Here is a 56,273-nt window from a genome sequence, read left to right as displayed (position 1 = left end):
CGCGGCTCTCGTGCTCTGGTTCCGGGTCCTGGCGCCGGTGCGGCTCAACCTGCGGCACCGGCTGCGGGTCGAGTCGGTGCACCCGGAGGCGCCCGGGGTGTACTCGGTGGTCGTGCGCGGCCACCGGCTGGACGAACTCGGCGCCCGGCCGGGGCAGTTCTTCCGCTGGCGGTTCCTCGCCGAGGGCATGGGGTGGACCTCCACGCCGTACTCCCTGTCGGCGCCGCCCCGCCCGGACCGCTTGCGCATCACCGTGAAGGCGCTCGGCGACCACAGCGCGGCCGTGCCACTGCTGCGGCCCGGCACCCGGGTGTGGGCGGAGGGCCCGTACGGCTCGCTGACCGCCGACCGGCGCACCGCGCACAAGTCGCTGCTGATCGCCGGCGGTGTCGGCATCACCCCGCTGCGGGCGCTGTTCGAGACGCTTCCCGGCGAGGTCACCCTGCTGTACCGGGCGCGCACGGCCCAGGACCTCGCCCTGGGCGGCGAACTGGAGGCGATCGCGCGGTGGCGCGGAGCCCGGGTGCTGTACGCGCTCAACGGCCCGGACGGGGAGCGCCCCGCCATCACCGTCGCGTCCCTGCGGGCGTCCGTCGCCGACCTGTCCGGGCACGACGTGTACCTCTGCGGTCCGCACGCCTTCGCGCAGGGCCTGTACGAGGTGCTGCGCGCCGCCGGAGTGCCGGACCGGCGCATCCACCACGAGTCCTTCGAGCTGTGAGGCCCCGTTGCACCCGTTGAAGAAGAACCGTCCGCTGCGCCGTGTCGTCCTGGCGAGCGCCGCCACCGTCTCCGGGCTGGTGATGCTGCTGTCGCTGAAGCCGCACACCCCGCCGGAGATCGCCGCGGCGCCCGCCCCGGCCGCGTCCGCCGGGGCCGGTGCCTCCGCGGGCTCCGGGAGCGGGTCCGGGAGCGGGTCCGGGAGCGGGTCCAGCGGCGGGTCCAGCGGCGGGTCCGGCAGCTCCAGCGGCACGAAGACCGTCACCGGCGAGACGGCACAGACCCGCTGGGGCCCGGTCCAGGTGCGGATCACGCTGAAGAACGGCCGGATCAGCGACGTGACCGCCGTCTCCTACCCCACGGACAACCCGCGGGACCAGGAGATCAACAGCTACGCCCTCCCCGAGCTGAGGCGGGAGGCCCTGGCCGCGCAGAGCGCGGACATCGACTCGGTCTCGGGAGCGACGTACACGAGCGACGGTTACCGCCGGTCGCTCCAGTCGGCTCTGGACTCCGCCGGGCTGTGAACACTCGGCACACGTGACACGTATGTGTGGGCGGCCAAGGGTCGAATCCCACGGAGGAACCGTGACCACCACGCTCGCAGGAGGCCGCGCCGCCCGGCGCCAGACGATGCGCCGCATCCGGCCGCGCCGCTCCCCCGCCGTCGTGCTGCTGCTGGCCGTCGGGGCGGGCGCGGCGGGCGTCGTCTGGCTGTGGTGGATGAACACCCCCTCCATCGCCGACACGAACGGGAAGATCCTGAACGCGGGGCGCATCACCGGCCTGCTCGCCGGCTACCTCATGGCGCTGGTCGTGCTCCAGATGGCGCGGGTGCCCGCCCTGGAGCGGCGGGTGGGCTCCGACCGGGTCGCCCGCTGGCACGCGATGAGCGGCCGGTACATGCTCTGCCTCGTCCTCGCGCACGTGTTCCTGACCATGTGGGGCTACGCGCTCCAGGCGGGCAGGTCGCTCGGCGACATCGTCCGGCAGACGACCGACTCGGTCGAGCAGCTGCCCGACATGGGCAAGGCGGCCATCGGCACCGGGCTGCTGCTGGTCATCGGGCTGGTCTCCGTCGGCCCGGTGCGCCGCCGGATGCCGTACGACACCTGGTACCACGTGCACCTTTTCACGTACGCGGCGGTGTTCCTGACGTTCTGGCACCAGATCACCACCGGTAACGACTTCGCCGTCGAACCGGTCGCCAAGACCTTCTGGTACGGGCTGTACGGTGCGGTGAGCGCGCTGGTCGTCTGGTACCGGGTCCTCACCCCGATCCGGCTGAACACCAAGCACCGGATGCGGGTCGAGGCGGTCGTCGAGGAGACCCCGGGAATCGTGTCGGTGCTGATCGGGGGCCGGAAGCTGCACCGGATGGGCGCGGAGGCCGGGCAGTTCTTCCGGTGGCGGTTCCTGGCGCCCGGCATGCGGTTCAGCTCCCACCCGTACTCGCTGTCGGCGGCGCCCCGCCCGGACCTGCTGCGCATCACCGTCAAGGCGATCGGCGACCACAGTGCCCGGCTGCGCGAACTCGAGCCCGGCACCCGGGTGTGGGCGGAGGGCCCGTACGGCGCGCTGACCGCGGCCCGGCGCAGCCGCGGCAAGGTGCTGCTGGTGGCGGGCGGTGTCGGCATCACTCCGATGCGGGCGCTGTTCGAGACGCTGCCCGGCGCGGCCGGTGACATCACCCTCCTCTACCGGGCCAACAGCACCCAGGACCTGGCCCTGTGGGGCGAGCTGGCGAAGATCGCCGACGAACGCGGCGCCCGGCTGATGTACGCGGTCAACAGCCCCGACGGCGAACGCCCCGACATCTCCGCCGAGTCCCTGCGGCGGAAGATCGCCGACATCGACCGCCACGACGTCTTCATGTGCGGCCCGCCCGGTTTCGCGCAGTCGGTGTACGAGGCACTGCGCGGCGCGGGGGTCCCCGCGCGCCGCATCCATCACGAGTCGTTCGAGATGTAGCGACGGGACGTCAGGAGCTCATAAGCGATGAGGAAGAGCCACCCCGTTCGGCGCGCGGTGCTCGCCGGCGCCGCCACCGTGTCCGGGATCGTGCTGCTGCTGTCGCTGAAGCCGGCCTCCGACCCGGCCTCCGCCTCGGCCGCCGGCGCGGCACCGCAGCAGACGGCGGCGGCACAGCCGTCGGCGGCCGCGCAGGAGTCGCCGCAAGGCGGCAGCGGCGCGCAGCGCACGGGCACCCGGACCGTCACCGGGGACGCGGCCCAGACGCAGTACGGCGCCGTCCAGGTCCGGCTGACGGTCAGCGACGGCAAGATCGTCAAGGCGGAGGCGGTGCAGGCGCCCAAGGGGGGTCTCAGCGACCAGAAGACCGCCATGGCGGTCCCGAAGCTCAACCAGGAGGCGGTCGCCGCGCAGAGCGCGGACATCGACGCGGTGTCCGGGGCGACCTACACCAGCGGCGGCTATCTGAAGTCGCTGCAGTCGGCTCTGGACCAGGTCCATGGGTGAGGCCGTGGCGGAGCCGGTGAACGCTCCCGCCGCGGTGCGTCACACGGAGGAGGTCATGGGGACGGTCTTCTCCTTCGACGTCCGCGGCGGGGAACCCGAGTCGGTCGGCGCGGCGCTGCGCGAGGCGGTCGCCGGGCTGCACCGGGCCGACAGGCGGTTCAGCACGTATCGCGAGGACAGCCAGGTCTCGCGGCTGGCCCGCGGTGAACTCACCGTGGAGGACTGCGATCCGGAGGTCGCCGAGGTGCTGGAGCTGGGCGCCGAGGCCGAGCGGGTCAGCGAGGGCTGGTTCAGCCTGCGCTACCGGGGGCGGCTGGATCCGACCGGCATCGTCAAGGGCTGGGCGGCCGAACGGGCGGCCCGGCGGATCGCGGCGGCGGGGGCGAGCGGGGTCAGCGTGAACGGCGGCGGGGACGTGCAGCTGCTGGGCTCCCCGGAGGCGCACCGGGCGTGGCGGGTGGGGGTGTCGGATCCGCTGCGCACGGGGGGTCTGGCGGCGGTGATCTCGGCGGCCGGCGCGCAGGAGCTGGCGGTGGCCACGTCCGGGACGGCCGAGCGGGGCGCCCATATCGTCGATCCGCGCACCGGCCGCTCGGCGGTGACCGACCTGGTGTCGGTCACCGTGGTCGCGCCACGGCTGACCTGGGCGGACTGCTGGGCGACGGCCGCGTTCGCGATGGGCTCGCGGGAGGGGCTGGCCTGGTTGCAGGCGCTGCCGGAGGTGGAGGCGCTGCTGATCACGGCGGGGGACGAGGTGCGGTGCACGGACGGGTTGGGCGGCTGGCTGGGGTGACGCACGCCCGCGGGCCCCGTGCGTGCGTCGGCCTGTCGCGCCGTCGTGCTGCGGGGTGGGTGGGGCGCTCACCGCGCGTGCGGGGTGCCTCCCCCAGAGGGGGTACCCCCAGCGCCCACCCGTGCCGCCTGGGGGCACCTCCCAGGCGTCAAGCACTGGGGGAGGCACGACTGCCCGCAGTTGGGTCGGCGCGACTGGCCACAGCTGGGTCGGCGCGATTGCCCGCAGCTCGGCTAGTGGCCGTTCTGGGCCAGGCGGAGCAAGTGGTCGGCCAGGGCCTGGCCGCCGGTCGGGTTGCGGCTGATGAGGAGCAGGGTGTCGTCGCCGGCGATGGTGCCCAGGATGTCGTGGAGCTCGGCCTGGTCGATCGCCGAGGCGAGGAACTGCGCCGCACCGGGAGGGGTGCGCAGGACGACGAGGTTGGCGGAGGCCTCCGCGGAGATCAGCAGCTCCTGGGAGAGCCGCCGCATCCGCTCCTCCTTCGCCGACTCCCCCAGCGGCGCGCGCGGCGTGCGGAAACCGCCCTCGCTGGGCACCGCGTAGATGAGGTCGCCGTCCGTGTTGCGGATCTTCACCGCGTTCAGCTCGTCCAGGTCCCTGGACAGGGTCGCCTGGGTGACGCTCAGCCCGTCGTCGGCGAGGAGCTTCGCCAACTGGCTCTGCGAGCGCACCGGTTGCCGGTTGAGGATGTCCACGATCCGGCGGTGGCGTGCGGTGCGGGTCTGCGGGACGGCGGGACCGGTGGCCCCGGCGTCGGCGTACCCGTTGTCCTGTGCCTGACTCATCGTCGTCTCATTCTCCGGATCGTCCGTCCCCGTCGGCCACGTCCAGGACGCCGGGCAGCGCCCGGAGGAAGGCGTCCGCCTCGTCGTCGCGGAGGTTCAGCGGCGGCATCAGCCGTACGACGTCCGGGGCGGGCGCGTTCACCAGGAACCCGGCCTCCTGGGCCGCCTGCTGCACCTGTGGCGCGTGCGGCCCGGTGAGCACGATACCCAGCAGCAGGCCGGCGCCCCGGACGCGGGAGACCAGCGGGTGGCCCAGGGACTCGATGCCGCCCCGCAGCTTCTCGCTCTGCCGCTTGACGTTCTCCAGCAGCCCCTCGTCCGCGATGGTGTCCAGGACGGCGAGCCCGGCGGCGCAGGCGACCGGGTTGCCGCCGAAGGTGGTGCCGTGGTGCCCGGGGTGGAGCAGTTCGGCGGCCCGGCCGAAGGCCACGGTGGCGCCGAGCGGCAGGCCGCCGCCCAGTTGCTTGGCGAGGGTGACGACATCGGGGAGCACGCCCTCGTGGGCCTGGTACTCGAACCAGGTCCCGGTGCGGCCGATGCCGGTCTGCACCTCGTCAAGGACCAGCAGGGCGCCGGTGGCGGCGGTGATCGCCCGGGCGGCCTTCAGATAGCCGGCCGGGGGCACCACCACCCCGTTCTCGCCCTGGACGGGCTCGATGATCACCAGGGCCGTCTCCTCGGTGACCGCGGCGGCGAGCGCTTGGGCGTCGCCGTACGGCACGTGGGTGACGTCGCCGGGCAGCGGCCGGAAGGGGTCCTGCTTGGCGGACTGGCCGGTGAGCGCGAGGGCGCCCATGGTGCGGCCGTGGAAGCCTCCGGTGGTGGCGACCATGTGCGTGCGCCCGGTGAGCCGGCCGATCTTGAAGGCGGCCTCGTTGGCCTCGGCGCCGGAGTTGCAGAAGAAGACCCGGCCCTCCCGGCCGAAGAGCGTCAGCAGCCGTTCGGCGAGGGCGACGGTGGGCTCGGCCATGAAGAAGTTGGAGATGTGGCCGAGCCTGCCGATCTGCCGGCTCACCGCCTCGACGATCGCCGGGTGGGCGTGACCGAGGGCGTTGGTGGCGATGCCGCCGACGAAGTCGTGGTACTCCCGGCCCTCGGCGTCCCACACCTTGACGCCCTCGCCGCGCACCAGCGGCATGCGCGGCGTGCCGTAGTTGTTCATGAGCGCGCCCTGCCACCGCGCGGTCAGCTCCTGGTTGCTCATGACTCCCCCTGTTCGTCCGGCACGACCATGGTGCCGATGCCCTCGTCGGTGAAGATCTCCAGCAGGATCGAGTGCTGGACCCGGCCGTCGATGACGCGGGCGGTGTGCACACCGTTGCGCACGGCGTGCAGACAGCCCTCCATCTTCGGCACCATGCCGGAGGACAGCTCCGGCAGCAGTTTCTCCAGTTGGGACGCGGTGAGGCGGCTGATCACCTCGTCGGAGTGCGGCCAGTCCTCGTAGAGGCCCTCGACGTCGGTGAGGACCATGAGGGTCTCGGCGCCCAGTGCCGCAGCGAGTGCCGCAGCCGCCGTATCAGCATTGACGTTGTAGACATGTCCGTCGTCCTGACTGCGGGCGATGGAGGAGACGACCGGGATGCGGCCGTCGGCGAGCAGCGCCTCGATGGCGCCCGTGTCGATGTCGGTGATCTCGCCCACCCGCCCGATGTCGACCGGCTCGCCGTCGATCTCCGGGGTGTGCTTGGTGGCGGTGATGGTGTGCGCGTCCTCGCCGGTGAGGCCGACGGCGAGCGGGCCGTGCTGGTTGAGCAGCCCGACCAGCTCGCGCTGCACCTGCCCGGCCAGCACCATCCGTACGACGTCCATGGCGTCCTCGGTGGTGACCCTGAGGCCCGCCTTGAACTCGCTGACGATGCCGTGCTTGTCGAGGGCGGCGCTGATCTGCGGGCCGCCGCCGTGGACCACGACCGGCTTGAGGCCGGCGTGCCGCAGGAAGACGACGTCCTGGGCGAAGGCGGACTTCAGTTCCTCGTTCACCATGGCGTTGCCGCCGAACTTGATGACGACGATCTTGCCGTGGTGCCGGGTCAGCCAGGGCAGCGCCTCGATGAGGATCTGGGCCTTCGGCAGGGCCGTGTGCTTGCGAGTGCTCATGAGGAGTAGGCGCTGTTCTCGTGGACGTAGTCGGCGGTCAGGTCGTTGGTCCAGATCGTCGCGGTCTCGGAGCCCGCGGCCAGGTCGGCGACGATGTGGACCTCGCGGTAGCGCATGTCGACCTTCTCGCGGTCCTCGCCGACGGAGCCGTTCTTGCAGACCCAGACGCCGTTGATGGCGACGTTCAGCCGGTCCGGCTCGAAGACGGCCCCGGTGGTGCCGATGGCCGAGAGGACGCGGCCCCAGTTGGGGTCCTCGCCGTGGATGGCGCACTTGAGGAGGTTGTTGCGGGCGATGGAGCGGCCCACCTCCACGGCGTCCTCCTCGCTCGCCGCGTTGATCACCTCGACCTTGATGTCCTTGGAGGCGCCCTCGGCGTCGCCGATGAGCTGCCGGCCGAGGTCGGCGCACACCTGGCGGACCGCCTCGGCGAACTCCTTGTACTCCGGGGTGATGCCGGAGGAGCCGGAGGAGAGCAGCAGCACGGTGTCGTTGGTGGACATGCAGCCGTCGGAGTCGACACGGTCGAAGGTGACCTTGGTGGCCGCGCGCAGGGCCCGGTCCAGGGTCTGGCCGTCGAGGTCGGCGTCGGTGGTGAGGACGACCAGCATGGTGGCCAGGCCCGGAGCGAGCATGCCCGCGCCCTTGGCCATGCCGCCGACGGTCCAGCCGTCCTTGGTGACCACGGACGTCTTGTGGACGGTGTCGGTGGTCTTGATGGCGATGGCGGCCTTCTCACCGCCGTGCTCGGAGAGCTGGGCGGCGGCCGTCCCGACGCCCGGCAGCAGCTTGTCCATCGGCAGCAGCACGCCGATCAGGCCGGTGGAGCAGACGGCGACCTCGATGGCACCCCGGCCGAGGACCTCCGCGGCCTTCTCGGCGGTGGCGTGGGTGTCCTGGAAGCCCTTGGGGCCGGTGCAGGCGTTGGCGCCGCCGGAGTTGAGCACCACGGCCGACACCTGGCCGCCCTTCATGACCTGCTCGGACCACAGCACCGGCGCGGCCTTGACGCGGTTGGAGGTGAAGACGCCCGCGGCGGCGCGACGGGGCCCGTTGTTGACCACGAGGGCCAGGTCCGGGTTGCCGTTCTCCTTGATCCCGGCGGCGATGCCCGCCGCCGTGAATCCCTTGGCTGCCGTGACGCTCACGGTGCGACTCCGATCGTGGAAAGTCCGGTGCTCTCGTCGAGCCCGAGGGCGATGTTCATGCTCTGCACGGCGCCGCCCGCGGTGCCCTTGGTCAGGTTGTCGAGGGCGCTGATCGCGATGACGCGGTGCGCGGCGGGGTCGTACGCCACCTGGATCTGGACGGCGTTGGAGCCGTACACGGAGGCGGTGGCGGGCCACTGGCCCTCCGGGAGGAGGTGGACGAAGGGCTCGTCGGCGTAGGCCTTCTCGTAGGCGGCGCGCACGGACTCGGCGGTGACGCCGTCGCGGGCCTTGGCGCTGCAGGTGGCGAGGATGCCGCGGGGCATCGGCGCGAGGGTGGGCGTGAAGGAGACGGTGACCGGCTCGCCCGCCGCCGCTCTGAGGTTCTGGATCATCTCGGGGGTGTGCCGGTGGCCGCCGCCGACGCCGTACGGCGACATGGAGCCCATGACCTCGGAGCCGAGCAGGTGGGGCTTGAGCGCCTTGCCCGCGCCGGAGGTGCCGGAGGCGGCGACGATCACGGCCTCGTTCTCGACGAGGGAGGCGGCGTAGGCCGGGACGAGGGCCAGGGAGGCGGCGGTGGGGTAGCAACCGGGCACCGCGATGCGCTTGGACCCCTCCAGCGCAGCGCGGCCACCCGGAAGTTCGGGGAGGCCGTAGGGCCAGGTGCCGGCGTGCGGGGAGCCGTAGAACCGCTCCCAGTCGGCCGCATCCTTCAGCCGGAAGTCGGCGGCCATGTCGATGACCAGGACGTCGGGGCCGAGCTGCTCGGCGACGGCCGCGGACTGGCCGTGCGGCAGCGCGAGGAAGACGACGTCGTGCCCGGCGAGTGCCTCGGGGGTGGTCTCGGCGAGCACCCGGTCGGCCAGCGGCAGCAGGTGCGGCTGGAGCGCGCCGAGCCGCCGGCCGGCGTTGGAGTTGCCGGTCAGGGCGCCGATCTCGACCTCGGGGTGCGCCAGCAGCAGACGCAGCGCTTCTCCGCCCGCGTATCCGCTCGCTCCGGCGACCGCCACACGTACAGCCATGGACCCTCCTCATCGATGGCATGACTATACGTATCGCTGCACGTTTATGCAATCTGCTATGCGATCTCCTCTGCGATCTCCGCCGCGGGGTCGGCCTTGGGCAGCATGATCCAGCGGGAGACCACGAAGGTCACCGGGATCGCGGCCGCGGAGGCGAGCAGGGGGGCGAACCGGCTGCCGGCGTGCAGCACGTCGACGATCACGTACACACCGGCCGTGGTGATCACGAAATTGGCGGCGTTCGTCAGCGGGAACAACAGGAATTTCCGCCAGGTCGGCCGGGTCCGGTAGGTGAATCGCGCGTTCAGGAAGAAGGAACCGGTCATGCTGAGCAGGAATGCGAGAACGTGCGCCAGGAGGTAGGGCAAACGCATGAGGAACAACAGGTAAAGACCGTAGTACGTGCCGGTGTTCACGACGCCGACCATGGCGAAGGTGGCGATCTGTCTCGGCATCGTGCGGGTCATGACAGTGGTCATCAGCGAATGAGGTCTTTCGTCCGTTCCACGTTGGTCGCCTTCACCAGGAAGTGCGGGCGTCCCTTGACCTCGTAGTAGATCCGGCCGGTGTACTCCCCGATGACGCCCAGCATCACCATCTGCACCCCCGCGAGCGCGGTGACTGCCGTGATGATGGTGACATAACCGGGGGTCTCCACGCCGTTGACGAGCGCGGCGCCCACGATCCACGCCGTGTAGAGCCCGGCACACGTCAGCAGGGCCATGCCGAGGTGGAGGGCGGCGCGCAGCGGCCTGTTGTTGAACGACAGCAGCCCGTCGAGCCCGTAGTTGAGCAGGGACTTCAGGGTCCAGGAGCTGCGGCCGTGCTCGCGCACCGCGTTCTCGTACTCGAAGGTCGTACTGGGGAACCCGACCCACGCGAACAGGCCCTTGGAGAAGCGGTTGTACTCGGTCAGGGCCAGCACCGCGTCCACCACGCGCCGCGACAGCAGCCGGAAGTCGCCCACGCCGTCGACGAGTTCGACGTCGACGAGCCGGTTGACCAGCCGGTAGTACAGACGGGCGGTGAGGGTGCGGGTGAACCGGTCGCCGCGCCTGCTGCGCCGAGCGAGGACCTGGTCGTAGCCCTGGCCGCGCAGCTCGACCATGCGTCCGATCAGCTCCGGCGGGTGCTGGAGGTCGGCGTCCATGACCACCACCGAGTCGCCGGAGGCGTGCCGCAGGCCGGCGAGCAGGGCGGCCTCCTTGCCGAAGTTGCGGCTGAAGGAGACATAGCGGACGCGCGGGTCGCGGTCGGCGAGCTGTTCCAGGAGGGTGAGCGTCCGGTCGCGGCTGCCGTCGTCGACGTAGACGAACTCCATGTCGTGGCCGAGCGGCAGCAGGTCGTCGGCGACCTTCTGCACGGCGGCGTGGAAGCGTTCGATGACGTCTTCCTCGTTGTAGCAGGGGGCGACGATCGAGATGAGCATGGTTCTTCTCTCCGGGGGGCGCGGTCAGAGGGCGCTGGTGGTGCGCTCGCGCGGTCGTGTGGTGGTGCGGAGCGCGGGGCGGTGTGGGGCCCGCCGTCCGCGGACGGCGGTGACGGTGCCGAGCAGGACGAGGGTCAGAAGCGAGACGCCCCCGACGGCCGCGCCCAGCCGCAGGCCGGGCGGGTGGAAGGTGCAGGTCACGCTGGTCGCGGAGCCGTCCAGGGGGACGGCGATCAGGCCGTAGTACGTCTCGGCGGGTGCGGCCGGGGCGCCGCCCGCGGCGCACCGCCAGCCGGCGATCCGGGGGGCGGCGAGGACGGCGGTGCCCTTGCTGCCGGCCGGGAGCCGGGCCCGTACGGTGCCGCCGTCGACGGTCACCTCGGTGGCGCCGGTGGTCTTGAGCCGCTGGACGGCGGTGTGCAGCCGCTCGGTGTCCAGGCAGCCGACCGCGCCGTCCGGGACACTGCCGGCCCGGGTGGGCGACAGCTCGATCCGTACCCGGCCGGACGGCGGGGCCGTGCCGAGCCGCTGCATGGCGGCGATCTTGGCGGCGTCGGCGGTGAACCGTCCGGTCGGCGGGTGGGCCGGGGTTTCGGTGAGACGGGCGGTGCCCGAGAAGTGCGGCGCCCAGAGGTAGACCTCGCTCCCGGCCGGGCACTGGGCCCCGATCGTCGGCCGGTGTGCGGCGGCTGCCTTGGTGCGGGGTGCCTCGATCACCGCGCCCGGCCGGTCCCCGGCCGAACGGGCGGGCTGCCCGCCGTCGCCGGTGCGCACGGTCAGCGGGGGGACGGTGTAGACGCGGGTGCCCAGCAGCAGTTCCTGGTTGCGGTAGGGCGACGGTCCGAAGGCCGAGACGCCGGTGCGGGCGGAGGGCGTGGTGGACGGCCGGACGGTGACCAGGGGCGGTACGTCCTGCCGGGACACGGTCACCGGGCCGCGGTCGCGGGGGTTCCACCTCTGGTGCTGGTCCGGCGGGGAGTGCACCCGGGCGCCCACGGCGAAGATCGCGTCGGTGACGGCGTTGTCCAGGCTCTGTACGTTCCGGCCGCGCGAGGTCCAGCCGTCGCCGAGGGCGGTGAGGGTGCGGCTGAGGACGTCGGCGGTGAGGCTGCTGTAGTACTGGGCGCCTTCGCCGCCCACCACCATCGGATCGTTGCCGACGGTCTGCTCCCGGCCGGGGTCGGTGCGGTAGGCGGGCCAGCCGTCGGCCTTGGCTATCGCCTCCGACTGACGCTGCTGCCGGCTCCCCCAGGGCGCGTAGTCGTCCAGGCGGTCCAGCCGCAGCCGGGTGGCCACGGCGGAGGTGGCGGTGGCCTCGCCGAGCTGGGCGCCGACCAGGAGCGCGACGGCGAGCCCGGCGAGCGCGGTGCGGCGGCGCGCGGGCGCACCGCCCGCTGCGGCGCCCGCCTGGGCGGCGCAGCCATCCCCTGTGGCGAGGCCATCCCCTGTGCCGGGGCCTCTCCCTGTGGCGAGGCCATCCCCTGCGCCGGGACCTCTCCCCGTGGCGAGGCCATCCCCTGCGCCGGGACCTCTCCCTGTGGCGAGGCCTTCCCCTGCGGCGGGACCGCCCTCGGCGGCCTGTGCTGTGGGCGCGGCGGGGCCTGCGGGCGCGGCGGGCCGGACGGCTTCCGCGCGGCGCAGCAGGAGCAGTCCGCCGAGCACTCCGGCGGCGGCGACGAGCAGCACCGGCCAGGCGTAGGAGTGCACCAGGCCGCTCCGGCTCGCGGCGGCCGCGATCAGCGCCAGCAGCGCGGCGGAGGCGCCCAGCGCGCGCCGGTCGGGCACGCCGTAGGACAGCGTGTGCCAGGCCGCGATCACCAGCAGCGCGCACAGCACGAACGCCTGCCGGTACGGGCTGCCGTTGGGGGTGGCGAAGGCGTGCCAGGCCAGATGGGTCGGCGTCCACTGCATCGACAGCGTGACGGCGGCCACCAGCAGGCTCCACCCGGCGCGCACCCGTACGGGGGCCGCCCGGTGGAAGGGCAGGGCGAGGGCCAGCAGCAGCGCGGTGGTGCCGACGAAGAGCGCCGGGCTGCCGAATCCGTACGTCGTCGGCAGCAGGCGGGCCAGCAGATCCTGTGGGGCGACCGGCGCGAAGTGTGTGACCCGGCCCGGGTAGGCGTGCTGGGTGCCGAAGTAGACGACCGTGACCAGCGGTGCGGCCAGGCCGACGCCCAGGGCTACGGTGACCGCGGCCCGGCCCGCCGCGGCGAGCGCCGGCCGGCGCGGAAGACCGGAGAGCCACAGCCGGAGCAGCAGGACCAGGCCGGCGCCGAGGGTGGCCATGTACGCGGTGTAGAAGTTGGCGATCCAGGCGAGCGCCACGATCAGCACGCCGAGCAGCCGGTGCCGTCCGGTGAGCGTCCATTCGCCGACCAGGCACAGCAGGGGCAGGGCGATGAGGCCGTCGAGCCACATCGGGTTGTAGGAGGCGTCGGCGAGCGACCAGCCGCACAGGGCGTAGGCGGCGCCCAGCAGCCCCGCCGCCCACCAGCGGCCGGGGCGCAGCCTGAGCAGCAGCCAGGCCATGGCGGCGCCGGCGCACGCCGTCTTCAAGGCGGTGACCACATAGACGGCGAGGTCGATCTCGTCCCTCGGGAACAGGGCGACGAGCAGGGCGAACGGGCTGCTCAGATACGTCCCGAGGTCGGGCAGGAAGCTGGAGCCGAACCCGGACTGCCAGTTGACGAGCAGACCGCCCTCGGCCCGGCCGTGCAGCAGGTCCCACAGGTGGGCGTGGAACGGCACGTACTGGTTGCCGAGGTCGTTGACCGCGCGGGTGCGCGGGCCGAAGGGATAGCTGCGGGCGACGGCGTCGGCCGCGCAGAACGCGGTGACGGTGATGGCCGCGGCGAGCAGCGCGGCGGCCCGTCGCGGTCTGCCGCGCAGGGTTGAGCGATCCATTCTCGGCGGGCCCCCGGGGATTCGTTGCGTGCAGCGCCTCTTGTGGGGACGTCACTCCCTGGGCACTTCCGTCCGACCGATTAGACCCGGGGTATTTCCCCGTGGTTGTGCCCCAGCCGGTGAACGGTGGACGAATGGTGAATGACGAATTCGCGTGGGGAACGTCGAAAGAATGCGGGACGCATTCCGTTCACCGAAGGGAGAACGGAATGCGTCCCGGAAATGATGCGAGGGTTAAGGATTCGGGGCTACTTCTGCTTGATCCGCAGGAAGGTGACGGAGTTCGCCGGGAAGGTGTACGTGAAGCGGGCGGCGACGCCGGTGACGGTGGAGGTGACCGGTGCGACCGGCGTGGCGGTCTCGGTGTTGACGGCGTCGGGCGCGGCGGCCAGCGTGGTCGCCTCGGCCTTGGAGGCGACCCTCGCCCCGCCCAGGTCGATCGCCGTACGGGCGGCCGAGGACTGGGCGTTGACGACCTTGACGATCAGCTCACCGGTCCTCGCGTCCCGGGTGACGACCTGGCGGAACGGCTCGGCGGGCTTGTCGTCGGTGAAGCCGCCCCACTGCTGCCCGTCGAGGTAGAGGGTGACCTGGCGGCCGCGCACCTTGATGTCGATGTCGTAGGCGCGGCCGGTCTCGATGGAGCCCGGCTTGGCGATCAGCGTGGACTTGCCGCCGTCGACGGCCTGCTCGACCGCGGTCTGGGTGTTGTTCCAGCCGCCGAGGTTCCACCAGTAGTAGTTCCCGGTGTCCTTGACGCCGAAGGCGACGAGGAAGCCCTCCTTGCCGGCCTTCTTGGTGGCCTTCACGTGCAGGTCGTAGTCGTGCCAGGCGGGGTCGCCGGCCGAGACCATGGTGTTCTCGGCGGCGGTGTCGCTCTGGACGTAGGCGCCGTCCTGGACGCTCCAGCTGCCGGTGCCGGTGTGGGTCCACTGGGCGGCGCCGCCGGAGAAGTCGTCGCCGAGCAGGGTCGTCCCGTCGGCCGCGGTGACCTTCACGTCGTCGTAGGCGGCGCTGGTCGCCCAGGTGGACAGGCCCACGGCGCCCGTGATGGGCCCGCTGACGGCGGGTGTCGTGGTCGCCGTGCTGGGCACCACGCGGTCGCCGACGTTGTTCATGAACAGCTTCTGGACCTGGTAGTTCGCCGAGCCCCAGGAGGCGTGGTTGTTGAACCAGACCATGTCCGGGCGCCACTGGACGTAGTCCTCGTTGGCGAACAGCGGGGCGTAGGAGGCGAGCTGGACGACGTCCGCGTTGCGCTCCAGGCCGGTCATGTACGCGGCTTCCGCGAGACCGTTCTTGAAGGCGTTGCCCTGGGAGGCGTACTCGCCGAGGAAGACCTTCGGGCCGCCGCGGTCGTAGGAGTCGTAGCGGTCGTTGTTCTGGAGGAACCACTGCGGGCTGTTGTAGTAGTGCTCGTCGACCATGTCGACGCCGGCGTCGCGGTTGAGCTGCCAGGCGGTGTCGAAGGTGGTGCCGCTGTCGTCGGGACCGGAATTGGAGATCACGGTCATGTAGGGGTACTTGGCCTGGATGGCGGCGCGGAACCGGGTGAAGCGGGCGAAGAACTCCTTGGGCAGGTTCTCCTCGTTGCCGACCTCGATGTGGGTGAGGTGGAAGGGCTTGGGGTGGCCCATCCGGGCCCGCAGCCCGCCCCACTCGGAGGTGACCGGGCCGTTGGCGAACTCGACCAGGTCGAGGGTGTCCTGGATGTGCCGCTCGAGCAGGGCGTCGTCGTCGACGGCCTGGTTCTGGCCGCAGCCGGTCACCAGGGCGGGGACGACGGGCAGCGGCATGGCGCCGATGTCCTCGGCGAAGCGGAAGTACTCGTAGTAGCCGAGGCCGTAGGACTGGTTGTAGCCCCAGAAGTCGGCGTTGGTGGCGCGCTGCTCGACCGGGCCGACGGTGTCCTTCCACTGGTAGGAGCGCTTGCGCTGCCAGCCGGAGGCCTCGCTGTAGTCCTGCATGGAGCCGGTGTTGACCAGGCAGCCGCCGGGGAAGCGGACGAAGCCCGGGTGCAGCGCGGCGACCTTCTCGGCGAGGTCCTTGCGCAGGCCGTTCGGCTCGTGCCTGTAGGTGTCGCGGGGGAACAGCGACACCATGTCGAGGGCCGTGGCGGCGTCGGCGGCGACGGTGAGGCGGCCGGTGGTGCTGGTTCGGGTGGCGGTGAAGGTGGCCTTGTACTGGGCCCAGCCGTCCTTCCGCACGGCCACCCGGCGGGCGGTCGCGAGCGTGCCGCCGGAGTCCTGGAGGGTGACGGTGAGCGTGGTGCCGGCGTCGGCGCGGGCCCACACCGAGAAGTCGTACTTCTCGCCCTCCTGGACGGCGATGCCGGTGTTGTAGCCGGAGTTGGTGACCGACGAACCGGCGGCGAGCGAGAGGTAGTCGCGGTTGCGGTCGCCCAGGCGGCCGGAGTCGTTCACCACCTGGGCGGTGCCGTCGACCGTCCACGCGGTCAGCGGGGTGTACGACCGGTTGTCGTCGGTGGAGTACTCGAAGGACCGGTTCTGCACGAGTTCGGCGTACAGGCCGCCGTCGGCGGCGCGGTTGATGTCCTCGAAGAAGACGCCGTACATGGTCCTGCCGATCTCCGGGCCCTTGGCGGCCGGGTCGACGGTGATCGTGTAGTCGGGGGCGTCGGCGGCGTGCGCCGGGGCGGGGAGGGCGGTCGCGCCGAGCAGGAAAGCGCTTGCCGCGAGGCCGAGTCTCAGCCTCGTCCGGATGGTGCGTGACATGGATACTCCGCGGCTCTAGTCGTTCGAAATATCAGACATTGGTCAGCACTTCGAACGCACGATAGGGAAGCGGTATGAGCACGTCAATGGGGCGGGCGCGGCCCGACACGTAAGCTCGGGGCATGGACGGGCTGGTGCCGTATGTGATCGTGTCCGGCTTCTTCGCCGGGACGCTGGGGCTGCTCACCTGGTTCGCCCGCGCCATCCGGCGGCGGGGCGCGGCGGGCGGGGGTGTGGGTGCGGCGCTGGCCGCCTACGAGGAGGCCTTCCGCGCCACCAGTCACGCCGCGTATCAGGAGATCCGCGCGGAGGCCGAGCGGACGTCGCCGACCGAGTCCCCCGACGGGCCGAACCGCCGGGGCCGGAGGGCGCGATGACGGGCGACGGCTCCTGGCCCGTGGCCGACGTACTGGCGCATCTGGCCGGGAGGTGGCGCGTGGAGCGCGAGGTCCGGGACCTGGCGAGCGGTGACGTGGGGCACTTCGACGGGGTCACCGTCTTCAGCGCCCTGGCCGGCGGCGGGCTGCTGCACGAGGAGTCGGGGACCTTCACCTGGCGGGGCGTGTCCCGGCCCGCGACGCGGACGCTGCGGTTCCTGCCCGGGAGCGTGCCGGGGACGGCGGACGTCCGGTTCGCCGACGGGCGGCCCTTCCACTCGCTGGATCTGACGACGGGGCGGTACGTCGCCGAGCACCCGTGCGCGGCCGATCTCTACCGCGGCGAGTTCACCGTCCGGGACGCGGACCACTGGCGGTCGGTGTGGCGGGTCGGCGGTCCGGCCAAGGACCTGGTGCTCACCACCGGCTATGTGCGCGAGGGCTGAGCGCTGGCGCCGTCGAGGCGGAGGTTCCAGCGGCCGGAGCGGCCGCTGACGGTGGTCGCCGACAGCGGGCGGACGTCGATGTTCCAGTAGGTCGAGGGCGGGGCCTTCAGGGCGTAGACCAGGGCGGCGCGGATCACGGAGGGCTCGGCGACGGCGACGATCCGGCCGCTGTCCTCCACCGGCCTGGTGTCGAGCCAGCCGCCCACCCGGGCGATGAAGGCCAGCAGGGACTCCCCGCCGTGCGGGGTGGAGCGCGGGTCGGCGAGCCAGGCGTCCACCGACTGCGGCTCGCGGGCCATCGCCTCGCCCAGCGTCAGTCCGCGCCAGCGGCCCATGTCGCAGTCCCGCAGCGCGAGCTGGACCAGCGGGGCGTACCCCAGGGCATCGCCGGTGGCCCGGCTGCGCGGGGTCGGCGAGCAGTAGCGCAGCTCGGCCGCGGCCAGCGGCAGCAGCTCTCCGGCGACGCGCTGGACCTCGTCCCAGCCCGCCTGGTCCAGCGGCCGGTCGTCCTCGAACCGCTCCGCGAGCAGCGGTGAACTGCGTGCGGCGGCCACGAACGTCACCCTCAGTGGCATGCGGTGATGGTGATCCTCCTGTGTCAGCAGGTCAAGGGGCGACGGGTCCCGAGTTCTGCGGCCTGCGGGATCCGCTCAGTCGAAAAGATGCGCCATCCACTGGTCCGGCCGTTCCAGCGGACGGAAACCGAGCTTCTCGTAGACCCCGTGCGCGTCGTGCGTGGCGAGCATGACGCGCTTGAGATCGTACGGCCGCAGGTGTTCGCGTACGGCCCCCACGAGCGCCGTCCCGATGCCCTTGCCGCGGACCGCGCGGTCGACGTACACGTCGCACAGCCACCCGAAGGAGGCCAGGTCGGTCACCACCCGCGCATAGGCGACCTGGTGCCCGGAGACCACCTCGTACACCCCGAAGTTGAGCGACCCGGCGATGGCCCGTTCCTGCTTGTCGCGTGAGCGCCCGAGCGCCCAGTAGGCGTCGGTGGACAGCCAGCGGTGCACCCGCTCGACGTCGATGCGGGCGGGGTCGGCGGAGATCTCGTAGCCCTCGGCGAGGCTCGGCGTATCGGTCCTGGGCGTGTCGGTCATGCGCGAGAGATTCCCAGGTCACGGAAGCGGGCGTCGAGGGGTTTTCGCCGGGAGCACCTCGTCGCAGGCCACCCGCAGTCGGCGTACCCCCTCCGTGATGTCGGCCGTGCCGGCGACCGCCGCGAAGCTCAGGCGGAGGTGGGGGGCCGGGGGCTCGGCGCTGAAGTAGGGGCGGCCGGGGGTGAGGGCGACTCCCGCGCGCAGGCCGGCGGCGGTCAGGGCGGACTCTCCACCGGAGCCGAAGGCCCGGGAGGCGCCCCCGGTGCCGTCGGGCAGGCGCAGCCAGAGGTGGTATCCGCCGGACGGGACGTGCGGCAGGGCGAGTTCGGGCAGGTGCCGCGCGAGCGCGGCCGTCATGATGTCGCGGCGGACCTTCAACTCGGCCGACAGCGCCCGCAGATGGCGCGGCCAGGCCGGGGAGCCGACCAGCTCCAGGGCCGCCTCCTGGAGCGGCCGGGGGACGAAGAAGCTGTCCACGACCTGGATGGCGCGCAGGCGTTCCAGCACGGGTCCGCGTGCGGCGAGCGCGCTCACCCGGAAGCTGGGCGAGGTCGCCTTGGTCAGCGAGCCGACATGGACGACCACGCCGTCCGGGTCGTCGGCGGCCAGCGGCCGGGGCAGCGGGCCCGCGTCCGCGTGGGCGAGGCGGCGTACGAAGTCGTCCTCGATCACGAACGCGCCGGCCTCGCGGGCGATGCGCAGCACCTCGGTGCGCCGGTCGGCTGCCAGTACGGCGCCCGTGGGGTTCTGGAACAGGGGCTGGCAGACGAACACCCGGGCGCCGCTGGCCCGGAAGGCGTCCGCGAGCAGAGCGGGGCGTACGCCGTCGGGGTCGACGGGCACGGGGACGGGCCGCAGGCCGGCCGCGCGGGCGAGGGCGAGCATGCCCGGGTAGGTGGGCGACTCGACGAGGACGGGTGCGCCGGGCGGGGCGAGCGCGCGCAGGGCGGTGGCCAGCGCGGACTGGCCGCCGGCCGCGATCAGCACCTCGGCCGCGGTGACGCTTCCGCCGATCTCCCGCGCGAACCACTCGCGCAGCTCGGGCAGCCCCTCCAGCGGCGGCCTCCCCCAGGCTCCCGGCCGGCGTCCGGCCCGGGCCAGGGCCGCCGCCATGGCGCGCTCGGGCTGGAGGGAGGGGTGCGGATAGCCGCCGTTGAACTCCAGCACTCCGGGCGGCGGCGCGGCGAGCGAGACGGTGACCCCGGAGGCGTCCACGGTGCGCGGCACGAGGTCGGGGGCGCCGTCGGCGCTCAGCGCGACCTCCTGCCAGGAGGTGTCCCCGGCGGGGGTCTCCGTCGCGCGCGGCCGGGCGCGGAAGGCGCCGGCTCCGGGCCGGGTGACCACCAGGCCCTCGGCGGCGAGCTGGGCGAGGGCGCGCGAGACGGTCACCGGGCTCACCCGGAATTGCTCGACCAGTGCCCGGCTCGACGGGAGCTTTCCACCTGGTGGATAGCGGTCGAGGTCTCGTCGGAGCCGTTCTGCCAGTTCACCGACACTGCTACGCTGGTGCATGAGTACACAGAGTAGCGCTACTGTCCCGAGTCCGATAGCGGTCACCGCTCCCGGCGAGCGCCGCGGCTTCGGCACGGCACTGGCGGCGCTCGGCGTCGCCTCCTTCTCGCTCACGTTCCCGGCCACCGCCTGGGGGCTGGAGGGGTTCGGACCCTGGTCGCTGGTGGCCGTGCGCTGCGTGCTCGCCGCCGTGATCGCGGGCGGCGCCCTGCTCGTCCTGCGGGTGCCGCTGCCCGCGCGCCCGCACCGGCCCGGGCTGGTGGTGGTCGCCGCGGGCGTGGTCCTCGGTTTCCCGCTGCTCACCACGCTCGCCCTGCGGACCTCGACCACCGCGCACGCCGCGGTCGTCGTCGGCCTGCTGCCGCTCACCACGGCGCTGCTGTCGGCCCTGCGCATGGGGACGCGGCCGTCGCGGACGTTCTGGGCGGCGGCGCTGGCGGGGGCGGCTGCCGTGGTCGCCTTCACCGTGCAGCAGAGCGGCGGCGCCCTGACCGCCGCCGACGGGTATCTCTTCGCCGCCCTGCTGGTGTGCGCCGCCGGGTACACCGAGGGCGGCCGGCTGGCGCGGGTCATGCCCGGCTGGCAGGTGATCGGCTGGGCGCTGGTGCTGTGTCTGCCGGTGGCCGTGCCCGGTGCCGCGCTGGCGCTGGCGTACGAGCCGGTGCACCTGGGGTGGCACAGCGTGGCGGGGCTGCTGTGGGTGGCGGCCGGGTCGCAGTTCCTCGGGATGGTCGTCTGGTACCGGGGCATGGCGGCCGTGGGCATCCCGAAGGCCAGCCAGTTGCAGTTGGCCCAGCCCCTGCTCACACTGGTGTGGTCGGTGCTGCTGCTCGGCGAGCATCTGACGCCGGCCGCCCCGCTGACGGCCGTCGCCGTGCTCGTCTGCATCGCCGTCACCCAGCGGACGCGCGGCTGACCGACGCCACCGGTTCCGACCGCACACCGGCCCCGGCCGCTTCACCGGTTCCGGCCGCGCTCCGCGCCGTAGACTCGAAGCCGAGGACGCTGCTCCCGCATGTGGTGAGGAGGCCCCGCAGATGCGAGCAACCGTGGGCGACAAGCTCGTCCAGCACGGCCGAGTGGTCGGCCAGCACGACCAGGTCAGCGAGGTCGTGGAGGTCATGGGCCAGGAGGGCAATCCTCCGTACCGCGTCCGTTTCCCGGACGGGCACGAAGCCGTGATGTCACCGGGCCCCGACTGCCAGGTCCGGCACGAGGAGAAGAAGCAGAGGTCGAAGTAGCTCAGCGCGGGGGGCTCGCCGGCTGCCGGTAGTGGTCGGCGACCACCCGTGCCATCGCTCCGGACGGGTCCGCGGCGACGTCCTTCGCCGCGAAGAACACGTGCCCGCGCACCTGTGGGTGCTTCTCGGCCAGGGCGAGGTGGCGGGACAGTTCGTCCGGGTCCCGCCAGGCCGCGCCCTGCGTCGCGTCGCCCGCCTTGTACAGCGCCTCGCCCACGTACAGCTTCGTACGGCTGCCCCGCGCGACCTCGGCCCACCAGGGCACCAGCTTCGCGTAGTCGGCGGCCGACTGGCCGATGGACCAGTACAGCTGCGGGACGATGTAGTCGATCCAGCCCTCCCGGACCCAGGTGCGGGTGTCCGCGTACAGGTCGTCGTACGTCTCGACGCCCGCCTTGGTGTCCGAGCCGCGCCTGTCGGTCGAGGCGTTGCGCCACACCCCGAAGGGGCTGATCCCGAACTGGGTGCCGGGCCGCAGCCGCTGGATGCCGGCCGCCGTCTCGCGCACGAGGCGGTCGATGTTGTCGCGCCGCCAGGCGGCCCGGCTCGTGAAGGCGCCGCCGTGCCGGGCGTAGGCCGCGTCGTCGTCGAAGGACCGGCCGGCCACCGGGTAGGGGTAGAAGTAGTCGTCGAAGTGGACGCCGTCCACCGGATACCTCCGGACGGCGTCGAGCATCGCCCGCTGCACGAAGGCCCGGACCTCGGGCAGGCCCGGGTTGTAGTACAGCTTGCCGCCGTAGGGCACGACCCAGTCGGGGTGCTTGCGGCCCGGGTGGGAGGCCACCAGCCGGGACGGGTCGGCGTGCAGGGCCACGCGGTAGGGGTTGAACCAGGCGTGCAGCTTCAGGCCGCGGGCGTGCGCCTCCTTCACGGCCGTGCCGAGCGGGTCCCAGCCGGGGTCCTTGCCCTGGGTTCCGGTCAGCCACTGCGACCACGGCTCGTACGGCGAGGGCCACAGCGCGTCCGCGGTGGGGCGCACCTGGAAGATCACCGTGTTGAGCCGGCGGCGCACCGCCGCGTCGAGAAGGGCGGTCAGCTCTCCGCGCTGCCGGGCCACGCCGAGCCCGGTGCGCGAGGGCCAGTCGCGGTTCGTCACCGTCGCCAGCCACATGCCCCGCATCTCGGCGGCGGCCGTGCGTGGGCGGCGGGTGCGGGCGGCGCCCGGTGGCTGGGGTGCGGCCGGTGCCGCGGCGGTCGCCTGTGTGATCGCCAGGGTGGACAGGGCGGCGACGGTGAACGCCCGTCGCGTCACTCGGCTCATCCTGGGACTCCCCGTACGCCGTGGATCCGCGCCGTCACGGATCGTGTACCGGCTCAGCATGCACGACCCGGGCGATCGATCATCGCTGCGACAGGGGTAACGTGCACGATCGGAGCAGGCCCCGCTCACATGGACCGCCTGACTCACGCTGTGGATCAGCGCCGGCGAGCGCGCCCCAAGAGGTGCGCCGGTGTCGCGCATACAACGGAAAGGGACGATGTGACCGACATCGAACGCATCGGAGTGGTGGGCTGCGGCCAGATGGGCGCGGGGATCGCCGAGGTGTGCGCCCGGGCCGGTCTGGACGTGAAGGTCGCCGAGACCACCGGCGAGGCCCTGGAGTTCGGCCGTACCCGGCTGTTCAACTCCCTGGCCAAGGCTGCCGAGCGCGGCAAGATCACCGAGGAGGAGCGGGACGCGACGCAGGCGCGGCTGAGCTTCACCACCGACCTCGGCGAGTTCGCGGACCGCGATCTGGTGATCGAGGCCGTGGTGGAGAACGAGCAGGTCAAGACGGAGATCTTCCAGGTCCTGGACCAGGTGGTGACCCGGCCGGACGCCATCCTGGCCTCCAACACCTCCTCCATCCCGCTGGTGAAGCTGGCCGTCGCCACCGCGCGTCCGGACCAGGTCATCGGCATCCACTTCTTCAACCCGGCCCCGGTGCAGAAGCTCGTCGAGCTGATCCCGGCGCTCACGACCTCGGAGGGCACGCTGAGCCGGGCGCAGCTGTTCACCGAGAAGGTGCTCGGCAAGCACGCGATCCGTGCCCAGGACCGCTCCGGCTTCGTGGTCAACGCGCTGCTGATCCCCTACCTGCTCTCCGCGATCCGGATGTTCGAGTCGGGCATCGCCAGCCGCGAGGACATCGACAACGGCATGGAGCTGGGCTGCGCCCACCCCATGGGCCCGCTGAAGCTGTCGGACCTGATCGGCCTGGACACCGTCGCCTCGGTGGCGCAGAGCATGTACGACGAGTACAAGGAGCCGCTGTACGCCGCTCCCCCGCTGCTCCAGCGGATGGTCGACGCCGGCCGGCTGGGCCGCAAGAGCGGCTCGGGCTTCTACACCTACGGCTGACCCGGCTCCCCGGCCGACCCGGCCCACGCGCCGAAGGGCTGCCCCCCGTGCCCGGCACCGTACGACGGGATGCCGTCGACGGTGCCGGGCCCGCGTCATCCGAGCCTGAGGTGGTGCAGGAGCAGTAAGGCGGCCGCCATGTTCGCGGCCGGGACCTCGCCGCGGGCGACCATGTCGGGGACGAGCTTGAGCGGCACCCACTCGCGGCGGTCGGACTCGAAGTCGTCCACGGGGTGTCCGACGTACTCGCCCTCGTCCGACCAGTAGATGTGGTGCCGGGCGTCGGTGAGACCGTTGGACGGCTCCACGCTCAGGAGGTGGTGCAGGGGCCCCGGCCGCCAGCCGGTCTCCTCCTCCAGTTCCCGGGCCGCGGCGCGGGCGACGTCCTCGCCGTCCTCGACGACGCCCGCGGCCAGTTCCCATCCCCAGCTGTCGGTGATGAAGCGGTGGCGCCACAGCAGGAGCACCTCGTTGGCCTCGTTGACCACCGTGGCCACGGCGACGGGCCGCAGCCGTATCAGGAAGTGGTCGAGGTGCCGGCCGTCCGGCAGCTCGACATCCGCGAGGTTGACGGTGAACCAGCGGTTCGCATACACAGTTTGTTCGTTCTGTTTCGTCCACTGCACGGTTCTGCCACCTTCCGTCGGGTCAGTGGCAATATCGCAGCCGGAGCGGCCGGGCAGCAGGCGCACGGTGCGCCACTCACGGCGCACGGTTCATCACAGCGGCACGCGCAGCGCCCCGTCGATGAGTTCGGCCGCCTCGGCGGTGCCGGCACAGCCGCTGCGCACCAGGTGCTCGCGCACCGCCCGCAGCCTGTCCCGCAGCCGCTGCGACTCCATCCCCCGGGCCTGCTCGGCCATGCGCACGGCGGTGGCCACCGCCTTCTCGGCGTTGCCCCGGCGCAGCTCGATCGTGCTGAGCATGGCCAGCCGGTGCACCCGGCCGCGGTCGTGCGCCGGGTTGTCCACGGCGGCCGTGGCGTGCTCCTCGGCGGCGGCCAGCTCGCCGAGGCTGAGCAGCGCCTCCGCCACCTGCACATTGACCAGGCCCGGCTGGACATAGCCCGTCTCGTCGGGCTCGTATCCGCGCCGGATGCGTTCGGCGGCCGCCTCGGCACGCCGGATGCAGGACAGGGCGCTCGTGCCGTCGCCGAGGTGGGCGTACGCCTTGGCCTGCATCGCGTACAGGTCGGAGGCCAGCGCGGGCGTGATGTGCTTTCCGGCGGCGCGCAGCGCGGCCTCGGCGAACGCGACGGCCTGGCGGTGCTCCCGCATGAACAGCGACTGGTTGACGAGCAGCGCTATCACATAGGCGCCAAGTCCCCGGTCACCGCTGGCCTTGGCGAGCCTGAGCGCCTGGTGGAAGTAGCGCTGGGCCAGGCCGTGCGCGTCGGAGTCGTACGCGCAGATCCCCGCGATCGCCACCAACCCGCCGGTCGCCCGGTGCAGTTGACGGCCGGTGGCGTCGGTGTAGCCGCCACGCAGCAGGGGCGCCGCCTCGGCGTTGAGGAAACCCACGACGCGACTGCGGGTCGCCACGCCGCCGGCCTTGCGGTACATCTGCTCGTAGTGCGTACGGGCCGCGCGCAGCATCTCGATGTCGGCCGGGGTGACCCGGTGCCGGCCGCCCCGGGAGACGTCCACGTCCTCGGGCGGGTTCTCCCACTCCCACACCGGCATCACCGCGGGCGTCCCGGTCACGGCGGGGGCGCCCAGGACGTGCGGGCGCTGCTGCTCGTCGGAGCGCCACAGGGCGGTGGCCCGCTCGACGAAGCCGGACAGCGAGGTGCCGTGCGGCGCGGACGGCTCACCGGGCACGCCCAGACCGATGTCGTCGAGCGTGACCGGCCGGTGCAGCCGGGCGGCGAGCACCTCGCAGATCAGGTCGGGCACCTGGCCGCGCGGCCGCTGGCCGTTCAACCACCGCCCCACCGCCGTGTGTTCGTAGCGCAGTGCGAGTCCGCGTGCCCGTCCCGCCTGGTTGACGTGCGCCGCGAGACCCGCGTGCGACATCCCCGCCTCGTCCAGGATCGCGTCGAGCAGAGTGTTGGGCTGCATGTCCTGCCCCCCGGTGGATCGGTGCCGACAGCGTAGTGCGTTCGGATTCACACGGGGTGTGAACCAAGTGCCCGCATCCGCACCGTGCGCGCGCTGTCGCGGAGCGTGGGCAGCCGGTTGACTGAGATGCCTCGTCAAGAGGCCGGCCGGGCCGCCGGCTCCCCCTCGTACAGTGCGGCGGCCCGTATCCGCGCCGCCCGCTCCGCCGCCTGCCCGACACTCCGTGGCGGGGCGGGTGGCTCCGCCGGTTGTGCGGGGCGACTATGAGTTCGGGGCTTTCGGTTGTTTGTCGGCTGACGGCGAGTGGGGGTTGATCGCGCCCCGCGGCGGAGCCGCTATCGGTAGAGCCCCGCGCCCCTGCTGGTCGTCCCCTTGCTTGAAACGTGCCCGGCGTTATGGATCACCAGGACTGCTACGTCGTCTGCGGGGCGTTGGCCTGTGTGGTGCAGGAGTTCGACAAAGACTTCGCGCAGGACGGCCTGTGGGGGCAAGGGGCCCGCTCGGGTCGCCTCGGTCAGTACCGCCGGCAGGGGGAAGAAGCGGCCCCCCGGGTTCCGGGCGTCCTCCACGCCGTCCGTGTAGAGGACCAGGGTCTCGCCCGGGAGCAGGGAGCCGGGGTTCTCGACGGGCAGGTCGGGGGGAAGGGGGAACGGGCCCAGGGGCGGGAGTGGATCGCTGCGGGAGACGGGCTCCGCCTCCGTGCCGTTCAGCCGGTACGGCCAGGGGTGGCCGCAGTTGAGGGTGTGCAGGGTGCCGTCGCCGGCGATCTGCAGGAGGAGCACGGTGACGAAGTGCTCGGCCGCCTCGGGGTCCGGTTCCCGGTCGCGGACGTGGCGGGCCAGTGCGCGGTCCAGGCGGCGCAGCACGCCCACGAGCTCCGGCTCGTCGTGGGCGGCCTCGCGGAAGGCGCCGAGCACGGCGGCGACGGTGCCGAGGGCGGCGAGGCCGTGGCCCCGGACGTCGCCGATCACGGCGCGTACGCCGTGCGCGGTGGCGATCACCTCGTACAGGTCGCCGCCGACGGCCGCGTCCCGGTCGGCGGGCAGCTGGGCCGCCGCCAGGTCCAGCCCGGCCACCCGCGGCGGCAGGGGCCGCAGCGGCACGCTCCGGGCGGAACCCACGGCGGTGCGGGCCTGCCGCAGTTCGCGCAGGAACGCGCGCCGGGCGTGCAGGACGAGGCCGGTGCCCACCGCCAGGAACGCGGCGCCCGGCCGCATCCGGCGCGGAGCCCCAGCCCTGATGCGGATCACGACGATGACCCCCAAACGGCGCCGACAGCGCGGACCGGCCCGGGCCCTGTCGTCACATTCCCGTGGTCCGCCCGCCGGCAGGCGGGAATCTGACGACAGGGCCTGAAGGCCGGTTGCGATTCTGTCGAGCGCACGGGTCGTCGGGGCGGGATCGCCTTCAGTTCTCACCCGAACGAGTGAGCGCCCTCCGAGCGTGCATTTATGCAGGTCACAGCGGAGGGGCGGGCCCGGCGTACCGGACCCGCCCCTCGGTGACGCGGCCTCAGCCGCGCAGGACCGCCCCGGTCCGCTCGGCGGCCAGGGCCACCGCGGCGTCCCGGGCGGCCGACGCCTCGTCGACCGTCAGCGTGCGGTCGGGGGCGCGGAAGCGCAGCGCGTACGCCAGCGACTTGCGGCCCTCGCCGAGCTGTTCGGCGTTCTCGTAGACGTCGAACAGGCGGATGGCCTCCAGGAGCTCACCGGCGCCCTCGCGCAGCGCGGCCTCGACCTCGGCGGCCGGGACCGGCTTGTCGACGACGAGGGCGACGTCCTGCGTGGCGACGGGGAACGAGGAGATCCGCGGCGCGCGCACGATCCCGTCCCCGGCCCCCTGGATCAGGTCGAGGTCGACCTCCATCGCGCAGGTGCGCTCGGGCAGGTGCATGGCCTTCACCACGCGCGGGTGCAGCTCACCGGCGTGGCCGACGAGCGTCCGCACGCCGTCCACCTCGGCGTACAGCGCGGCGCAGCGGCCGGGGTGCCACGGGGCGTGCTGGTCCGCCTGCACGCTCAGCTCCGTGCCGGCCTCGCGGGCCACCAGGCGCGCCGCCTCGATGGCGTCCGCCCAGTCGGTCGGACGGCCCTTGCCCCACCAGCCGGCCTGCTCGCGGGCGCCCGCGAGCACCACGGCGACCCGGCGCGGCTGGTGCGGCAGCGCGGTGTCGAGGGCGGCCAGCTCCTCGTCGGTGGGCCGGCGGTCGGCGGGCAGCCGGGCCGGGATCTCCTCCTGCCCGGTGGGCCGGAAGACCAGGCCGGTCTCGAACAGCGCCAGGTCGTGGCTGCCGCGTCCGTCGTTGCGGCGCAGCGCGCCGAGCAGCCCCGGCAGCAGCGTCGTCCGCAGGGACGGCTCCTCGTCGGAGAGCGGGTTGACGAGGGTGACCACGGTGCGGCGCGGGTCGTCGGCGTCCAGGCCGAGCTGGTCGAGCGCGGCCTCGCCGATGAACGGGTAGTTCAGCGCCTCGACGTATCCGGCGCCGGCCAGTGCCCGGCCGACGCGGCTGTGCAGCCGCTGCCGGTCGGTCAGGCCGTGTCCGGGCAGGGGCCGGGGCAGCGTGGAGGGCAGGTTCTCGTAGCCCTCCAGCCGGATGACCTCCTCCGCGAGGTCGTTCGGGTCGGTCAGGTCCGGCCGCCAGGACGGCACGGTGACGATCAGCTCGTCCTGGCCGTAGACGTCGCAGCCGATCTGCTGGAGCCGGCGTACGACGGTCTCGCGGCCGTAGGTGACGCCCGCGACCTTGTCGGGGTGGTCGGCCGGGATGGTGATGGTGCGCGGCGCGGAGGGCGCGACGATCTCGGTGACGCCCGCGTCGGCGGTACCGCCGGCGAGGAGGACCAGCAGGTCGACGGTGCGCTGCGCGGCGGCGGAGGCGGCCTGCGGGTCGACGCCCCGCTCGAAGCGGCGGGAGGCCTCCGAGGACATCTTGTGCCGGCGGGCGGTGCGCGCGACGGCGACCGGGTCGAAGTGGGCGGCCTCGATGACGACCTCGGTGGTGGTGCCCTCGGTGTCGTCGATCTCGGTGTGGGCGCCGCCCATGACACCGGCAAGGCCGATGGGGCCGCGCTCGTCGGTGATGACCAGGTCCTCGGTGGACAGCGTCCGGGCGACGCCGTCGAGGGTGGTGAGCTTCTCGCCGCGCTCGGCCCGGCGCACGCCGATCGCGCCCTGGATACGGCCTCGGTCGTAGGCGTGCAGCGGCTGGCCGAGCTCCAGCATCACGTAGTTGGTGATGTCCACGGCGAGCGAGATCGGGCGCATGCCCGCCTTCTGGAGCCGGCGCTTCAGCCAGATCGGGGACCGGGCCTCGGGGTCGAGGCCGGTCACCGTGCGGGCGGTGAAGCGGTCGCAGCCGAACGGGTCGGAGATCTGCACCGGGTGCCCGAAGGCGTTCGGCGCCGGTACGTCCAGCAGCGCCGGGTCGAGCAGCGGGCGGCCGTAGGCAATGGCGGCCTCGCGGGCGACGCCGCGCAGGGACAGGCAGTAGCCGCGGTCGGGCGTGACGGCGATGTCCAGGACCTCGTCGACCAGCTGGAGCAGCTCGATGGCGTCGGTGCCGACCTCGTGCTCGGGCGGCAGCACGATGATGCCGTGGCTGCCGTCGTCGCCCATGCCCAGCTCGTCGGCGGAGCAGATCATGCCGTGCGAGACCTTGCCGTAGGTCTTGCGGGCGGCGATCGCGAAGCCGCCGGGCAGCACGGCGCCGGGCAGCACCACGACGACCTTGTCGCCGACGGAGAAGTTGCGGGCGCCGCAGACGATCTCCTGCGGCTCACCGGTGCCGTTGGCCTGGCCGACGTCCACGGTGCAGAAGCGGATGGGCTTCTTGAAGCCCTCCAGCTCCTCGATGGTGAGCACCTGGCCGACGACCAGCGGCCCCTTGAGGTCGGCGCCGAGCTGTTCGACGGTCTCGACCTCGAGGCCGGCCGAAATGAGCTTGGCCTGGACGTCGCGCCCGGTCTCCGTCGCCGGCAGGTCGACGTACTCCCGCAGCCAAGAAAGCGGGACCCGCATCAGATCTCCATCCCGAACGGCCGGGTGAACCGGACGTCACCCTCGACCATGTCTCGCATGTCTTCGACGTTGTGGCGGAACATCAGCATCCGCTCGATGCCGAACCCGAAGGCGAAGCCGCTGTACTTCTCCGGGTCGACGCCGCAGGCGGTGAGCACCCGCGGGTTGACCATGCCGCAGCCGCCCAGCTCGATCCAGCCCTCGCTGGAGCAGGTGCGGCAGGGCCGGTCGGCGTCGCCGACGGACGCGCCCTTGCAGACGTAGCAGAGCATGTCCATCTCGGCGGACGGCTCGGTGAACGGGAAGTAGTTCGGGCGCAGCCGGGTCTTCATGTCGGCGCCGAAGAGCGACTGGACCATGTGGTCCAGGGTGCCCTTGAGGTCCGCCATGGTCAGGCCCTCGTCGACGGCGAGCAGCTCGATCTGGTGGAAGACCGGGGTGTGCGTGGCGTCGAGCTCGTCCGTGCGGTAGACGCGGCCGGGGCAGACCACGTAGACCGGCGGCTCGCGGTGGAGCAGGGAGCGGATCTGCACCGGCGAGGTGTGGGTGCGCAGCACGACGCCGCTGTCCTCGCCCTTGCCTCCCTCGACGAAGAACGTGTCCTGCATGGTGCGGGCCGGGTGGTCGGGCGCGATGTTGAGCGCGTCGAAGTTGAACCACTCGGCCTCGACCTCGGGGCCCTCGGCGATCTCGTAGCCCATGGACACGAAGACGTCCGCGACCCGCTCCATCATCGTGGTCAGCGGATGCCGGGCGCCGGCCGGTACGCGGTCGTAGGGCAGCGTGACGTCGACGGCCTCCTCGACCAGCACACGGGCGTCGCGCTCGGCCTCCAGTTCGGCCTGGCGGGCGGCGAGGGCCTTGTTCACCGCGCCGCGGGCCATGCCGACGCGTTTGCCGGCGTCGGCCTTGGCGTGCGGGGGCAGGGCGCCGATCTCGCGGTTGGCGAGGGCCAGCGGGGAGGCGGGGCCGGTGTGGGCGACCTTGGCCTCGTGGAGCGCGTCGAGGGAGTCCGCGGCGGCGAAGGCGGCGAGCGCCTCGTCCCGCATGCGCTCGATCTCTTCCGGTTTCAACGCCTCGACCTCGACAGGGTCGTACGACTTATTGGGTGCCGACATCTCTTCCCGTGCTTCCGATTGGCTGGCTGACGGTCCCCGTCACCGACTCGTGGACATTCCGTCTCCAGTGGTGGGACACAAAGGTGCCAAAGGCCGAGTCTAACGGGGCTGGGGAAAGCGGATGCGCCCGTGGGTCCTCGGCCGGGGTCAGAGCAGGTGTGCCGGGGTGCCCACGGGCAGGGTAAATCGGAACCGGGCGCCGCCGCCTGCGGCGCGGCCGACCGTGATCGTTCCGCCGTGGGCCTCGACGATGCCCTTGACGATGTAGAGCCCGAGGCCGGTGCCGCCGCGCTTGCTGCCCCGCCAGAAGCGGGTGAAGACGCGGTTCATGGACTCCTCCGGGATGCCGGGCCCCTCGTCGCTCACCGTGACCGACGTGGCCGTGTTCTCGATGTTATCGGTGTTCTCGGCGTTCTCCGTGTGCCGGGGGTCGTCCCCGTCGCGGGGGGACGACGCCGCTGTGATGTCAATGGTGACGGTTCCCTCGCCGTGCCGCACGGCATTTTCGATGAGATTGCTCAGCACCTGGTCGATCTTGTCGGGGTCGGCCCACAGTTCGGGCAGCGGCTGCTCCGTGCGGACCAGGAAGCGGTCGGCGGGCTGGCCGGCGGCAACGTAGGCCTGGACGTGCCGGCCGACCGCGGCTTTCATGTCGACGAGCTGGCGGCGCACCTCCAGTCGGCCGGAGTCGATGCGCGAGATGTCGAGCAGCTCGGCGATGAGCCGGGTGACACGGTCGGCGTCGGCGTCGACGGTCTCCAGCATCAGCCGCTTCTGGTCGTCGGTGAACCTCTCCCACTTGGCGAGCAGGGTGGCGGTGAAGCCCTTGACGGAGGTCAGCGGGGAGCGCAGCTCGTGCGCCACGGTGGCGATGAGCTCGGCGTGGCTGCGCTCGGTGCGGCGGCGGGCCTCGGTGTCCCGCAGCGAGACGACGACGCGGCGGACGGGGCCCGTGGGGCGGTCGCGGACGTACCGGGCCGAGACCAGGACCTCCCGGCCCCCGTGCAGCAGGAGGTTGCGCTCGGGCTGGCCCACGCGGATGGCGAGGCCGCCGTAGGGGTCGGTCAGCTGCCACCACCGGCGCCCTTCCAGGTCCTCCAGGGGCAGGGCCTTCTCCAGGCGCTGTCCGAGGGCTTCCTCGGCGGGGACGGCGGTGATGCGGGCGGCGGCGGCGTTGAAGCAGATCACCCGTCCGTGTGCGTCGGCGACGACCAGACCGTCGGGCAGGTCGTCGGGGTCGATGCCGAGTCGGGTGGGATCGCCGGTGCCGGGACCGGGTCCGGTGGGATCGCCGGTGCCGGGAACGGGTCCAGTGGGATCGCCGGTGCCGGGAACGGGTCCAGTGGGATCGCCGGTGCCGGGAACGGGTCCAGTGGGATCGCCGGTGCCGAGTCCGCCGGGATCACCGGCGCTCCGGGGCGCGGGCGGCCGGCGCGTCTCACGCCCGCCCGGTGCGCCGCTGGTGCCGACACTCATCCCCGTACCCCACCCTTCCCGCCTGTGGGCCCCCGAGCTGGTCAGCCTACTAGTTGTGCGTGACGGAGCGGCATCCTCCGGAGGCGCGCTGTGCACGGGCCGAGGCGTAGAGACATACGGCGGCGGCGGTCGCCAGGTTCAGGCTCTCGGCCTTTCCGTGGATCGGGACGCGGACGACGGCGTCGGCCAGGGCCCGGGTCTCCTCCGGCAGGCCCCAGGCCTCGTTGCCGAACACCCAGGCGGTGGGCCCGCCCATGGTGCCCTTGTCGAGCTCGTCGTCGAGGTCCTGCTCGCCCGCGCCGTCGGCGGCGACGATGCGCACCCCGGCGGCCTTCAGGCCCGCGACCGCCTGCTCGACGGGGACGCCCACGGCGACCGGCAGATGGAACAGCGAGCCGACGGAGGCGCGCACGGCCTTGGGGTTGTAGAGGTCCACGGAGGCGTCGGTGAGGACCACCGCGTCGGCTCCGGCGGCGTCGGCGCAGCGCAGCACGGTGCCCGCGTTGCCGGGGTCGCGTACGTGTGCGAGGACGGCGACGAGGCGGGGGCGGGTGGAGAGGACCTCGTCGAACGGCGTGTCGAGGAACCGGCAGATCCCGACGAGACCCTGCGGGGTGACGGTGGTGGAGATGTCCTCGATGACGTCCTCGGAGGCGAGGTGGACCCGGGCGCCCGCCCCGCGGGCCTCGCCCACGATGTCGGCGTACCGCTCCGCGGCCTCGAGGGTGGCGAACAGCTCGACGAGCGTCGCCGTCCCGTCCGCTCCCCGGTGCCCGGCCGCCTCTCGCACGGCCTGCGGCCCCTCCGCGAGGAACAGCCGGTCCTTGCCCCGGAAGTTCCGCCTGGCCAGCCGCCGGGCAGCGCTGACGCGGGCCGATCGGGGCGAAATGAGCTCGGGAGTAGCTGACGGCATCCTCTTCACCTCAGAAAACCTCTGTCCGCCGCGGCGGCGATCAACCACGACGGCGGAGTCCGGCGGTGCCGACTCGGCAGAACCGCACAACAAACGGACCCGCAGGCACAAAGCCCACGGGTCCGTACGTCACGTCGGCCTAAGGCCAGCGCGGCGTCACGCCGCCTTCGGCGCGTTGACGTCGCTCGGCAGGGCCTTCTGAGCGACCTCGACGAGCGCGGCGAACGCGTTCGCGTCGTTCACGGCCAGCTCGGCCAGGATCTTGCGGTCCACCTCGACGTTGGCGGCCTTCAGACCCTGGATGAAGCGGTTGTAGGTGATGCCGTTGGCGCGAGCGGCGGCGTTGATGCGCTGGATCCACAGCTGGCGGAAGTCACCCTTGCGCTTCTTGCGGTCGTTGTAGTTGTAGACCAGCGAGTGGGTGACCTGCTCCTTGGCCTTGCGGTACAGACGCGAGCGCTGACCGCGGTAGCCGGAGGCCTGCTCGAGGATCGCCCGGCGCTTCTTGTGGGCGTTGACTGCCCGCTTGACGCGTGCCACTTGATTAACTCCTTGTAGCGGGGTCGTGGTTGTCCTCACACGACCCGGAAACGAATGGGTCCCGGTCCCGACGTACGGCGCGGAGGGTCAGCTGTGCGCGGGGCTCAGCCGATCGGGCGCCGCCGCGTCACTTGCCGAGAAGCTTCTTGATCTTCTTGGCGTCGCCCGGGGCCATTTCGGCGTTGCCGGTGAGGCGACGCGTCAGACGGGACGACTTGTGCTCGAGCAGGTGGCGCTTGCCGGCGCGCTCACGGAGCACCTTGCCGGAGCCGGTGACCTTGAAGCGCTTGCTGGCACCGCTGTGCGACTTGTTCTTCGGCATAGCGCCGTTCTCTCCTCGTCGGTGGCGCTCCGGTGCCCGGTCACGAAAACCGGGCACGGTGGAGCGTCGCTCTCTGTTTTTGGTTACATCCAGGGACGCGTGTCCCGGGATCACGCCTCGGCAGGCTCCTCGGACGGCGCCTCCTGCGGGGAGGCCGCCGCGCCACGACCCTGACGCTCGGCCTTGCGGGCCTCCTGCGCCTGGCGGGCCTCGGCCATCGCCTCGGTCTTCTTCTTGTGCGGACCGAGAACCATGATCATGTTCCGGCCGTCCTGCTTCGGGTTCGACTCCACGAAACCGAGGTCCTGGACGTCCTCCGCGAGCCGCTGCAGCAGCCGGTAGCCCAGCTCGGGCCGGGACTGCTCGCGACCACGGAACATGATCGTGATCTTGACCTTGTCGCCCTGCTTGAGGAACCGGACGACATGACCCTTCTTGGTGTCGTAGTCGTGCGGGTCGATCTTCGGCCGGAGCTTCATCTCCTTGATGACCGTGTGCGCCTGGTTCTTGCGCGCCTCACGGGCCTTCATGGCCGACTCGTACTTGAACTTCCCGTAGTCCATGAGCTTGCACACGGGCGGACGGGCGTTCGCCGCGACCTCGACCAGGTCCAGGTCGTACTCCTGCGCAAGCTCCAGTGCCTTCGCGAGCGGCACGATGCCGACCTGCTCGCCACTGGGACCGACAAGTCGCACCTCGGGAACGCGAATCCGGTCGTTGATGCGGGGCTCGGCGCTGATGGATCCTCCTCGGTAGCACCACGCGACGGTCTGGCGGACAGCCGCGTACGTCTGTGTTCGTAAGACCTAACCGCGCCGAAGCGACAAAAATGCCCCGGACGATCACAGGCGGGGCTCCAAGCACAACCGGAGCACCGCCGCGATGGTCGCGGGGCGCGCTTCGGGCGACTCCATCGTCCGTACGGAACGATGGTGGCCGCCTGACCGGGTGACCCGCCGTCCCGGAGGACGGTCAGGTGGGAGATCGGAGCCTCCACTTGTGGGCCGAGCACGTGCGTGTCCGGCCGGTCGCACACCAGATTAGCAGGATCGCTTGACAAGGACTAATCGAGAAACCGTAATCCGGAACCGCATATCGTGTGGGGCATGAGTGAGACCCCTCCTGAGACCCCCGACTTCGACGCGATGACCCGGGACATCGCCGAGGTCCCCGCCGTCGAGGTGATCGTGACGGTCGCCGTCAACCTGATGAGCGCCGCCGCCGTGAAGCTCGGTCTGACCGAGGAGGGCGACAAGTACAAGGACCTGGACGAGGCCCGCAAGCTGATCACCGCGCTCGCCGGTCTGCTGGACGCGAGCACGACCGAGATCAGCTCCTTCCACGCGGCGCCGCTGCGCGACGGCCTGAAGTCGCTCCAGCTGGCCTTCCGCGAAGCCTCGGTCGTCCCGGACGAGCCGGGCCAGGGCCCGGGCGAGAAGTACACCGGGCCGGTCTACGGCTGATCCGCTTCCGAGCCGGTCCAGGACCGCCCCGCTTCCGGGCCGGTCCACGGCCGACCCCCTTCCGGCCCGCCCCGCCGCCCGGCGCGGCGGGCCGCTCCCTTCACTCCTTCACGTACAGGGGCTCGCCCGGTGGCGTCGTCCCGGCCGGCAGCAGCGCCAGGTCGAGACCGCGCACCAGGCGGGCCCTCAGCGTGTCGCTGGCGGCCAGCCGCTCGGCGACGGCGCGGGCGGCCTCGGCCGGGGCCGCGGCGGCGTCCGGGTCGAGCACCAGGGCGAGGGTGCCGTCGGCCTGTCCGGGGCCGAGATGGGCGCGGAGCACGGCCGGCTCGGCGGCCACCGCCTCCCGTACGGCCGCCACCACCGCCGGGTCGGCGAGCGGGTCGGCCGTGGTGCGGCCCTCGGCGAGCGCGAGCAGCGCGGGCCCGGTCAGCTCGAACGGCACCGGCCCGGCCAGGTCCAGCACCACCGTGTCCGCCTTCTCGTGCGCGGCGGCCTGAAGGGCCTGGTGCAGGGGTACGGCGACGGGGCGGGCCGCCGGGTCCCAGCGGGCCAGGGAGTCGGTGGAGGTGAAGGCGGGCAGGGCCGTGCGCCCGCCGGCCTTCAGGGTCGGCACGGCCATGTCGCTGGTCTTCTCGCGGCGCAGCCCCCGCTCGTCCTCCTCCACCTCGCCGAGGACGGCCACGACGGGGACGAGCAGCCGGGCGCCCTCGAGCGCCTCCAGGACGGGTCCCACGGCGGTGCGGTCCTCGGCCCAGGCGGCGAGCGCCGCGCTCAGCCGGGGGTCGGCGGAGCCGTCGTCGTCGGAGAAGCCGGGGTCGGGAATGTTCTTGTTCGCCACGGTCACGACCCTATCCGGGGCGGTGCACGGTCCGGTCCGGGACCCTTCACGGATTTCTCAGGGTCCGCTGACCCGTGTCTCACGCCGGTCTCACGGCGCGCACAGTCACCGCCAGAAGCATCCCGGTCATGGAGTTTCCGTCCGCCGGCGGCCGCCGGCGCCGCCCTGTCCGTCGCGCGCGCCCGTCCCGGCGCCGGCCGCTGCTCTGCGCCGCCCTGGTCTGTGTCACCGTCGTGGGCGGCACGGCGGCGGGCACCGCGTATGTGAGGGCCGGGGACTCCGCCGGGCCGGGCGCCGTAGGGTCGGCGGCGCCGGCGTCCGCGTCGGCATCCGCGTCGGCGTCCGCGTCGGCGTCGGCGTCGGCGAGCGGGAGGGCATCGGTGGAGAGCGCGACGGATCAGGCCGCGGACCGTACGGCGCTGCTGGCCGAGGCGATGAAGCCGGTGGCGCCGGCGGACGGTGCGACGGTGTCGGTGGCGGTGCTCGACCTCGGCTCCGGGCAGAGCGCCGGCTACGGCGACGGCACCTTCGACACGGCGAGCATCGTCAAGGTCGACATCCTGGCGGCCCTGCTGCTCCAGGCGCAGGACGCGGGACGGCGGCTGACCGCCCAGGAGAAGACGTACGCCACCGCGATGATCGAGGACAGCGACAACGACTCCGCCTCGGCGCTGTGGCGGGCCGTCGGTGAGGCGGACGGCCTGGACGCGGCCAACCGCCGCTTCGGGCTGGCGGACACCTCCGGCGGCGACGGCGCGCTGTGGGGGCTGACGCGGACCACGGCCGCCGACCAGCTCGCCCTGCTCCAGCAGGTGTTCGGCGACGACTCGGACTCCGCACTGAGCGCCGCCTCGCGCACGTACCTCCAGGGACTGATGGGGCGGATCGCCGAGGACCAGCGCTGGGGGGTGTCGGCGGCGGCGGACGGTTCCGCGTGGGCCCTGAAGAACGGCTGGCTGCCGCGCAGCACGACCGGGCTCTGGGTCGTCAACAGCATCGGCCGGGTGACGTCCGGCGGCGACGACTACCTGGTGGCCGCCCTGTCCCAGGGCAACGCCACGAAGGAGAAGGGCATCGCGCTGGTGGAGGGTGCGGCGCGGGCGGCGGTGTCGGTGTTCGCGGACGGAACCTGATTCCGCCGGCGGGGACTTTCGCGCCAGGTCGTCTCAGGGCCGGTAGCCGGCCGCGCCGTCGCCCGCGTCGTCTTCGCGGCGGGCGCGCCACAGGACGACCGCGACGACCAGCAGCACTCCCCCGACGCTGCCGGCGAGGGGCCCGGCCCAGCCGGAGGCGGTGTCGTCCGACTCGGCTGTGTCGGGGCCGGGACCGAAGTACCTCTCGCCGTACGCCGCCGCGTGCAGGCCGCCCTCCGGTTCGAGGCGGTCCGCTGCCTTCAGGGCGGCGACGGGGTCGACCATGCCGAAGCCGCGGGAGTCGTCACGGCCGCCGACGGGGGCGTTGCGGGCCGTGTCCTCCAGGAGCCTCTTGATCTGCGCGGGCGTCAGGCGGGGGTGGGCGGCCTTGATCAGGGCGGCGGCGCCGGAGACGAACGCGGAGGCCGCGCTCGTGCCCCAGCCCTCGTAGTACCGGTGGTCCGGGTCGGCGATGACGATGTCGACGCCGGGCGCGCTGACCGCGGCGTACCAGCGGCGGGTGGAGAAGTCGGCGCGGGTGCCGTAGCGGTCGACGGCGGTCGCGGCGATCACGCCCGGGTAGGCGGCCGGGTAGGAGATGTGGTCGCCCTTGTCGCCGCCGTTGCCGGCCGAGGCGACGACGACGGTGCCCTTGCTCAGCGCGTACTGCACGGCCTCGTCCTCGGCCGGCTCGGGGTGCGCGGAGTCGGAGTCGTCGCCGAGGGAGAGGTTGATGACGTCGGCGCCGTGGTCGGCGGCCCAGCGGATGCCGTCGGCGAGGGCGCTGCCCCGGGTGGTGCGGGCCTTGGCGCGGGCGGAGTCGCCGTCCTCCAGGATCACCCGGACGGGCAGGATCTTCGCCTCGGGGGCGATGCCCATGACGCCGTCGGCGTCGCCGGGACCGTGGCCGTGTCCGGCGATGATGCCGGCCATGGCGGTGCCGTGACGGGCCCAGGTACGGTCGCCGGGCCGGGCGCCGAAGCCGATGAAGTCCTTGGTGGGCAGGACGTTGCCGACGAGGTCGGGGTGGTCGCTCTCGACTCCGGTGTCCAGGACGGCGACGGTGACGCCCTTGCCCTTGGTGACCCGCCAGGCCTGCTGGGTGTGCATGGCGTCCAGTGCCCACTGCTGGGCGCGGATGCCGTCGGCGTGCGCGGCGGTGGCCGGGACGAGGGCGAGGGAGGCGGCCAGGAGGGCGCTCAGCGCGCCGCTCCTTCGGGTGATGACGGCTCTCACGAGGGTTTCTCCGTGTCCGTGGCCGAATCGACGTTTTTGCGCAGGGCGCGTTCGATGCGGTCGGCCAGGCCCTGGGCCTCGTTGCCCAGGCCGGCCTGGGCGGCGGCCGTGGTGGCGCCGGAGCGCATCGCGTCGGCGGCGGGCTGCGGGGAGTCGACGGTGCGGCCGTCGGCCCAGCCGGAGACGGCGTAGACGACCACGGGGGCCTCGGTCAGCACGGAGACGGTCCAGGACGCGCGCTGTTTGTCGCCGAAGGCGGCGGCAACGGTGTCCTTGGCGGCGTAGGGGCGGGGCATGAGGTCGGCGCGCCGGGCGAGGCCCTCGTTCGTGAACCGGGCGGCGAGGGACTTCATGGCGGGTGCGTCGGCCTTGGTGAACAGCAGCCCGACGGTGGTGACGTAGGTCTGGGTGGCGTCGGTGTAGGTGGCGCGGAGCAGGCGGGCGCAGCCGGCGGGGGCCAGGGCCTTGCGCAGCAGCGGGTCGAAGGCGTTCGCGCAGCCGCTGTCGGGTGCCACGGCGACGCGGGTCCAGGTGCGGTCGGCCCCGCCGGGACCGGCGCCGCGGCCCTCCACCGTGGGCGGGAACAGCTGGTCGACGGGGATGCTGTGCCACAGGCCTCCGGCCGTGGCGAACGCACCGGCCGCGCCGCCCTCCCCGGAGTCCCCGGTGAGCCAGCTCCCGGTGACGGCACCGCCGATGAGCCCGAGCCCGAGCACGAGGCACGCCGCCGCCACGGCGGTGCGCGCCCGCACCCGCCCGCCGAGCGCATGCCCGCGCCCGCGCTCGTCGTAGCCCTCGGGCTCCCCGAGCCGCACCTGGGCCCGCGCCGCGCCGGGCACGGCGGCGGGCCCCGCGAAGGCGCTCCACGACAGGGCGGGGTCGGGCGCCACGCGCGGGCCCGGCGGCACAGCGGCGGAGCGCACGGCAGCCGCCGGGGCCGCCGGTACCGCGACGCCGGGCGCCGGGGTGAGGCCGCGGTCCGGGGAGCCGGCGGGCGGGCCGCCGGTGACGAACGCGTCCGTGCCCGGGACGGCGGAGTCCCGTCGGAGGTCGCCGCCGGACGGCGCGGGCGGCGGCCCGGCTGCCGCGCCCGGCCGGCGGGCGGAGAGGGGGCGCAGACGCGCGGTCGTCTCCGACGGGGTCTCGGCGGGTACGGCGGTCCGCGGCGCGGCCGGCGACGGTCGGTGTCCGGGCGGCGACGGCACGGCACCGGGCACGTCCGGGTCCGGTGCCGTGCGCCCGGAGGCCGGCACCGCGCCGGGGCGGGCCCGGTCCTCACCGTCACCGGCGGCGAACGGTCCAGCGGCGGACGGTCCGGCGGCGGACGGTCCGGCGGCGGACGGGGTACGCGGCGCGCCCGGGAAGCCGTCCGGGGTCGGCTCCGAGCCGCGCGGCGGGCCGGTGAGACCGGCCCGAGCGCCGGCCTCGCCCGCGGCGGACTCCCGCCACCCACCCGAGCGGGGCCCGGCCGGACGGCCGATCCGTGGCGGCGCGTCGGGGAAACGGGCGGACGCGGCGGGCGGAGGCGGTGTCGTCGGGGCCGTGTCGCGCCGGGCCGGAGGCCCGAACGCCTGGAAGCGGGATCGGGCGTCCGCGGCGCGGGCGTCCCCGCCGACGCCGCCGGTGCGCGGAGGCGTGAGCCCGGAACCGGATACGGCGTCCTCGGGCACGCCCGGCCGGTGCCACGCGGCGCCCTGCCCCGCCGCACGCGGCTCACCACCCCGGCCCGCCGCCTCGACACCCGGCGAGACACCGGACACCGCCGAACCACCACCCCCGCCTACCACCGTCTCGTGCGCCGCCGAAGACGGGCGCGGGAAGTCGGAACCGGGCACGTCGGCCCGGTTCCACGCGGCGCCCTGCCCCGCCGGACGCGGCTCACCACCCCGGCCCACCGCCTCGACACCCGGCGACACACCGGACACCGCCGAACCGCCACCCCCGCCTACCACCGTCTCGTGCGCCGCCGAAGACGGGCGCGGGAAGTCGGAGCCGGATACGGCGTCCTCCGGCGCGCCCGCGCCCTGTCCGGTGCCGGTGCCGGTGCCGTCCGTCGCGCTCGTCGGCCGACCGCGTGGCCCCTCGGGCGGGCTCGCCGGGACGGCGGGGCGCGGTTCGCCGGGGGGTTGCGGGGCGCCGTCGGGAGGGGCGGACGGGCGTGGGGGTTTCGGGGGGCGCGGGGGGATCGGGGCGTGGCGCGCTTCCGTGCTCATGCACCCCCCGTTTCCTCGTGCCCGGGCCGTTCTCCCCGGCGCGGTCTTCCAAGTGGCCCCGCCCGGCGGCGACTCGTCGTCACCGGGCACGCATACCCGTACGAGCGAAGTGCCATCCCGGCTCAAGGGCGCGGCCGGGAGCGTTCCGCCGTTCCGGCGTACGTGCGCGTCACTCTACGGGCTGATCCCAGGGGGACGGGAACCAGTCCGCGGCCCCGGGGCATCTGCCCGGAACGTCCCCCTACCCTGCGGTAATCCTGTCTGGCAGGCTTCGTTCATGACCGCGCGCGCCGCCGACCGGGCCCGTTACGACCGGGCCACCGCCCACCTCGACGCCCCCGTCGCGATCGTCGACCTGGACGCCTTCGACGCCAACGCCGACGACCTCGTCCGCCGCGCCGCCGGCAAGCCCGTGCGGGTGGCCAGCAAGTCCGTGCGCTGCCGGACGCTGCTCGAACGCGTCCTCGCCAGGGACGGCTTCGCGGGCGTGATGTCGTTCACCCTCGCCGAGTCGCTGTGGCTGGCCCGCTCCGGGTTCGAGGACGTGCTGCTCGCCTATCCGTCCGCCGACCGGGCCGGCTTCGCCGAACTGGCCGCCGATCCCAAGCTCGCCGCCGCCGTCACGGTGATGATCGACGACCCGGCGCAGCTCGACCTCGTCGACGCCTCACGCGAGGGCGGACGCGAAGTCGTCCGGGTGTGCCTGGAGTTGGACACCTCGCTGAAGCTGCTCGGCGGACGGATCCGCGTCGGCGCGCGCCGCTCGCCGCTGCACTCCCCCGCCCAGGTCGCCGAGATGGCCCGTACGGTGGCCCGGCGGCCGGGGTTCCGGCTCGTGGGGATCATGGCGTACGAGGGTCATGTCGCGGGCGTCGGTGACGCGGTGGCCGGACGGCCGCTGCGCTCGCGCGCGATCCGGCTGATGCAGGCGGCCGCGCGCCGGGAACTGGCGGAGCGGCGGGCCGCGGTGGTGCGGGCGGTCCGGGCCGTGGCGCCGGAGCTGGAGTTCGTCAACGGCGGCGGCACGGGCAGTGTCCAGCACACCGCGGCGGAGGAGGCCGTCACCGAGATCGCCGCGGGCTCGGGGCTGTACGTCCCCCGCCTGTTCGACAACTACACGTCCTTCCGCGGCCGTCCGGCGGCGCTCTTCGCCCAGCCGGTCGTACGGCGCCCCGGGGTGGGGGTCGTCACGGTGCTCGGCGGCGGCTACCCGGCCTCGGGAGCGGCCGGCGCCGACCGGCTGCCGGTGCCGTATCTGCCGGAGGGACTGCGCTACGACCCCCAGGAGGGCCCCGGCGAGGTGCAGACCCCGCTGCTCGGCTCGCCCGCCGACGACCTGCTGATCGGCGACAAGGTGTGGTTCCGGCACGCCAAGGCGGGGGAGCTGTGCGAGCGGTTCGACACGCTGCACCTGGTCGAGGGCGACCGGGTCACGGCGACCGTGCCGACGTACCGGGGCGAGGGCCTCACGTTCCTGTGAGCGCCCCCGCCGGGCAGCCGGCCCTGCGGTTCAGCCCGCCGGGCCGATGCTGCTGCCGACGCCCCCGCCCGTGCCGGCGTCGCCGAGGGGCCGTATGCCCTTCCTGATCCTGTCGATGTCGGACAGGGGCGGCCCGTCCGGTCCCGCGTCGAAGACGAAGCGGACGACGACCGGCGCCTCGCTGCCCACGCTGGACGGGAAGGCCAGCGACTCGACATAGCCTCCGGGGCCCTGGGCGGTCCTGACCCGCCAGCGGACGAAGTACCCGGCGCGGCCCGCGACGGCGAGCTGACCGGAGGCGACGGCCCGGTGGGAGGTGATGCCCCCGTACAGGTGCTGCCCGGCCGCGTTCTCGTCGTACGCCAGGTCGGCCGCTTTCTCGATGTCCTGCTCCGCCAGGGCCTTGGGCGAGGTCCCATCGGTCGCGGTCCCCGTCAGTGTCAGGACCAGGCCGTGCCGGCACAGGCCGGTGCCGGCCGGGCAGTCGTAGGTGCCGTGCGTGGTCATGACGACCTTGTTGTCCGCGACGTACTGCGGCTTCTCCCAGCCGTCGGGCACCGGCAGTGTGATGCCGTTGAGCTGGTCGACGACGACGGACGGGTCACCGGTGGCGGTCGCGGACGGAGAAGCGGACGACGCCGACGGGGAGGTCGCGGCGGTGGACGGGCCGGCCGCCGTGGCGGAGGCGTCCGAGGGCGCCGTCCGCGCGCCGGTGCCGCCGCCGTCGTCGCGGCCGAGCACGACCGCTCCCGTGACGACGGCGGCGACCAGGACGGCCCCGGCGGTGGTCAGGGCCACCGCCTTGGCCCGGCTGGAGCCCCCGCCGGCGGGCGGCTGGGACGGCGTCGGCGGCTGGAGTGGCGTCGGCGGCTGGGGCTGGGGTGCCTCGGGGGCGCGCCGGTGGTCGGTCCAGGCCGTTCCGTCCCACCAGCGCTCCAGATGCGGGGCCGACGGATCGCGGTACCAGCCGGGCGGGGGTGTCATGCTCACCCCCGGAACTGTAGGAGGACCCGCCCTCGCCCGGCCACAGGGGCCTGCCTACAGCGGAGTGACGTACGCCCCCGCGATGCCCCCGTCCACCAGGAAGTCGGTGGCGTTGACGAAGGAGGAGTCGTCGCTGGCGAGGAAGGCGACGGCGGCGGCGATCTCCTCGGCCCGGGCGAACCGTCCGAGGGGGATGTGCACGAGCCGGCGGGCGGCCCGCTCCGGGTCCTTCGCGAACAGCTCCTGGAGGAGCGGGGTGTCGACCGGTCCGGGGCACAGCGCGTTGACCCTGATGCCCTCCCGTGCGAACTGGACGCCCAGTTCCCGGGACATGGCCAGCACGCCGCCCTTGGAGGCGGTGTACGAGATCTGCGAGGTGGCCGCGCCCATCCGGGCCACGAACGAGGCGGTGTTGATGATGGAGCCCCGGCGCTGGCGCCGCATGTACGGCAGGGCGGCCTTGCAGCACAGGTACACGGAGGTGAGGTTGACCTCCTGGACCCGTTTCCAGGCCTCCAGTCCCGTCTCCAGGATCGAGTCGTCGTCGGGCGGCGAGATGCCGGCGTTGTTGAAGGCGACGTCGACGCTGCCGTAGGTGTCGTACGCCGCCTGGAAGAGCGCCTCGACCTGGTCGGAGTCGGTGACGTCGACCTTGACGAAGAGCCCTCCGGTGTCCTCCGCGGCGGCCTTGCCGCGGGCCTCGTCGACGTCGGCGCAGACGACGTGCGCGCCCTCGGAGGCGAGCCGGCGCGCGGAGGCGAGGCCGATGCCGCTGCCGGCTCCGGTGACGACGGCGGTGCGGCCGGCCAGGCGGCGGCAGACGACGGCCTCGGTGTCGGGAATGGTTGCGCTCACTGTGCGGGACCCTCCGTGCTGATGAAGACGTTCTTGGCCTCGGTGAAGGCGGTCAGCGCGTCCGGGCCGAGTTCGCGGCCCACGCCGGACTGCTTGAAGCCGCCGAACGGGGTCCAGTAGCGGACGCTGGAGTGCGAGTTGACGGACAGGTTGCCGGCCCGCACCGCCTGGGAGACGCGCAGGGCGCGGCCGACGTCCCGGGTCCAGATGGAGCCGGAGAGGCCGTACGGGGTGTCGTTGGCCAGGCGGATCGCGTCCTGTTCGTCGGCGAAGGGCAGCAGGACGGCGACCGGGCCGAAGATCTCCTCGCGGGCCGCTTCCGAGTCGTGCCGCTCCCCGGTGAGGACGGTCGGCGGGAACCAGAAGCCCGGCCCGTCGGGTGCGCTGCCGCGCAGGGCGGAAGCGTCCTCGGGGACGTAGGACCGTACGCGGTCGACCTGCTGACGGGAGATCAGCGGCCCCATCCGGGTCCGCTCGTCGGCCGGGTCGCCCACCACCACGGCGGCCAGCGCCTTCGCGAGAAGCTCGCGGACCTCGTCGTACACCGGCTCCTGGACCAGGATCCTGGTGCGGGCGCAGCAGTCCTGGCCGGAGTTGTCGAGGAAGGAGAACGGGTCGACGGCGGCCCTCAGGTCGGCGTCGGCGAAGACGACGTTGGGGCTCTTGCCGCCGAGTTCGAGGGTGACCGGCTTGGTGTGCCGGGCGCAGCGCTCCATGACCTCGCGGCCGGTGCGGGTGGAGCCGGTGAAGACGATCTTCGCCACGTCGGGGTGGTCGACGAGGGCGCGTCCGGCGGTGTGGCCGTGGCCGGGCAGGACCTGGAAGATGTGCTCGGGCAGGCCTGCCTCGAGGGCCAGTTCGGCCAGCCGGAGCGCGGTGAGCGGGGTGGCCTCGGCGGGCTTGAGGACGACCGCGTTGCCGGCGGCGAGGGCCGGGAAGGAGCCCCAGCCGGCGATGGGCATCGGGAAGTTCCAGGGTGCGATGACGCCGACGACCCCGAGGGGTTCGAGGAAGGTGACGTCCCAGCCGCCGGGGACCGGGATCTGCCGGCCGAGGAGGCGTTCGGCGCCGCCGGCCGCGTACAGCAGCAGGTCGCGGGCGTTGCCGGCCTCCCAGCGGGCGTTGCCGAGCAGGTGCCCGGCCTCGCGGACCTCGAGTCGGGCCAGCTCCTCGAGGTGGGTGTCGACGACGTCGGCGAAGCGGCGCAGCAGCCGGGCCCGGTCGGCGGGTGCGGTGGTGGACCAGGCGCGCTGGGCGGCGACGGCCCGTTCGACGGCGCGGTGGACGTCGCCCGCGTCGGCGGCGGGGACGGTGGCGACCACCTCTTCGGTGGCCGGGTTCAGCACCTGGAGTGCGTGCGGGTCGGACAAGAAGGCCTCACATGCGTTCGAAGGAGCGGCGCAGCTCCCAGTCGGTGACGGCGGCGTCGAAGGCGTCCAGTTCGACGCGGGCCATGTTGCGGTAGTGCGCGACCACCTCGTCCCCGAAGGCCGCCTTGGCGAGGGGGCTGTTCTCCCACAGCTCGGCGGCCTCGCGCAGGGTGGTGGGGACGTGCTCGTAGTCGGCGGTGTAGGCGTTGCCGGGGCACGGGTCGGGCAGGGGCAGCTTCTGCTCCAGGCCGTGCAGGCCCGCCGCCACCAGTGCGGCGACGGCCAGGTGCGGGTTGACGTCGCCGCCGGGCAGGCGGTTCTCGAAGCGCAGGGAGCGGCCGTGGCCGACGACGCGGAGGGCGCAGGTGCGGTTGTCGTGCCCCCAGGCGACGGCGGTCGGCGCGAACGAGCCCGGCTGGAACCGCTTGTAGGAGTTGATGTTCGGGGCGTAGAGGAGGGAGAAGTCGCGCAGCGCGGCGAGCTGTCCGGCGAGGAAGTGCCGCATGAGGTCGGACATGCCGTCCCCGCCGCGTGCCGCCATGGCGTTGGCGCCGTCGGCGTCGGCGAGGGAGAGGTGGATGTGGCAGGAGTTGCCCTCCCGCTCGTTGTACTTGGCCATGAAGGTGATCGAGACGCCCTGCTGGGCGGCGATCTCCTTGGCGCCGGTCTTGTAGATCGCGTGCTGGTCGCAGGTGACGAGGGCCTCGTCGTAGCGGAAGGCGATCTCGTGCTGGCCGGGGTTGCACTCGCCCTTGGCGGACTCGACGGTGAGGCCGGCGCCGGCCATGTCGTTGCGCAGGCGGCGCAGCAGGGGCTCGATCCTGCCGGTGCCGAGGATGGAGTAGTCGACGTTGTACTGGTTGGCCGGGGTGAGCCCGCGGTAGCCGGCGTCCCAGGCCTGCTCGTAGGTGTCCTTGAAGACGATGAACTCCAGCTCGGTGCCGACCTGGGCGGTCAGGCCGTGCTCGGCGAGGCGGTCCAGCTGGCGGCGCAGGATCTGGCGGGGCGCGGCGGCGACCGGTGAGCCGTCGTTCCAGGCGAGGTCGGCGACGACCAGGGCGGTGCCCGGGTGCCAGGGGACGCGGCGCAGCGTGGACAGGTCCGGGCGCATGGCGAAGTCGCCGTAGCCGCGGTCCCAGGAGGACATGGCGTAGCCGTCGACGGTGTTCATGTCGGTGTCGACGGCGAGGAGGTAGTTGCAGCCCTCGGTGCCGTGGTGGAGGACCTCGTCGAGGAAGAACCGGGCGGCGAACCGCTTGCCCTGGAGCCGCCCCTGCATGTCGGGGAAGGCGAGGACCACCGTGTCGATCTCCCCGCATCCGACCAGGGCGTGCAGTTCCTCCACGGCGAGCGGGGGTGTGCGGTCTGCCACGGGCGAGCCTCCTTAAGGCTTCATCGACCGGCGCCGGGAGCCATAAGGTATTGCTGGGAACCATTGCCTGGGAAGGGGGCGCGACCGGATGGCGCGGGACACGGGCGCGAAAGGGCCGGGCGACCGGCTCACGGCGGTGCTGCGGCCGGTGCGGGCGGGCAACGGTTTCGAGGAGGCCCTGGAGCAGGTGCTCCAGGTGGTGCGGCTGGGCCTGGTGCCGGCCGGCGGGCGGCTGCCCGCGGAGCGGGAGCTGGCGGAGCGGCTGGGGATCAGCCGGGTGACGCTGCGCGAGGTGCTGAAGGTGCTCCAGGACCAGGGGCTGGTCCAGGCGCGGCGCGGGCGCTACGGCGGCACGTTCGTGCTGCCCCGTACGGACGCGGGCGGCGGCGACGAACTGCGGCGCCGGGTCGCCGATGTCGACATCGAGGACGTGCTGCGCTTCCGCGAGGTGCTGGAGGTCGGCGCGGCGGGGCTGTGCGCGGCGCAGGGGCTGGCCGGGGAGCGGGCACGGCGGCTGCGCGAGGCGCTGGAGCGCACGTACGACGCGCCGCTGGCGGACTACCGGCGGCTGGACACGCTGCTGCACCTGACGCTCGCCGAACTGTGCGGCTCGCCGAGCCTGGCCGCGCAGTACGCGGCGGTCCGGGCCACGGTGAACGACCTGCTGGACTGCATACCCCTGCTGGTGCGCAACCTCGAGCACTCGCAGCGCCAGCACATCGCGCTGGTGGAGGCGGTGCTGGAGGGGGACGCGGACGGGGCGCGGGAGATCACGCGCGAGCACTGCGCGGGCACGGCGGCGCTGCTGCGGGGCTTTCTGGCGTGACACAGGCGTCCGCAAAGGTATGGGCGCACACCTTTGCGGAGCACACCCCTACGGGTATGGGAGGACCGTATGACCGCAGGACGACCGCTGATCGGCATCAGCACCTATCTGGAGGCCGGTGCGCGCTGGGGTGTGTGGGAGCTGGACGCGGCGCTGCTGCCGGCCGGCTATCCACGGCTGGTGCAGCGGGCGGGCGGCCTCGCCGCGATGCTGCCGCCGGACGTGCCTGAGCGGGCGGCGTCGGCCGTGGCCCGGCTGGACGGGCTGGTGATCGCGGGCGGCCCGGACGTCGAGCCGGTGCGCTACGGCGCCGAGCCGGACCCCCGTACCGGACCGCCCGCCCGCGCCCGGGACGCCTGGGAACTCGCCCTGATCGAGGCCGCCCTGAGCGCGCGGGTGCCGCTGCTCGGCATCTGCCGGGGCATGCAGCTGCTGAACGTCGCCCTCGGCGGCACCCTGGTCCAGCACCTGGACGGGCACGCCGAGGTCGTCGGCGTCTTCGGCGGCCACCGGGTCACACCGGTCCCCGGCACCCGCTACGCCGCGGCCGTCCCGGAGGAGACGACCGTCCCGACCTACCACCACCAGGCCGTCGACCGCCTCGGCAAGGGCCTGATCGCCTCGGCCCACGCCCCGGACGGCACCGTCGAGGCCATCGAACCGCCGCCCACCGGCCACTGGGTGCTCGGCGTCCAGTGGCACCCGGAGATGGGCGAGGACCTCCGCGTGATGCACCACCTGATCACCGCGGCCACCGCTTCGTGAGACACGCGCCGACCGCGAGCGGACCCACCGCGCGAGCTGCGCCGACCAGCATCCGCCCGCACCGGTGGCCGATGCTCCCGCCCCGTTCGGCCGTCCGCCGCCTCAACGAGGGCCCCTCGCCTCGGTCCCCGCGCCGGACGGCAGCGTCGAGGCGCCCGCGCCGACCCACGTGCGGCGCGCGGCGGCCGGGCCCCTGAGGTGCCCACGCCCGAGCGCCCCGGTGCGCGAGTCACCCCGCGCCGGGGTCGCCCTTGCGCGAGTGCCCGAGCGCTGGGTGCTTCCTGCTCGAGTCACCCCGCACCCGAGCAGCCCCGTGCACGAGTCACCCCGCGCCGGAGTCGCCCCTGCGCGAGTCCCCGAACGCGGGCTGCCCCAGCGCAGTCCTCCGGGCGCGAGACACCCCGCACCCGAGCAGCCCCGTGCACGAGTCACCCCGCGCCGGAGTCGCCCTCACGCGAGTGCCCGAACGCGGGCTGCCCCAGCGCAGTCCTCCGGGCGCCAGTCACCCCGCACCCGAGCAGCCCCGTGCACGAGTCACCCCGCGCCGGAGTCGCCCTCACGCGAGTGCCCGAACGCGGGTTGCCCGAGCGCAGTGCTTCGGGCGCGAGTCACCCCGCGCCGGAGTCGCCCTCACGCGAGTGCCCGAACGCGGGTTGCCCGAGCGCAGTGCTTCGGGCGCGAGTCACGCCGTACCCGAGCGGCCCGTGCGCGAGTCACCCCATGCCGGAGTCGCCCGAGCCCGGGTGCCCGAGCGCGGGTTGCCCGAGCGCGGGTTGCCCGAGCGTGGGTTGCCCGGGTGCTGGGTGCTTCGTGGCCCGTCCGCTCAGCTGGTTTCCGAGCGGGTCAGGGAGAGGAGGTCGCGGGCCGGGCCCGCCGGGCGGTGGCCGGTGGGCCAGACGGCGCGCAGGTCGCGGCGCAGGGCCATGCCTTCCACCGGGATGGTCACCAGGCGCCGCAAGGAGAGTTCGTCGCCCACCGCCAGTTCGCTCAGGACCGCCGGTCCCGCCCCGCTCACCGCCGAGGCCTTCACCGCCGTCGTGGAGGACAGTTCGATCAGCGGGCGCGCCAGACCGCCCAGCGCCGCGTCCAGTACCTGCCGTGTCCCGGAGCCCGTCTCCCGAAGGATCAGCGGGGTCGAGGCGAGTTCCGCCGCGTCCAGCGGGCGCCGGCGGCGGGCCCAGGGGTGCGCCGGGGCGGTCACCACGATCAGCCGGTCGTGGGCGATGACCACCGAGTCCAGTCCGGCCGGCACCGTCAGTCCCTCCACGAAGCCGAGGTCCGCCTCGCCCGCCAGCAGCCGCTCGGCGACCATCGCCGAGTTCCCGGCGAGCAGCGAGACGGCCGTGTCCGGCCGGTGCGTCCGCAGCGCGATCAGCCAGCCGGGCAGCAGATACTCCGCGATCGTCATGCTCGCCGCCACCCGCAGGCGCGAGTCCCGCCGGTCCCGCAGGGCCTGGGTGCCCGCGTCGAAGGCCTCCGCCGCCTCCACGACCCGCCGCGCCCAGTCCGTCACCAGTGCGCCCGCGTCCGTCAGCCGTGAGCCGCGCGGCGAGCGGTCCACCAGCGCCAGCCCCAGCTGCCGCTCCATGGAGCGGATCCGGCTGCTCGCCGCCGGCTGGGTGATGCCCAGCTCCCGGGCCGCGCCGCCCAGGCTGCCCAGCCGGGCCACGGCCAGCAGCAGCTCCAGGGCGCCCAGATCCGGAACCCGGTGGGCCAGCGACACGGCCACGGACGGCCGCCCGTCTCCGTTCCCTGCGTTCACGCCCGCGTTCCTCATAAACCCAGCTTATGCCCCGATAGCGACAAACCCCCTGGTGGGGGCCCCGGACCTGCGAAAACCTCAACGCCATGGTCACCGCAGCCCATTCCCTGTCGTATTCCCTGTCGCGCCGATCGTCGACTGCCCGATCGTCGACTGCCCGGTCATCGTCCGTCCGGTCGCCGTCCCTCCGGTCACCGTCCCCTCGGCCGTCGTCCCCCCGGTCATCGTCCCTCCGGCCGTCCGTCCCGGCCGCGCCCCGGCCCCGTGTCCCCGCGCTCCGCCATCTCGGCCCCCACTGGTACGGCTCGGTCATGGGCACCGCCGCCGTCGGCACCGCGGGTGCCGCGCTGCCCGTCCACATACCGGGCCTGCGCACCGCGTGCACCGCCGTCTGGGCTCTGTCCCTGGTGCTGTTGGCGGTCCTGCTGACGGCCCGCGTGCTGCACTGGCGGCACCACCGCGACCAGGCCCGCGCCCATGTCCTGGACGCGACGGCGGCCCCGTTCTACGGCTGTCTGTCCATGGCGCTGCTGGCCGTCGGCGGCGGTGCGCAGTCCGCCGGCCGGGACTGGACCGGCACCCGCGCCGCGCTCGCCGTGGACACCGCGCTGTTCACGGCGGGGACCGTCGTCGGGCTCGCGGCCGCCGTGGCGGTGCCGTACCTCATGGTCGTGCACCATCGGATCGAGCCGCACCAGGCGACGCCGGTGTGGCTGCTGCCGGTCGTCGCGCCGATGGTGTCCGCCGCACTCGGCCCCGCCCTCGTGCGCCACCTGCCGGCCGGCCAGGCGCGAGAGACCCTGCTCCTGACGTGCGTGGCGATGTTCGGACTGAGTCTCTTGGCCACGCTCGCCCTGCTGCCGCTGATCCTCGGCCGGCTGATCGTCGCGGGACCGCTGCCGCTCGCGCTCACCCCGACGCTGTTCCTGGTCCTGGGCCCGCTCGGGCAGTCCACCACCGCCGTCGGCGCGTTCGCCGACACGGCCCGGGGCGTCGTACCGGCGCCCTACGACACCGGCTTCGCGGTGTTCGCGCTGCTCTACGGCGTTCCGGTGATGGGCTTCGCCGTGCTGTGGTTCGCCTTCGCCGCCGCGCAGGTGGTGCGGGCCGGCCGGCGGGGCATGGGCTTCGCGATGACCTGGTGGTCCTTCACCTTCCCGGTCGGCACCTGCGTGACCGGCGCCTCGGCTCTCGCCCGGCACACGCACCTCGCCGTGTACGACGCCCTCGCGGTCGCCCTGTACGCGGTCCTCGTCACCGCCTGGGCCGCCGCGGCCGTGCACACCGCCCGCGGACTGGTCAGCGGCTCGCTGCTCGCAGCGCCCGCGCCAGCACCCGAGGAGCCTCGGTCAGCGAGGGCCCGTACCACGTCAGGTGCCGCCCGCTGACCAGCGCGCACGGCACCCCGGGAAAGGCCTCCGGCCCGTCGTCGGCGGTGAAGCGGTACGGCTCGTCGGGCAGGACGACGACGTCCGGGGCCGCCGCCCGCAGTTCCTGAAGCGGGATGCGCGGGTAGCGCTCGGCGTGGTGGGCGTACAACTGGTCGACGCCGAGGCGGGCGAGGACGTCACCGGCGAAGGTGTCCCGGCCCAGTACCATCCACGGCCGGCGCCAGACCGGCACGATCGCGGTCGTACGGCGCTCGGCGCCGTCGTGCACCGGCGGCGCGGACCAGGCGGTCTCCGCCTCGTCCAGCCATCGCGGCCGGCCCGCCGCCCCGCAGGCCGTCAGGACCCGTGCCAGTTCCCGGAAGCCCTGCGGCACGTTACGCACCTCGGTCACCAGCACCTCGAGACCGGCCGCGCGCAGGGCCTCGAGGTCGGGTGCGCGGTTCTCCTCCTCGTTGGCGATCACCAGGTCGGGGGCGAGGGAGACGATCCGGTCGACGTCGGGGTTCTTGGTGCCGCCGACGCGGACCACGTGCAGGTCCGCCGGACGGACGCACCACCGGGTGGCGCCGATCAGCACGCCGGGCAGCGTCGCGGCGACCGCCTCGGTCAGCGAGGGCACCAGGGAGACGACCCTCACCGTGTCCGGTCCTGCACCGCCTCGATGTGCTCCGCCACCGCGACCACGATCACCCGGGTGTCGGGCACGGTCGCCCGCCAGCGGTGGCGGACCCCGCCGGTCAGGTACATGGTGTCGCCGCGCGCCAGCCGGTAGGCGCGGCCCTCCGCCTCTATCTCCACCGCGCCGTCGGCGACGTACATCAGCTCGTCGTTGCGGTGCTGGAACTCGCGGCCCGCGTCATGGTCGCCGGTGAACTCCGAGGCGTGCAGCTGATGATGGCCGCGCACCAGGGAGCGCACCCGGGGTTCGGGCTCCAGCTCGGGGACCTCGGTGACCTCGGCCCGTACGACGTCGACGCTGCACGCCGGGTCGGCCGCCGCCAGCAGTTCCACGGCGGTGGTGCGCAGGGCGTCGGCGACCTTCTCCAGGGAGCTCCTGCTGGGGCGGGCCCTGTCGTTCTCGACCTGGCTCAGGAAGGGCACCGACAGGCCGCTGCGCTCGGCCACGACGGCGAGGGTGAGGTCCAGCGCGCGGCGCCGCCGCCGTACGGCCGCGCCCACTCGAAGGGACTGCTCTTTGTGGTCGCCCATCGCTCCGGCTCCCTCCTTCGCTCGTCGTTCGGTTCGTCGTCCCGTTCGCCTTCGGCGGGCCCGGTCCGGATCCGGGTCCAGGTCCGGGCGCATTGCTCCTGATGACTTGTCTGCACCCTACGCATGTTCGGCAAACCGTTTCATGCGGCCGTCACATCCCCGTAAGACGGGAGGGCCGCGGACCTCATGGTTCGCGCCAGCGGTTCGGCCCCGCCGCGGGGCCGCCGTACGGCGCCCGGAGCGGATCGGCACCGGTGAGGTCTTCCGGGAGCCCACGGCCCCTCGAGCCCAGGGTAGGGGGATGGCTCTCCGTGGTTGTCCGGATTCCTACCGTGCACCGATCGAGGGGCGGACCCCTCCCACGGCGTCAGGACCGTGGAAGAGGCCCGCCCCTGTCAGGTGTACGACTCTCGGGCGTACGGCGCGACGGCGGCGGCTACCCGGCGGTCATCCGCTGCTCGACGTCCGGGTGCTGCTTCAGCCAGGCGTCGACCGCTTGGTCCTCGTGTCCCTGGCCGCGCTTGTTGATCTCGCTCTCCAGGCTGCCGAGCTCGTCCTCGCTCATCCTGAAGTTCTTGATCCACTGCGTGAGCCGCGGGTACCGCCCGGGGAAGTCGGCGCTGGAGATGGTGCGGATGGTGTTGCCCTCGCCGAAGAGCTTCTTGTCGTCCTTCAGCTTGGTGAGGTCGTAGCGGCTGTACGCCCAGTGCGGGGACCACAGCACGACGGCCACGGGCTGCTTCTTGGCGTACGCGCGCTTGAGCTCGGCGAGCATCGCGGGCGTGGAGCCGTCGACGACCTTGTACTCCTTGTCCAAACCGTAGCCGGGCAGGACCTTGGTCTTCAGCAGGTTCATCTCGCCGGTGCCCGGCTCGATGCCGATGATCTTCCCGCCGAAGAGGGAGGACTTGCCCTTGAGGTCCTGAAGGGACTTCACGTCCTTGACGTAGGAGGGCACCGCGATCTCCAGGGAGGTCGGCTGGTACCAGGTGCCCAGGTCCCTGAGCTTGTCCTTGCTCTTGTCCCAGTAGTTCTTCTGGGCGTACGGCAGCCAGGCGTCGAAGTTGAGGTCGATGTCCCCGCCGGCCAGGCCGGTGTAGACGGGGCCGACGTCCATCTGCTTCAGGTTCAGCCGGTAGCCGCGGCGCTCCAGGACGTGCTTCCACAGACGGGTGACGGCGATGTCCTCGTCCCACGGGAACCAGGCGACGTTCAGCGTGCGGGAGGCCTCGGCGGGCTTGCCGCCCGAGCCGCCGGGCAGCGGGGCCAGCTTGTCGACGAGACCGGGGTGGGACTTCATCCAGGTGCGCACGGCGTCCTGCTGCCGGCCCTTGCCCGCCTTGTTGATCTCGGCCTCCAGGCTGGTGAGCTGCTTCTCGTCCAGCTTGAAGTTCTTCAGCCAGGTGCCGACGACCGGGTTGTCGGCCGTGAAGCCCTTGCGGGCCAGCGTGTGCACGCCGTCGCCCTTGCCCCAGGCGCCCTTGGGGTCCTTCAGCTTCTTCAGGGAGTAGTCGTTGTACGCCCAGTGCGGCGACCAGAGCGTGACGACGATCGGTTCCTTCTTGCTGTAGGCGCGCTTGAGCTCGGCCAGCATCGCGGGCGTGGAGCTGTCGACGACCTTGTACTCCTTGTCCAGGCCGTAGTCCTTGAGGACCTTGCTCTTCAGCAGGGCCATCTCGCCGGCGCTGGACTCGATGCCGGTGATCTTCCCGCCGAACAGGGACGCCTTGCCCTTGAGGTCGTCGAGGGAGTCGACGCCCTTCATGTACGACGGCACGGACAGCTCCAGTGAGGTCGGTCCGTACCAGGAGCCGAGGTCGTCCAGCTGCTTGCCGTACTTCTTCCAGTACTGGGCGTGGGTGGTCGGCAGCCAGGAGTCGGTCTCGAAGTCGACACTGCCCTGGGCGAGCGAGGTGTACAGCGGACCGGCGTCGAACTGCCGGGCGTCCACCTGGTAGCCGCGCTGTTCGAGGATCTCCTTCCACAGGAAGGTGGAGGCGACGCCCTCGTCCCAGGGGATGTAGCCGATGGTGAGCTTCTTGCCCTTGCCGATGTCGTGGCCGTCGGCGGTGGCCGTGGAGCCGGAGCCCGAGCCGCCGAAGACGCCCATGCCGCCCGCGACCAGGCCCAGGACCACCACGCCGACGACGGCGATCTGCGGGCGCGGCCGGTAGGACCAGATCTTCAGGCCCTGGGCGGCCCGCGCCCTGGCGGCGGCGCGCCGGCCGAGGGGTGAGACCTGGGTGCCCAGGGCGCTGGTCATCCGGTCGAGGTAGATCGCGAGGATCACGATGGCCACGCCGGACTCTGAGCCGAGACCGACGTTGAGCTGGCCGATGGCCTCGTTGACGTCGCCGCCCAGGCCGCCGGTGCCGACCATGCCGGCGATCGCGGCCATGGACAGCCCGAGCATGATCACCTGGTTGACGCCGGCCATCACCGTGGGCAGGGCCAGCGGCAGCTGGACGCGCAGCAGGGTGTTGCGGGGCGTGGTGCCGAACGCCTCGGCCGCCTCGACCAGTTCCGCGTCGACCTGGCGGATGCCCAGCTCGGTCATGCGCACGCCCGGGGCGAGCGCGAAGATCAGGGTGGCGACGATGCCCGCGGAGGCGCCCGTGCCGAAGAACAGGATGGCCGGGATGAGGTAGATCATCGCGGGCAGCGTCTGCATGAAGTCCAGCACCGGCCGGACGACGGCGCTGACCCGGCTGGAGCGGGCCGCCCAGATGCCCACCGGCACCGAGATCACCAGGGCGATGATCGTGGCGACGAGCACGAGGGAGAGGGTCACCATCGCGTCCGACCACAGCTCCATCGAGTCGATGAAGGCGAAGCCCACGAAGGTGAGGACACCGGCGAACAGGCCGCGCAGCCACCAGGCGAGCACGGCGAGGATGCCGGCGAGCAGCAGCGGCTCGGGCGCCTGGAGGACGGCGTTGATGCCGTCGTAGGTGCCGGTGAAGACGGCCTTGAAGAAGTCGAAGAGCCAGGCCATGTGGTCGAGCAGCCAGTCGACCGCGGAGTTGACCCAGTCGCCGAGCGGGATCCTAGGCACGGGCCACCTCCTTCTCGCCGCCCGTTTCCCGTGGTGCGTCGCAGCTCACGGGTGCGGGGTCCGGTGCGTCGCCGAGGAAGCCGACGAGCCGCTGCCGGGGTACGACGCCGACGACGGCCCGGTGCTCGTCCAGGACGGCGACCGGGTGGGAGAGCCGGGCGCTGATCGCGCACAGCTCGGTGAACGGGGTGTCCGGCGTCGCGGTGTCGCAGGCGCAGTCCGCCTCGTCACCGCGCACGTCGCGGTCCATGACCGCCTCGGCGGTCAGCACGCGGGAACGGTCGACGTCCTGGGTGAAGGAGGCGACGTAGTCGTCGGCGGGGCGCAGCAGGATGTCCTCGGCGGTGCCGGTCTGCACGATCCGGCCGTCGCGCATGACGGCGATGCGGTCGCCCAGGCGCATGGCCTCGTTGAGGTCGTGGGTGATGAACACGATCGTCTTCTTCAGGGTGTGCTGAAGCTGGAGCAGCTGGTCCTGCATGTCGCGGCGGATCAGCGGGTCCAGCGCGCTGAAGGACTCGTCCATCAGCAGCAGGTCGGCGTCGGTGGCGAGCGCGCGGGCGAGGCCGACGCGCTGCTGCATGCCGCCGGAGAGCTCGTCCGGCCAGGACGACTCCCACCCGGCCAGGCCGCACAGGGCGAGCGCCTCGTCGGCGCGGCGTTCGCGCTCGGCGCGGGGCACGCCCTGCACTTCCAGGCCGTAGGCGGCGTTGTCCCGGACGCTGCGGTGCGGGAAGA

The 56,273-nt window shown here is 73.1% G+C and carries 50 protein-coding genes and 1 pseudogene (1 of these 51 running past the window's edge); 16 read left to right on the top strand and 35 right to left on the bottom strand.

Annotated features, from left to right (window positions below):
- The 5 genes and pseudogenes from ABZ484_RS08510 to ABZ484_RS08490 all read left to right on the top strand — a co-directional run.
- Window positions 1-721, top strand: partial view of a ferric reductase-like transmembrane domain-containing protein gene (locus tag ABZ484_RS08510; RefSeq protein WP_358865130.1) — the 3' portion only. It extends 632 nt beyond the left edge of the window; 721 of the gene's 1,353 nt are visible here — the last part of the coding sequence; the start codon falls outside the window, past its left edge; it ends in the stop codon at window positions 719-721.
- Window positions 722-728: 7 nt separating this feature from the next.
- Window positions 729-1,247, top strand: a complete 519-nt coding sequence (locus ABZ484_RS08505; RefSeq protein WP_358865129.1) for an FMN-binding protein — start codon at window positions 729-731, stop codon at window positions 1,245-1,247.
- A gap of 61 nt (window positions 1,248-1,308) precedes the next feature.
- The gene (locus ABZ484_RS08500) at window positions 1,309-2,691 is read left to right on the top strand and encodes a ferredoxin reductase family protein (protein WP_358865128.1); all 1,383 of its coding nucleotides are present in this window, start codon (window positions 1,309-1,311) and stop codon (window positions 2,689-2,691) included.
- Between the two features lie 27 nt (window positions 2,692-2,718).
- Window positions 2,719-3,189, top strand: a pseudogene (locus tag ABZ484_RS08495) (FMN-binding protein); the annotation flags it as partial.
- A 1-nt stretch (window position 3,190) separates the two neighbouring features.
- The gene (locus tag ABZ484_RS08490; protein WP_358865127.1) at window positions 3,191-3,991 is read left to right on the top strand and encodes an FAD:protein FMN transferase; all 801 of its coding nucleotides are present in this window, start codon (window positions 3,191-3,193) and stop codon (window positions 3,989-3,991) included.
- A 233-nt stretch (window positions 3,992-4,224) separates the two neighbouring features.
- Here ABZ484_RS08490 and ABZ484_RS08485 read toward each other — a convergent pair whose 3' ends face one another.
- From ABZ484_RS08485 to ABZ484_RS08445, 9 genes are all read right to left on the bottom strand, one after another.
- Window positions 4,225-4,776, bottom strand: coding sequence for an arginine repressor (locus tag ABZ484_RS08485; protein ID WP_030166281.1), 552 nt, complete (start codon window positions 4,774-4,776; stop codon window positions 4,225-4,227).
- Between the two features lie 7 nt (window positions 4,777-4,783).
- Window positions 4,784-5,980 (bottom strand): acetylornithine transaminase, encoded by a 1,197-nt coding sequence (locus tag ABZ484_RS08480; protein ID WP_358865126.1) that lies wholly within the window; start codon window positions 5,978-5,980, stop codon window positions 4,784-4,786.
- Window positions 5,977-6,876 (bottom strand): acetylglutamate kinase, encoded by a 900-nt coding sequence (gene argB, locus ABZ484_RS08475; RefSeq protein ID WP_358865125.1) that lies wholly within the window; start codon window positions 6,874-6,876, stop codon window positions 5,977-5,979. The genes ABZ484_RS08480 and argB overlap by 4 nt, the downstream gene beginning before the upstream one ends.
- Window positions 6,873-8,024 (bottom strand): bifunctional glutamate N-acetyltransferase/amino-acid acetyltransferase ArgJ, encoded by a 1,152-nt coding sequence (gene argJ / locus ABZ484_RS08470; protein ID WP_358865124.1) that lies wholly within the window; start codon window positions 8,022-8,024, stop codon window positions 6,873-6,875. Before argJ ends, argB begins: the two co-directional genes overlap by 4 nt.
- Window positions 8,021-9,049: an N-acetyl-gamma-glutamyl-phosphate reductase gene (gene argC, locus ABZ484_RS08465; protein WP_358865123.1), complete on the bottom strand. Its 1,029-nt coding sequence runs from the start codon at window positions 9,047-9,049 to the stop codon at window positions 8,021-8,023. Before argC ends, argJ begins: the two co-directional genes overlap by 4 nt.
- 56 nt (window positions 9,050-9,105) lie before the next feature.
- The gene (locus tag ABZ484_RS08460; RefSeq protein ID WP_358865122.1) at window positions 9,106-9,528 is read right to left on the bottom strand and encodes a GtrA family protein; all 423 of its coding nucleotides are present in this window, start codon (window positions 9,526-9,528) and stop codon (window positions 9,106-9,108) included.
- The gene (locus ABZ484_RS08455; protein ID WP_358865121.1) at window positions 9,528-10,478 is read right to left on the bottom strand and encodes a glycosyltransferase family 2 protein; all 951 of its coding nucleotides are present in this window, start codon (window positions 10,476-10,478) and stop codon (window positions 9,528-9,530) included. Before ABZ484_RS08455 ends, ABZ484_RS08460 begins: the two co-directional genes overlap by 1 nt.
- Window positions 10,479-10,502: 24 nt before the next feature.
- A complete protein-coding gene (locus tag ABZ484_RS08450; RefSeq protein WP_358865120.1) occupies window positions 10,503-13,382 on the bottom strand; it encodes a YfhO family protein in 2,880 nt (959 codons plus the stop codon).
- Window positions 13,383-13,630: 248 nt separating this feature from the next.
- Complete coding sequence (locus tag ABZ484_RS08445) at window positions 13,631-16,117, bottom strand: alpha-L-arabinofuranosidase C-terminal domain-containing protein (protein WP_358865119.1); 2,487 nt, start codon at window positions 16,115-16,117, stop codon at window positions 13,631-13,633.
- A 122-nt stretch (window positions 16,118-16,239) separates the two neighbouring features.
- On the opposite strand from ABZ484_RS08445, the gene ABZ484_RS08440 reads away from it, so the two are divergent.
- Both ABZ484_RS08440 and ABZ484_RS08435 read left to right on the top strand, forming a co-directional pair.
- Window positions 16,240-16,494, top strand: a complete 255-nt coding sequence (locus ABZ484_RS08440) for a hypothetical protein (protein ID WP_358865118.1) — start codon at window positions 16,240-16,242, stop codon at window positions 16,492-16,494.
- On the top strand, window positions 16,491-16,940 hold the full coding sequence (locus ABZ484_RS08435; protein WP_358865117.1) for a DUF6314 family protein: 450 nt from the start codon (window positions 16,491-16,493) through the stop codon (window positions 16,938-16,940). Before ABZ484_RS08440 ends, ABZ484_RS08435 begins: the two co-directional genes overlap by 4 nt.
- On the opposite strand, the gene ABZ484_RS08430 is transcribed toward ABZ484_RS08435, so the two are convergent.
- The 3 genes from ABZ484_RS08430 to ABZ484_RS08420 all read right to left on the bottom strand — a co-directional run bounded on the left by ABZ484_RS08430 (window position 16,922) and on the right by ABZ484_RS08420 (window position 19,555).
- A complete protein-coding gene (locus tag ABZ484_RS08430; RefSeq protein WP_358865116.1) occupies window positions 16,922-17,515 on the bottom strand; it encodes a histidine phosphatase family protein in 594 nt (197 codons plus the stop codon). The genes ABZ484_RS08435 and ABZ484_RS08430 overlap by 19 nt on opposite strands.
- Before the next feature lie 75 nt (window positions 17,516-17,590).
- Window positions 17,591-18,043 carry a GNAT family N-acetyltransferase gene (locus tag ABZ484_RS08425; RefSeq protein ID WP_358865115.1) on the bottom strand — a complete coding sequence of 151 codons (453 nt, stop codon included), beginning with the start codon at window positions 18,041-18,043 and terminating at the stop codon, window positions 17,591-17,593.
- Window positions 18,044-18,061: 18 nt separating this feature from the next.
- Window positions 18,062-19,555, bottom strand: coding sequence for a PLP-dependent aminotransferase family protein (locus ABZ484_RS08420; RefSeq protein ID WP_358865114.1), 1,494 nt, complete (start codon window positions 19,553-19,555; stop codon window positions 18,062-18,064).
- Here ABZ484_RS08420 and ABZ484_RS08415 point away from each other — a divergent pair.
- A complete protein-coding gene (locus ABZ484_RS08415; protein WP_358865113.1) occupies window positions 19,554-20,471 on the top strand; it encodes a DMT family transporter in 918 nt (305 codons plus the stop codon). The two genes, ABZ484_RS08420 and ABZ484_RS08415, sit on opposite strands and share 2 nt — an antisense overlap.
- A 121-nt stretch (window positions 20,472-20,592) precedes the next feature.
- Complete coding sequence (locus ABZ484_RS08410) at window positions 20,593-20,796, top strand: DUF1918 domain-containing protein (RefSeq protein ID WP_030182915.1); 204 nt, start codon at window positions 20,593-20,595, stop codon at window positions 20,794-20,796.
- Window position 20,797: 1 nt separating this feature from the next.
- Here ABZ484_RS08410 and ABZ484_RS08405 read toward each other — a convergent pair whose 3' ends face one another.
- Window positions 20,798-22,057: a family 10 glycosylhydrolase gene (locus tag ABZ484_RS08405; RefSeq protein ID WP_358865112.1), complete on the bottom strand. Its 1,260-nt coding sequence runs from the start codon at window positions 22,055-22,057 to the stop codon at window positions 20,798-20,800.
- Between the two features lie 219 nt (window positions 22,058-22,276).
- Between ABZ484_RS08405 and ABZ484_RS08400 the strand changes: the two genes are divergently transcribed.
- Window positions 22,277-23,137, top strand: coding sequence for a 3-hydroxybutyryl-CoA dehydrogenase (locus ABZ484_RS08400; protein ID WP_358865111.1), 861 nt, complete (start codon window positions 22,277-22,279; stop codon window positions 23,135-23,137).
- A 95-nt stretch (window positions 23,138-23,232) separates the two neighbouring features.
- Here the strand turns inward: ABZ484_RS08400 and ABZ484_RS08395 are convergent, their stop codons facing one another.
- The 10 genes from ABZ484_RS08395 to infC all read right to left on the bottom strand — a co-directional run bounded on the left by ABZ484_RS08395 (window position 23,233) and on the right by infC (window position 34,323).
- Window positions 23,233-23,763 carry an NUDIX hydrolase gene (locus ABZ484_RS08395; protein WP_358865110.1) on the bottom strand — a complete coding sequence of 177 codons (531 nt, stop codon included), beginning with the start codon at window positions 23,761-23,763 and terminating at the stop codon, window positions 23,233-23,235.
- Window positions 23,764-23,856: 93 nt separating this feature from the next.
- Entirely contained in the window at window positions 23,857-25,197 is a 1,341-nt protein-coding gene (locus ABZ484_RS08390; RefSeq protein WP_358865109.1) for a transcriptional regulator, read from the bottom strand.
- Between the two features lie 335 nt (window positions 25,198-25,532).
- Complete coding sequence (locus tag ABZ484_RS08385; RefSeq protein ID WP_358865108.1) at window positions 25,533-26,447, bottom strand: PP2C family protein-serine/threonine phosphatase; 915 nt, start codon at window positions 26,445-26,447, stop codon at window positions 25,533-25,535.
- A gap of 262 nt (window positions 26,448-26,709) precedes the next feature.
- Window positions 26,710-29,214 carry a phenylalanine--tRNA ligase subunit beta gene (pheT, locus tag ABZ484_RS08380; RefSeq protein WP_358865107.1) on the bottom strand — a complete coding sequence of 835 codons (2,505 nt, stop codon included), beginning with the start codon at window positions 29,212-29,214 and terminating at the stop codon, window positions 26,710-26,712.
- Window positions 29,214-30,332, bottom strand: coding sequence for a phenylalanine--tRNA ligase subunit alpha (gene pheS / locus ABZ484_RS08375; RefSeq protein WP_358865106.1), 1,119 nt, complete (start codon window positions 30,330-30,332; stop codon window positions 29,214-29,216). Before pheS ends, pheT begins: the two co-directional genes overlap by 1 nt.
- A 147-nt stretch (window positions 30,333-30,479) precedes the next feature.
- Window positions 30,480-31,808, bottom strand: a complete 1,329-nt coding sequence (locus ABZ484_RS08370) for an ATP-binding protein (protein WP_358865105.1) — start codon at window positions 31,806-31,808, stop codon at window positions 30,480-30,482.
- A 49-nt stretch (window positions 31,809-31,857) separates the two neighbouring features.
- On the bottom strand, window positions 31,858-32,721 hold the full coding sequence (locus ABZ484_RS08365) for an RNA methyltransferase (RefSeq protein ID WP_358865104.1): 864 nt from the start codon (window positions 32,719-32,721) through the stop codon (window positions 31,858-31,860).
- 156 nt (window positions 32,722-32,877) lie between these two features.
- Window positions 32,878-33,261 (bottom strand): 50S ribosomal protein L20, encoded by a 384-nt coding sequence (rplT, locus tag ABZ484_RS08360; RefSeq protein WP_006141703.1) that lies wholly within the window; start codon window positions 33,259-33,261, stop codon window positions 32,878-32,880.
- A gap of 127 nt (window positions 33,262-33,388) precedes the next feature.
- Window positions 33,389-33,583: a 50S ribosomal protein L35 gene (gene rpmI / locus ABZ484_RS08355; RefSeq protein ID WP_007829094.1), complete on the bottom strand. Its 195-nt coding sequence runs from the start codon at window positions 33,581-33,583 to the stop codon at window positions 33,389-33,391.
- A gap of 110 nt (window positions 33,584-33,693) precedes the next feature.
- Entirely contained in the window at window positions 33,694-34,323 is a 630-nt protein-coding gene (gene infC / locus ABZ484_RS08350) for a translation initiation factor IF-3 (RefSeq protein WP_358865176.1), read from the bottom strand.
- A 366-nt stretch (window positions 34,324-34,689) separates the two neighbouring features.
- On the opposite strand from infC, the gene ABZ484_RS08345 reads away from it, so the two are divergent.
- Window positions 34,690-35,046: a DUF1844 domain-containing protein gene (locus ABZ484_RS08345; protein WP_030182949.1), complete on the top strand. Its 357-nt coding sequence runs from the start codon at window positions 34,690-34,692 to the stop codon at window positions 35,044-35,046.
- A 100-nt stretch (window positions 35,047-35,146) separates the two neighbouring features.
- Here the strand turns inward: ABZ484_RS08345 and ABZ484_RS08340 are convergent, their stop codons facing one another.
- Entirely contained in the window at window positions 35,147-35,884 is a 738-nt protein-coding gene (locus ABZ484_RS08340) for an SseB family protein (RefSeq protein ID WP_358865103.1), read from the bottom strand.
- Window positions 35,885-36,012: 128 nt separating this feature from the next.
- On the opposite strand from ABZ484_RS08340, the gene ABZ484_RS08335 reads away from it, so the two are divergent.
- Window positions 36,013-37,017, top strand: a complete 1,005-nt coding sequence (locus ABZ484_RS08335; protein ID WP_358865102.1) for a serine hydrolase — start codon at window positions 36,013-36,015, stop codon at window positions 37,015-37,017.
- Window positions 37,018-37,050: 33 nt separating this feature from the next.
- Here ABZ484_RS08335 and mycP read toward each other — a convergent pair whose 3' ends face one another.
- On the bottom strand, window positions 37,051-38,253 hold the full coding sequence (mycP, locus tag ABZ484_RS08330; RefSeq protein ID WP_358865101.1) for a type VII secretion-associated serine protease mycosin: 1,203 nt from the start codon (window positions 38,251-38,253) through the stop codon (window positions 37,051-37,053).
- Entirely contained in the window at window positions 38,250-40,088 is a 1,839-nt protein-coding gene (locus ABZ484_RS08325; protein WP_358865100.1) for a hypothetical protein, read from the bottom strand. The genes mycP and ABZ484_RS08325 overlap by 4 nt, the downstream gene beginning before the upstream one ends.
- Before the next feature lie 655 nt (window positions 40,089-40,743).
- Between ABZ484_RS08325 and ABZ484_RS08320 the strand changes: the two genes are divergently transcribed.
- Window positions 40,744-41,946, top strand: coding sequence for an amino acid deaminase/aldolase (locus ABZ484_RS08320; RefSeq protein ID WP_358865099.1), 1,203 nt, complete (start codon window positions 40,744-40,746; stop codon window positions 41,944-41,946).
- Between the two features lie 30 nt (window positions 41,947-41,976).
- Here ABZ484_RS08320 and ABZ484_RS08315 read toward each other — a convergent pair whose 3' ends face one another.
- From ABZ484_RS08315 to ABZ484_RS08300, 4 genes are read right to left on the bottom strand one after another with little or no spacing between them, the layout of a single operon-like run.
- Window positions 41,977-42,930 carry a DUF2510 domain-containing protein gene (locus ABZ484_RS08315; protein WP_358865175.1) on the bottom strand — a complete coding sequence of 318 codons (954 nt, stop codon included), beginning with the start codon at window positions 42,928-42,930 and terminating at the stop codon, window positions 41,977-41,979.
- Between the two features lie 54 nt (window positions 42,931-42,984).
- The gene (locus tag ABZ484_RS08310; RefSeq protein ID WP_358865098.1) at window positions 42,985-43,785 is read right to left on the bottom strand and encodes a 3-oxoacyl-ACP reductase; all 801 of its coding nucleotides are present in this window, start codon (window positions 43,783-43,785) and stop codon (window positions 42,985-42,987) included.
- Complete coding sequence (locus ABZ484_RS08305) at window positions 43,782-45,155, bottom strand: aldehyde dehydrogenase family protein (RefSeq protein WP_358865097.1); 1,374 nt, start codon at window positions 45,153-45,155, stop codon at window positions 43,782-43,784. The genes ABZ484_RS08310 and ABZ484_RS08305 overlap by 4 nt, the downstream gene beginning before the upstream one ends.
- 7 nt (window positions 45,156-45,162) lie before the next feature.
- Window positions 45,163-46,527: a glutamine synthetase family protein gene (locus ABZ484_RS08300; RefSeq protein WP_358865096.1), complete on the bottom strand. Its 1,365-nt coding sequence runs from the start codon at window positions 46,525-46,527 to the stop codon at window positions 45,163-45,165.
- Between the two features lie 88 nt (window positions 46,528-46,615).
- Here ABZ484_RS08300 and ABZ484_RS08295 point away from each other — a divergent pair, with 88 nt between their 5' ends.
- Both ABZ484_RS08295 and ABZ484_RS08290 read left to right on the top strand, forming a co-directional pair.
- Complete coding sequence (locus tag ABZ484_RS08295; RefSeq protein ID WP_358865095.1) at window positions 46,616-47,353, top strand: FCD domain-containing protein; 738 nt, start codon at window positions 46,616-46,618, stop codon at window positions 47,351-47,353.
- A gap of 69 nt (window positions 47,354-47,422) precedes the next feature.
- Complete coding sequence (locus tag ABZ484_RS08290; RefSeq protein ID WP_358865094.1) at window positions 47,423-48,118, top strand: gamma-glutamyl-gamma-aminobutyrate hydrolase family protein; 696 nt, start codon at window positions 47,423-47,425, stop codon at window positions 48,116-48,118.
- Between the two features lie 823 nt (window positions 48,119-48,941).
- Here the strand turns inward: ABZ484_RS08290 and ABZ484_RS08285 are convergent.
- Window positions 48,942-49,880 (bottom strand): LysR family transcriptional regulator, encoded by a 939-nt coding sequence (locus ABZ484_RS08285; RefSeq protein WP_358865093.1) that lies wholly within the window; start codon window positions 49,878-49,880, stop codon window positions 48,942-48,944.
- A gap of 119 nt (window positions 49,881-49,999) precedes the next feature.
- Between ABZ484_RS08285 and ABZ484_RS08280 the strand changes: the two genes are divergently transcribed.
- Window positions 50,000-51,268 (top strand): TDT family transporter, encoded by a 1,269-nt coding sequence (locus ABZ484_RS08280; protein ID WP_358865174.1) that lies wholly within the window; start codon window positions 50,000-50,002, stop codon window positions 51,266-51,268.
- Here the strand turns inward: ABZ484_RS08280 and ABZ484_RS08275 are convergent.
- The 4 genes from ABZ484_RS08275 to ABZ484_RS08260 form a co-directional block, all read right to left on the bottom strand.
- On the bottom strand, window positions 51,180-51,908 hold the full coding sequence (locus ABZ484_RS08275; RefSeq protein WP_358865092.1) for a helical backbone metal receptor: 729 nt from the start codon (window positions 51,906-51,908) through the stop codon (window positions 51,180-51,182). The two genes, ABZ484_RS08280 and ABZ484_RS08275, sit on opposite strands and share 89 nt — an antisense overlap.
- A complete protein-coding gene (locus ABZ484_RS08270; protein WP_358865091.1) occupies window positions 51,905-52,480 on the bottom strand; it encodes an XRE family transcriptional regulator in 576 nt (191 codons plus the stop codon). Before ABZ484_RS08270 ends, ABZ484_RS08275 begins: the two co-directional genes overlap by 4 nt.
- A 436-nt stretch (window positions 52,481-52,916) precedes the next feature.
- On the bottom strand, window positions 52,917-55,535 hold the full coding sequence (locus ABZ484_RS08265; RefSeq protein WP_358865090.1) for an ABC transporter permease/substrate binding protein: 2,619 nt from the start codon (window positions 55,533-55,535) through the stop codon (window positions 52,917-52,919).
- Window positions 55,528-56,273, bottom strand: a 746-nt coding sequence (locus ABZ484_RS08260) for an ATP-binding cassette domain-containing protein (protein WP_358865089.1), incomplete at its 5' end; no start/stop codon positions are given. The genes ABZ484_RS08260 and ABZ484_RS08265, both read right to left, overlap by 8 nt.

The organism is Streptomyces sp. NPDC006393, from assembly GCF_040628575.1.
Lineage (GTDB): Bacteria > Actinomycetota > Actinomycetes > Streptomycetales > Streptomycetaceae > Streptomyces.
The sequence above is the reverse complement of the archived record's forward strand: the minus strand, read 5'-3'. Positions and strand labels throughout refer to the sequence as shown.

Excerpts from the sequence above, each read along its gene's own strand:
- rpmI (WP_007829094.1), bottom strand. The coding sequence starts at position 33,583 with ATGCCGAAGAACAAGTCGCACAGCGGTGCCAGCAAGCGCTTCAAGGTC.
- ABZ484_RS08315 (WP_358865175.1), bottom strand. The coding sequence starts at position 42,930 with ATGACACCCCCGCCCGGCTGGTACCGCGATCCGTCGGCCCCGCATCTG.
- ABZ484_RS08295 (WP_358865095.1), top strand. The coding sequence starts at position 46,616 with ATGGCGCGGGACACGGGCGCGAAAGGGCCGGGCGACCGGCTCACGGCG.
- pheS (WP_358865106.1), bottom strand. The coding sequence starts at position 30,332 with ATGTCGGCACCCAATAAGTCGTACGACCCTGTCGAGGTCGAGGCGTTG.
- ABZ484_RS08320 (WP_358865099.1), top strand. The coding sequence starts at position 40,744 with ATGACCGCGCGCGCCGCCGACCGGGCCCGTTACGACCGGGCCACCGCC.
- ABZ484_RS08405 (WP_358865112.1), bottom strand. The coding sequence starts at position 22,057 with ATGAGCCGAGTGACGCGACGGGCGTTCACCGTCGCCGCCCTGTCCACC.
- ABZ484_RS08440 (WP_358865118.1), top strand. The coding sequence starts at position 16,240 with ATGGACGGGCTGGTGCCGTATGTGATCGTGTCCGGCTTCTTCGCCGGG.
- argC (WP_358865123.1), bottom strand. The coding sequence starts at position 9,049 with ATGGCTGTACGTGTGGCGGTCGCCGGAGCGAGCGGATACGCGGGCGGA.
- ABZ484_RS08445 (WP_358865119.1), bottom strand. The coding sequence starts at position 16,117 with ATGTCACGCACCATCCGGACGAGGCTGAGACTCGGCCTCGCGGCAAGC.
- ABZ484_RS08345 (WP_030182949.1), top strand. The coding sequence starts at position 34,690 with ATGAGTGAGACCCCTCCTGAGACCCCCGACTTCGACGCGATGACCCGG.
- pheT (WP_358865107.1), bottom strand. The coding sequence starts at position 29,214 with ATGCGGGTCCCGCTTTCTTGGCTGCGGGAGTACGTCGACCTGCCGGCG.
- ABZ484_RS08420 (WP_358865114.1), bottom strand. The coding sequence starts at position 19,555 with ATGCACCAGCGTAGCAGTGTCGGTGAACTGGCAGAACGGCTCCGACGA.
- ABZ484_RS08365 (WP_358865104.1), bottom strand. The coding sequence starts at position 32,721 with ATGCCGTCAGCTACTCCCGAGCTCATTTCGCCCCGATCGGCCCGCGTC.
- ABZ484_RS08290 (WP_358865094.1), top strand. The coding sequence starts at position 47,423 with ATGACCGCAGGACGACCGCTGATCGGCATCAGCACCTATCTGGAGGCC.
- ABZ484_RS08425 (WP_358865115.1), bottom strand. The coding sequence starts at position 18,043 with ATGACCGACACGCCCAGGACCGATACGCCGAGCCTCGCCGAGGGCTAC.
- ABZ484_RS08370 (WP_358865105.1), bottom strand. The coding sequence starts at position 31,808 with ATGAGTGTCGGCACCAGCGGCGCACCGGGCGGGCGTGAGACGCGCCGG.
- ABZ484_RS08455 (WP_358865121.1), bottom strand. The coding sequence starts at position 10,478 with ATGCTCATCTCGATCGTCGCCCCCTGCTACAACGAGGAAGACGTCATC.
- argB (WP_358865125.1), bottom strand. The coding sequence starts at position 6,876 with ATGAGCACTCGCAAGCACACGGCCCTGCCGAAGGCCCAGATCCTCATC.
- ABZ484_RS08450 (WP_358865120.1), bottom strand. The coding sequence starts at position 13,382 with ATGGATCGCTCAACCCTGCGCGGCAGACCGCGACGGGCCGCCGCGCTG.
- ABZ484_RS08480 (WP_358865126.1), bottom strand. The coding sequence starts at position 5,980 with ATGAGCAACCAGGAGCTGACCGCGCGGTGGCAGGGCGCGCTCATGAAC.
- ABZ484_RS08460 (WP_358865122.1), bottom strand. The coding sequence starts at position 9,528 with ATGACCACTGTCATGACCCGCACGATGCCGAGACAGATCGCCACCTTC.
- ABZ484_RS08430 (WP_358865116.1), bottom strand. The coding sequence starts at position 17,515 with ATGCCACTGAGGGTGACGTTCGTGGCCGCCGCACGCAGTTCACCGCTG.
- ABZ484_RS08390 (WP_358865109.1), bottom strand. The coding sequence starts at position 25,197 with ATGCAGCCCAACACTCTGCTCGACGCGATCCTGGACGAGGCGGGGATG.
- ABZ484_RS08270 (WP_358865091.1), bottom strand. The coding sequence starts at position 52,480 with ATGGGCGACCACAAAGAGCAGTCCCTTCGAGTGGGCGCGGCCGTACGG.
- ABZ484_RS08435 (WP_358865117.1), top strand. The coding sequence starts at position 16,491 with ATGACGGGCGACGGCTCCTGGCCCGTGGCCGACGTACTGGCGCATCTG.
- ABZ484_RS08415 (WP_358865113.1), top strand. The coding sequence starts at position 19,554 with ATGAGTACACAGAGTAGCGCTACTGTCCCGAGTCCGATAGCGGTCACC.
- ABZ484_RS08335 (WP_358865102.1), top strand. The coding sequence starts at position 36,013 with ATGGAGTTTCCGTCCGCCGGCGGCCGCCGGCGCCGCCCTGTCCGTCGC.
- ABZ484_RS08490 (WP_358865127.1), top strand. The coding sequence starts at position 3,191 with ATGGGTGAGGCCGTGGCGGAGCCGGTGAACGCTCCCGCCGCGGTGCGT.
- ABZ484_RS08410 (WP_030182915.1), top strand. The coding sequence starts at position 20,593 with ATGCGAGCAACCGTGGGCGACAAGCTCGTCCAGCACGGCCGAGTGGTC.
- ABZ484_RS08485 (WP_030166281.1), bottom strand. The coding sequence starts at position 4,776 with ATGAGTCAGGCACAGGACAACGGGTACGCCGACGCCGGGGCCACCGGT.